We start from the raw sequence: 57,671 nt of genomic DNA, 5'->3' as shown, positions 1-57,671 counted from the left end.
TGCTGCGCTGCACCCGTGGCTACGTGATGGCGCCCCGCTGGGGCGAAGAGGAGAATCTTCGATCGTGCGATCGCGCGATGGTTCGGCGAAGGCTGGTGATAGGCGAAAGTGTCAGGTTGCACCTGACCTACATTCGGTTACTTCTCGACCGGCTGCTCGGCGGCGTACTTGAGTTCGTCGATGTCCTGGTCGAAGGCCTTGACGCATTTCTTAAGCATGATCGCGCTCAGTGGCGAGGCGAGTTTGGCAAAGAGAGTGAGCGGTTTCCAGGCGAGGTCCATCACGAGGTTGGTGCCGGTGCCATCGGGTTCGAAGCGGAAGCGCGTTTCCATCCAGCAGCCGCACGAGTTGCAGCCGACCTGGTAGGAGTGGGGCGGGTCGTAGGCGGTGACTTCGAGTTCTTCGGTGGCCTCGCGGCCGAACATGATGCGCGTCTCGCGGAAGCGCGTGCCCTTTTTCACTTCGCCGCCCGTGAGCATTTCGACGCTCTTGATCGCGGAGATGCGCCGGGGTGCGTTCTCGAAGTCGGCGGCGATGTCGAAGACGCGCTTGGGCGGCGCTGCGATGAACCTCGAGATTGAAACCTTGCCCATCGATTGATCCTCCGCGGCCGGGCCCGCTCCGGCGCCGGCCAGCTCGTTTGCAATGACGTCTCTTCGCTTGAAATCGGCTCCGCCGGATGGTGGACTTCAATCGCGGATGGCGGCGGCATGAGCGGCGAGCGTTTCGCCATTCGACGGCAGGCACGGTCAGTTTCGGGGCGGCTGCGGACGTGTGATCAAGATGCGTCCGGTGAGGTAGGCGCCTTCTTCTCCTGCCGGGCCGCTTGAATGCTGATCGAGTTCTTCGGCTGCCGGTTCGTCGGGTGCATCGCTGGGCTGGCCGGACTCGCTTTCTTCTTCATCGATGCAGATCACTCCACCGGTCATGCCGTACCCATTGCAGCCGGGTATGGTGAGCGAGACGCCGAGCAGGGCGAACATCGCTGCCACAGCGCGGCCGGCAGCGCGGCGCGCCCTGGCGCGGATGGCGGCGAGACCGACGGGGCAATCCTGAGTGAGAATCGTGCCGTCGGTGCGGCGGAAGAAGGTGGCGCAGACGCGATCGTCGTGGCGATGCTGCTGAAGGAACGCCTCGGCCTGGCCGCGGCTCATGGCCGAGAGGTTGTGCACGTGCAGGCTGCACTCGCCGCAGAAGCGCGTCGTGTCATCGCCTGTCATCGACTCCCACGGCACCGGGCACGGCGATGCAACTTTGATCTGATCGAGCAGAGCAAGGTGGATGTCGTCAGCCATGATCCGCTCCTGCAGGGGGCGTCGGGCGGGAAGACCTGGTCGGAGAAATGTAGCGGTGTCAGGACGGCGGACAAAAATAAGAACCCGGCCGGGGTTGGGCCGGCCGGGTTCGTGGGGTTGGAGCGGACGGGGTCGAGGGAGCGGATCAGTTGCGGAAGAGCAGGTCAAAGGCGAGGTCGCTGGTGCGCTGGTTGCACGGGTCGGTCAGCGGGCGGTAGGTGACGTAGTCGGGCGTCTGCAGGGCGCGGCAGCCGACGACGGGCTGATGGCCGGACCAGAGGAAGTCGTTGACGCCGGGCTGGGCGCTGAGGGCGTCGGCCTCGGAGATCTGGAGCCAGTAGCGCTTGCCGGCTTGGACGCCGAAGGCGGGCATGGGCGTGCGGAACTCGAAGACGCGCTGGTTGAGGCAGTCGATGCCCACGGGGCGGGTCTGGGGTACGAGACAGGTTTCGTAGAGCAGATCGCCGGGCTGGCAGTCCACGTCGCTGTAGATGGCGATGTAATAAGGATGGCCGATCTGGGCGCCGTTGAGCAGCACGCCCCACCATCGCATGCCCAGCAGGTCGCCGTCGCGGCGGGGGCGGAAGTCATCCATCGCAGCGAGGTCGCTCGGCCGCGGGGCGCCGCAGTCGAAGACGCGCGATTCAAACGCGGCGGAGGGTCGGGTCCAAGGCTGGCGGTAGGTGAAGGTGGCCTGCGGCTCGAGGGTCTGATCGTCGAGAGCGGAGCCGACGGCCGGGGGAGCCGTGTTGATGGCGGTGGTGAGGATCGACGCGGTAACGAGGGCCATGCTGAACATTGGTCTTCTCCTTGCTGCGCTTCGGCAACGGCCGGAGCGGTTGGTTTGGCCGGGCTTTGTCGGGACGCCCCGATGCACACGAGCGCCCGGCACCCAGAACTCGCCGGGCGCGGCCGAGGTGGACAATTCAAATTGGAGAATTGGCAGGCCGGGGGGCAAACGCGGTGGGAAGCGAGCGGCAGGACCCGGAGGCGGCGGAGGACGAAATCGGCGAAAGCCTGCTTTCAGCGGCCGGGCGGCTGCGCGAGTTCGTGTATAATCGTCGCGTCTGGCGCGGGCCCCCGATGGATATCGATGGGGATCAGTCCGAAGAGACCCCTCTGCGGATGCGTGCTGTGTGCGCTGCGCGCCACCCTTGCGGAGTTCTGTCAGCAGAGGAGAGAGTATGTCCCGACTTTTCACTGGTGCGGCTGCGGTTAGCGTGGGATGTGCGGCGTGCGTATTTGCGGTGGCGACGGTCAAGCCGCCCGTGGGGGTGGGTCGTTCGCCGACGCACCGGCCGCAGCAGTCGCCGGCGCCGGTGAGCCGGCCGCCTGATCTGCAGGTGGGCCCGGCGCAGTATCCCAGCGAGTTTCGTCGCATCGACGGCTGGTGGAACAACCCCGAGCACGGCGAGTGGGGCGCGGCCCGCACCACGCTGCTGCGCCTCATGGAGCCGGAGTACGGCGACGGCGCGGGCAACGTGCCCGGCGGGCAGGATCGACCCGGCCCGCGCGTGGTGAGCAACATTGTCAATTCCCAGCCCGGCGACATGCCCAACGACCTGGGTCTGACGGACTTCATCTGGCAGTGGGGCCAGTGGATCGACCACGACGTGGTTGAGACACCCATTGCCCAGCCCGCTGAGCGCTTCGACATTCCGGTGCCGCAGGGCGATCCGTGGTTTGATCCCCACGGGACGGGGCGGGAAGTGATTCCGCTGGACCGCTCGGGGTATCGCATGGTCGATGGCGTGCGGCAGCAGATCAATCACATCACGTCGTTCATCGACGGCTCACAGGTGTACGGTTCGGACAAGGCGCGGGCGCAGGAGCTGCGTACGCTCGACGGCACGGGCCGACTCAAGACCAGCGAAGGCAACTTCCTGCCCTACAACGTCAACGGGTTCCCCAACATTCCGGATCCGAACGATCCGACCATGTTCGTCGGCGGCGACATTCGCGTGAACGAGCAGAGCGCGCTGACGGCGATGCACACGCTGTTCGTGCGCGAGCACAACTACTGGGCCGATCGCATTCGTGCCGAGCGGCCGAACCTGAGCGGCGAGAAGATCTATCTGTATGCGCGGGCGATCGTGGGCGCGGAGATTCAGGCGATCACGTACAACGAGTTCCTGCCGGCGATCCTCGGGCCCAACGCGTTGCCGCCGTACGAGGGCTACCGGCCGGATGTGAATCCTTCGATTGCGAACGAATTTGCGACGGCGGGGTGGCGAATGGGTCACACGCTGCTCTCGCCGGTGCTGCTGCGGCTCGACGAGAACGGGCACGTGATTCCGGAGGGGAATCTGCCGCTTGAGGAAGCGTTCTTTCGGCCTGAACTGATCGTGGAACTGGGCATTGAGCCGCTGCTGCGCGGCCTGGTCGTGCGGCCGGCGCAGACGCTCGATCCGTACATCATCGATCCCGTGCGCAACATGCTCTTCGGGCCTCCGGGCGCCGGCGGGTTTGACCTGGTCTCGCTGAACATGCAGCGAGGCCGCGACCACGGCGTGGCGAGCTACAACCACGTGCGCCGCAGCTTGGGTCTGGCGGAAGTGCAGTTGTTCGAGGAGATCACCGACGACCCTGAGATCGTGCGGCGGCTGGAAGAGGCGTACGGCCACGTGGACCGGATCGACCCGTGGGTCGGCCTGCTCTCCGAGCCGCACGTCGAGGGCTCGATCTACGGCCAGTGCCTGTTCATGCTGATCACCGACCAGTTCACGCGGCTGCGCGATGGGGATCGTTTCTGGTACGAGTCGTACCTCGGCCCGCAGGCGGCGCGGTTCATCGAGACGCAGACGCTCGCGACGATCATTCGCCGCAACACGACCATCGACCGGGAGATCCAGGATGATGTGTTTCACCTGAGGCGGTAGGGGCGGGGCACGAATGATGCAGGACCCTCACCGGCGCGCAGTGCGCGCCGGTTTTTTCGTGCTGCAGGCAGCGGTCGATGCGCGTATTGGACCCGCAAGATTGTCGGGCGTGGCGTTGGCGGTGTGCGCGGCCGGTGATTATTGAACCTGCCGTCGTGGGCGGCGTTTGTCCGCGCGCGGGGCGCATTGGCTGTCAAGTTCATGTGGCATGTCTCCGAAGCAATGCGATACCGCTCGATGCGGCGTCGGTGCGGGCCCTGGCGTCAGGGCCGCGCGGGACGGTCGCGGCGGATGGAGGGTGAAGCGATGGAGATCGATTTCGAATCGGAATTCGGCGATGATCATTACCACGGCGGTTCGGGCATGGGCAAGTTCGTCATCGGCGGATGCGTGCTGCTGGCCGTGCTCGCGCTGGGCGGGTTTATCGGCAAGATGACTTCGTCGAGCAACGCAGCCGAGAGCAAGGCCCAGCCGTCGGGCGGTCTGCCGGCCATCTCGCTCCAGCAGCAGATGCAGCAGGCGGCGATCGAAGCGCTGCACACGCAGCAGCAGATGATGCTCGACGTCCGCCGGCAGATGGCCGAGGCCGAGCAGGGCTACTACGAGTACGAGGACCAGCGCCGCATGGTCGAGTTCGACGAGTACGGCGACGGCAACTATTGAGCGGCAAACCTACCGCGGCGCGGGGCGCTCGACTCCTTGCGCGAATGGACGAACCTGATGGCAACCCCGCCGCGATCGCGGCGGGGTTGCTGCGTTCGCGAAGCGGCCGGCTTCCCGACCACGGCTCGCGGTGGGCCCTGATGTCAAGGGCAAGGCGTCGGTCGTGCTCTACATCGCCGGCATTGGCCTGGCGTCTTTGAATCCATGGCTGGCGGTGGCGCTGTACGCGGCGTTGACGTGCACTATGCGATTGAATGTCAAGGTGTTGCGAGCAAATGGCGAATGCCCTGGCCGGCTGTGTAATACAGATTGAGTTGACGGGTGTTGTTCGGGGACTCCCGTCGGCTATGGTAGGAGCACCAGCAAAGGAAGGGTGCCATGACTGACCAGCGAGGTTGTCGCGCGGCGTGTGCTGAACTGCAAATCGCGTGGTTCGTCTGCACAATGGGCGTCTTACTCGCGGCGGCGCGTCCGGCCGAGGCTCAACGCGACTGGTACATCTCCGCTTCAAACGGCGGGGGGAAAGTCGGCACGGTTGAAAATCCCGCAAGCGATCTGGGGAACATCGTATCGCGCCTCTCTGCGGGTGATCGCGTGTTCATCGCCGGTGGCGAGTACCCGGGTCGCAGTTCGAGCGGCGTCGATGAAATCGGGGTTCCGGTGGAAATCTACGGCGGCTGGGACGAAGCGTTCACGACGCGTGACCCGTGGGGCGAACGCCCGACCATCTTCACAGGCGACAACAAGTCGTCGAATGCGAAGGCGCAATACCGCCTCATCATCGACGCCAGTCGATTCGAGTCAACCGAGCCGATGTCGCTCGTCGTTGACGGGATCATCTTCGACAATGCAGGGCGGAATCGGTACACAAACGACGGCGCGAAGATCGCACGGCGCGCCAATCCGGCGGATGGCGAGAACCAGTCGCCCGAGGCGGGTGGCCTGCGGATTCATTCCGGACGACACGCCAAGGTGACGATTCGGAATTGCCTCGTGATCAACACCGCGCCGACACAGGGCGCGTTCTCACTCTGGGGGCACGAGGGAGCGGTGTTCACCATTGAGAACAATGCCGCCATCAACAACACCGGCTTTGGCTTTGCACTGCACAGTATCTGGCATCCGCGCGATGGCAGGGGCATCCCCGTCTTCACGATGTCGCGCAATTCATCGCTCTTCACCGAAAAGCACGACGCCTACGGCACCATCGGCGGATCGGGTCTCCGCCTCGAGAGCGACACGGAAGTCGTGCTGAATTCGAACCTGTTTGCATTCAACGATGTGTACGCGATCGACAATGCGAGCCAGTCAAGAAAGGTGAGCATGTCAGGCAATCGATTTGGTCCAAGCCTCAAAGGCGACTACATGGAATTCGATACGACCATCGACGTCGATGCGATTGCGGATGAGTCTGAGCACGTCTACGACGCTCAAGACAATGAACGCGCCGACCCCGAGGTCAAAGAACTCGGCGACTGGGCCGATCGCTACCTTTCGAGAGTCGTCATCGACAGAAACGCTGAGGAGGGCCAAGAGGAGGCGCCCGACACGCCGAGCAATCGAATGCGCAGACTGCTTGGCCAGAACGCACTGGGTCACGACGTGAAGCTGGATTCGGACTGCTGGCTGCCGCGGCTCGGAGTGGAGGCCGCGCTGCGCGTGGCGCGGTCGAGGCTGGGACTGGAGAACTGCGGTTGCGCGGCGCCGGCGTCACCTGTCGACCCGAGGTAACCCGGCACTTTGCGAGCTAGATGTGGTCGATGGCGGCGCCCTTGAGCACGATGCGCACCACGCCGGAGAATCCCAGGTCGAGCGACTTGAGCACGGGGACGAACAGTTCGATGGCGCCGTCGCCCGTCACCTTAAAGTCAGGATTGATGGCCGAATCCCCCACGGGCGATTCACTCTTGAATGCACGGAGCAGTTCGCGCGTGGGGAGGCTCGAACTGTAATCCATGGAAGAAGCGGCCGCACTCTCGATCGAGACACGGAAGTTGAGTATGCCGACGCTATCGGGAATCGGTACGGGTTTCGACGGCCCGGCCAGGTCACTTTCCGAAGTAACGTCTGCAATGCTGATGTGTAGATCCGATCCCCGGAGATCGACGATCAGTTCACCCGGGCGGACGGGCTGACCCTGTGGATCATGCAGGGCTGGCTCCAGCGACACAGTGAAGGCATGTGGCTCGGACATGACGTCAATCACGTTGCCGTCATGGTTGGGAAGCACTGATGCCAAGACGGCGATCAGACCGCAGACGATGACGAGGGCGACGAAAGCGGCCAGCCAGTGTCGCTGTACTTGCTGCAGGATGGCGCGCGGACGCGAGGCGTGTTGGCGGGATGTTGGAACGGCAGCGTTGTCTCGCTCGTGGAGCGAAACCGGCTGCGGACCAGGTTCGATGCGCGGCAAAAGGACGCTCATGTCGCGGCCAACGTATGTTTCGGCGAGCGCGGACAGGTCGTGGGCGAGTTCATCGGCAGTGGGATAGCGACGGGTGACGTCACCATCGATGCAGCGCGCGATAACCGCAGCCAGCGGCGCGTCGACCTCGCGTTCCCAGCCGTACGCCAGCGGTCGATCAAGGTCTCCGATCGCCAGTTGATAGAGCAGCACCCCGAGCGAATAGACATCGCCCTGCGGCGTGAACCGGCGTTGTTTCGGATCGGCCGAAAGTGACTCGGGCGGCGCGTAGAGGCGCGTCCCGGTGCGACTCGATTCGTTTTCGGTCAGTTGCGTCTCGGTGAAGCCGGAGTTGGCGATGTGGTGCTGCCCGATCACGGCCGGATCGGTCAAGACCCCGATGCCGAAGTCAATGATCTTGGGATGAGGCGTGCCTTGATCGTCGACGGTGATGAGGATGTTCGTCGGCTTGAGGTCCTTGTGGAGCACGCCGGCGGAATGAGCCGCGGCCACGGCTTGCGCGGTGCGGGCCAGCAGATCCAGGCGCGTGGACAGAGGCACTGTCGCGATGCCGCCGCGTGCATCGGCCCACGCGCGCAGATCGCCTTCGGGCGAGTATTCGTATTCGATACTGAACGGCGGCTGATCGAGACTGACTTCGTAGAGTTGTGCGATGTCGGCGCGCTGGCCCAGGGTTTCGCGCAGCACGCGGAAGAGCGTGAGTTCGCGCCGAAGGCCGCGCAGCCGATCGGCGTTGAAGCAGAACTTGAAGACGCGAGGCAGGCCAGTCTGCTCGTGCTGTGCGAGCCAGACTTCGCCGAACCCGCCTTCGCCGATCTGTCGCTCGAGGCGCCACCGGTCTCGGCCGGGGATGGACAGACCTGCAGCGGGCCGCCAGTCGTACATGGCCTCCGTGCCCGGGGGGATAACGCGGCGCACCTTCTCACTGTCAGGTGGAGCCGCCAGCGGCGCTTCGCCGACGACGCCGACTTCGTACACTTCGAGCGGCTCTTCCGCGCCCTTGAAGAGATATGGGCCGTGCGCCATCCAGCGCAGTTGCGATGAATCACCTGCGCCGGCCGAGGGATCGCTGCGTATGAACTGGCGTGCATCATCGAATGCGCCGCGCGTGAGCAGGATCTGTCCCGGCTTCGCGAGCGACTCGATGCGTGCGGAGAGGTCGGCGGCGAGTCCGACTACTTTCTGCTTGCCGTAGATATCGGGGCCGAGGTCGGCGACCTCACCCATGTGAATGCCGATGCGCACAAGGAAACGGGAACGAGGGTCTTCTTCCGTTGACGATGCGTCAGGGTGGTCGAGATGCCCAATCGCGTGCTGGAAGCGCAGGGCGACGGAAACGGCCGCGCTCGAGGTCGGGAAGAGGATCATGAACCCGTCGCCGGTGTCCTTGAGGATCTCGGCGCCGGCGACGGCGCCGACCATCTCGCGCATCAACGAGTCGTGGGCGGAGGCGAGCGAAGAGTAGACGTTGAGACCAAGGCGGGACTTGAGAGTGGTCGAGTCGGCGATGTCGGTGAACATCAGGACGACGAGTCGCGATGCGCGCGCGTTGGAGCCGGATGAGCCGGTTCGAGCGCGATCTGAAGAGGATGCCTCACTCACCTGCAGTCACTCCGGATGCATCGGCGCGTACCACTCTAGACGGGGGATTTCGCGGCGGCGGGAGCCGAGTGGCCCCGAACATCGCCGCGGTTCGGTCGGATTGTTGGATCAGCCTCGGGCTCGGGTGGTGCTGTTTTGCAGTCTTGCGGATGGGGCCTATACTCCGGGCCGATCGCAAAGCGATCGCAGCCCGCCCAGGTGGCGAAATTGGCAGACGCGCCAGCTTGAGGTGCTGGTGGGAGTAAAATCCCTTGGAGGTTCGAGTCCTCTCCTGGGCATTGGATGGGCGGCCAAGGCCGCGATGATCGACTGCTGACCCCCGCGCAATGCGGGGGTTTTTGTTTGGCCGGGCCATCTTCGGTCGGGGCGTGCCTGCTATTGGCGACTGGTGGCGATTGCATCACGTGCGGAGGCGGCTCGCGCTGCGGCGGTGAAGTAGGCGCGAAGTTTGAACAGGAGCACGATGGTCCAGATCATGGCGATGATGTTGAGCAGTCCGCCGATGCATCCCCCGATGGCGCCCGCGCCCAGGCCGATCAGCATCGGGCCGGATGGGGTCTGGCCGGGCGCCGGCATGGGCTGTCCGGTGGCCAGGGACGTGGAGGCCATGACGCCCAGGCCGAGCATGGCCGCGAGGGTTCCGATCACCGTGAGCCAGAGAATGGTGCGCGCCCAGTTGGCGAGCGTTTCATCGACGACGCGTCGCGCCAGTTCGCGCAGGTGCAGGAGCAGCCCGACGCCGACGAGCGCCCCGAGTACCATGACGGGCAACTGAAGCAGCATGGCCAGCGCCTGGCCCTGCTGGGGATTGGTGAACGCCGTAAAAGCGCCCAGCCCGGCCGTGGCGAGTACCTGAGGAATGACCAGAAGCCGAGCCAGGTTGGCGCCGAAGCGCTGCTGGGCGGGGATGGGTGTGTCGGGATCGGGCGCGGTGATCCACCAGAGCGCCAGAGCCGTGAACACTCCCGAGACCACCGTCGTCGTCACAGTGACCAGCGCGATGACGGCCGCGTCTTTTATGGCGAAGCGAAGCGCTGCGGCGCCGACTCCCAGCGAAATCGCCAGAGCCAGCGCGATGACGTAGAGCACCAGTCCGTCTGCGACTTTCTTCGTCCAGCGCGGATCGCCGTAGCGGAGCAGATTCCCCTCCAGGCTCTGGCCGACGGGCACGTGGCACTCGGGGCAGGCGCCGGCCGGGTCGATGCCGCGCAGGTCGTAGCCACACGTCGAGCATCGCAGCGATTCGTCGAGCAGGCCGCGCTCATCGACGCGGCAGACGGCCCGCCCGAGGGTGGACAGGGCGATCGTCTCGCCGCAACCCGGGCACGCCGCGCCGGCGGACTGGCCGCGCAGCGAGTGGCCGCAGGCCGAGCAGGGCAATTCATCAATGATGCGACCCTCGCGATCGACGTGAAGTGTCTCGTAGGCCATGGTGGGGGGGGTGCTCCTTCGTTCGGCCTGCCGCGCGTTGGCAGGCGCTCATCGTAGTCGCAGCGCGTGTCGGCACGGAGAATTCACGCTGTCTCAGATCAGGAAAACGAACCCGTTTCTCCCGCCCGACCGTGCTCGCTAAAGTGAAGTCCAGACGACAATTGCCGATGCGAAGCATCGCCGGCGGCGCGAGGTGGCGGACCGGCACGGAGAAGTGACATGTCTGACACCGCGGCGCAGGCGACATGCCAATGGACGACGAATCGGGCGGGCGCGGCGCCGCCGGCGGCTGAGGCGCCGTCTCCGGTGGACGCCGTGGAAGCGCTTATCGGCGATACACCGCTGCTCGAGATCGAGTATCGCCTGGACGGCCGGCCCGGGCGGCTGTATGCGAAGTACGAAATCGAGAACATGACCGGCAGCATCAAGGACCGCATGGCGGCTCACATCATGCGCTGCGCCTACGCGACCGGCGAACTCAAGCCCGGGGACACCATCGTCGAAGCGTCGAGCGGCAACACGGGCATCTCCTTTGCAGCGCTGGGCACGGCGCTGGGCCATTGCGTGCGCATCTTCATGCCCAACTGGATGAGCCGCGAGCGCGTGCAACTGATCAGCAACTACGGAGCCGAGGTCGTGCCGGTGTCGCGCGAGCAGAACGGCTTCGCGGGCGCTGTGGAACTGGCCGAGCAGTACGCGAACGAGCATGCGGACTCGTTCCTGCCCCGGCAATTCGCCAACCCGGCGAACATCGAAGCGCACGAAGCGACCACGGGCCCGGAAATCGAGCGGCAACTGGCGATCTTCAACCGCCAGGCGGATGCGTTTGTCGCCGGCGTGGGCACGGGCGGCACCGTCATGGGCCTGGGGCGCTACCTCCGGCGTAAGGGGCGAAGCGTGCGCGTGCATCCGCTCGAACCGGCCAACTCGCCGACGCTGCGCACCGGCCGGCACCAGGGGCATCATCGCATCCAGGGAATCTCGGATGAGTTTGTGCCGGCCGTACTCGATCTGCCGTCGCTCGATGCGATCGTCGATGTGTGGGACGGCGACGCCATCATCATGGCGCAGATGCTCTGCCGCTGCCTCGGCCTGGCGGTCGGGATCTCCTCGGGCGCGAATGTGCTGGGCGCGATGAAACTCGCCGAGCAGTACGGCCCGGACGCGACGGTGGTAACGGTCATTCCCGACTCGAACAAGAAGTACCTTTCGACGGATCTGTGCCACGAGGAGCCGGCGGCGGAGCATTACCTGTCGCCGCGCGTCGAGTTGTGCCGCTTCCGCGCCGTGCGGTGAGGCGCCGCGCCGAGCCGGGCCCTTGCTGTGCCGGGCTCTACCATCGAAATGAACAGCAACACTTCAGCGAGGAGGCGCCATGAAGCGCGCGTTGATGACTGGATCGATTATGGCGATGGTCGCAGCTTTGTTTGCGGGCGAAGCGCTCGCACAACAGCCGGCAGAGACAGACGCCGCGGCGATTGAGCGCATCCGCGTCAGCGACGACGGCACGCACTTCGTCGGCGCCGAATCCGGCCAGCGCTTCATCGTCTGGGGCGTCAATTACGACCACGACAACGACTCGAACCTGCTCGAAGACTACTGGCACGACAGGTGGCCGGCGATCGAGCAGGATTTTGCCGAGATGAAGGATCTCGGCGTGAATGTCGCGCGCGTGCATCTGCAGTTCGAGAAGTTCATGGAAGCGCCCGATCGGCCCAACGAGGCGAATCTCAAGCGGCTGACCGATCTCGTGCGCCTGGCCGAGCGCACGGGGATCTATCTCGACGTGACCGGGCTGGCGTGCTATCTCGAAAAGCGCGTGCCGGAGTGGTACGCGAACATGGAGCCGCCGGCGCGGTGGAACGCGCAGGCCGTTTTCTGGGAAGCGGTGGCCAAAGCATGCGGCGGGAGCAGCGCGATCTTCTGCTACGACCTGATGAACGAACCCGTGCTGCCGGGCGAGGGCGAGGTGAAGGATGACTGGCTGCCGGGCGAGTTCGCGGGGATGAACTTCGTGCAGTATCTCACGCTCGATCTGAAGGGAAAGACGCGCCAGGAGGCTGCTGCGGCGTGGGTGAAGCAGATGTGCGATGCGATCCGCAAGGTGGATGACGATGCGATGATCACCGTGGGCGTGATTCCGTGGGCGCTGACGTTTAAAGGAGCAAAGCCGATCTTCTACGACGAGCAGGTCATGGGGCCGCTCGACTTTGCGGCTGTGCACTTCTATCCCGAGAAGGACAAGATCGACGAGGCGATCGCGGCGCTGAAGGTGTACGAGGTCGGCAAGCCGCTGATCGTCGAAGAGATGTTTCCGCTCTCATGCGGCATCGAGCAGATGGAAGAGTTCATCCGGCGCAGCGGTGACTTCTGCGACGGGTGGGTGAGCTTCTACTGGGGGCAGACGATTGAGCAGGCCAAGGCGCAGGGCGACATGAAAGGCGCGATCATGGCCGCGTGGCTGGAGCAGTTCAGGCGGCTGGGAGTGGAGATGAAAACCAAGAATTACCACGGAGCCACGGAGGACAAGGAGAAGCAGCACAAGGGAGACAATTGATTGTCAAGCCGTGACTCGAAGCCTCGGTGCAGGGACGGAATGCGCCTTAGGCCGAAGTGTGTTTTCGCTTGCCCACCGGCGGCATGTCGGCGAAGAGCGCGCCGCATTCGGGGCATCGGTCTGCCCGATGATCGCCGTCGAGCCCCCTGAGGTCGTACTGACACTTGATGCAGATCGGAAAGCCCATGCGGCGGAGTGCGGCGTTGGCATCGCGCTCCACCCGGCCGGCGAAAAGAACCGAAGCGATGAGCACCGGTGACATGACCACGAGCATGTAAAGCACGCCCAGGATCAGCGCCTGGTCCGGTCCATCCATCTTTGCCAGGCCCCAGTCGGTTGTGAGGTAGTCGCCTGCGATGAGAATGCCGGTCGAAAGCAATGCCGTGCCGACGATCCCCGCGCCCGATCGTGTGCGAATAAAACACATGCAGACCAAGAGTTCTTCGCGCAGCGTCAACTGGTAGTTTCCCACGCGCCGACCGTTGAGCCAGGCCCGCCAGTTCATTTGGTTGCCTCGACATCACGTTCGTGAGCGGAGTCGGCCGAGTTTGCTCTGCGGCGCATTCTCCCTGCAACCCGCATCGGCGCCGCGAAGAGCAGCCAGAGACCGGTGGTAAAGATGGCGGTGTTGATCGCAAAGCCGGGCCAGACGGGTCGGCTCGGCAGCGTTGGAGGGAGGTGGAGCCACTGCCACTGTGGCCCGACGCTCAGCCGGCCGGTGTCTTCGATCGGCTTCGGACCCAGCCGCGGAGACATGCCAAGGCGACTGGTGAGCGCGAGGCACGGCCAGCCGAAGAAGTCCTCGTAATAAGTCGAATGCTCGGCCCAGTTGACTTGTTCCAGCGGTTCGGCGCCTCGAAACACGGATGATCGCGGCAGCCGGCGGTCGAACGCTTCGGCCGATTCGGGTCTGGACACCACTGGCGCGGTGGAGAGCGAGTCGCCGGGGCCGAGTTGCATAATGCGCACGCGGCCGAACATGATCTGGAAAATCGCATCATGCCCGTTGTCGCGCCGGTACGCTTCGTGGCCCGGAAGATCGGTCGTGGGCATGATCGGGAACGGCCGGCACGCACACCACCACGCGACCGCGACGTTGATGATCGCGCCGAGCAGCAGAAGCGCCAAGATGGTGAAGGCGCGGCGGAGCATGAACAGGCAAGTCTAGCAATCATGCCGCGTGTGTCTGCACGTTGGCACACAGCACCCAAGGCGGGATGCTGTGCGGCGCCCCCGATTCGCCCCCCTCAGCGCACCGCGCGCCAGTCGCACAGTTCGGCTTCGACGCTCACGCGGCCGTTCCACTCGTTGAGTTTCGGCCGCACGATGGCGTCGATGATCATTCCCGAGGCCAGTTGCGGCGCCATCCAGCCCATGCTCCATCCGACCAGGCGCATCTGCGCGGAGCGGTCGCCGGCCATGAGCGACAGATGCCGCCCCTTGTCGCCCATCACGCGCGGGTGGCCCGTGAGGCGCAACTGCCGCACGAGCACCTGCGGCCGCGGGTTCGAGCGGCCGAAGGGCCCCAAATCCATCAGGGCCCGCGCGGCGGCGCGATCGATCTCGCGCAGCAGCGCTTCGCAGTCGAACGACTCCTGCCCGATCATGTCGGGCGCGGCGATGTTCAGGTTGGCGTGCTGCGTCAGCGCCTCGACGAATGCGTCATACGCTGCAGGCGACAGGGACAGCCCGGCGGCCAGGTCGTGTCCGCCGTGCGTGAGCAGGTGCTCGCCCACTGCCGCCAGCCCGGCGTGTATGGAATACCCCTCGATCGACCGCGCCGAGCCTTTGATCACATCATCGCACTTCTGCATAAGCACCACGGGCCGGTGGAAAAGTTCGACAAGTCGCGAGCAGACAATGCCCACCACGCCCGCGTGCCAATCCTCGTGGCAGAGGACGATGATGCGCCGCTCATCGCCGGTCATTCCCGCCGCCTCGGCCATCTCGCGCGCCTGCGCCAGGATGGCGCGCTCCGTCGCCTGCCGCTGTCGGTTCTGCTGTTCAAGCTGGCTGGCCAGGCGCATGGCCTCGGCCGGATCGTCGGTGGTAAACAGCCGCACCGCTTCGCGCGCGTGTCCCATGCGGCCGGCGGCGTTGAGGCGCGGCGCCAGACGAAAGCCCACCGCTTCGCAGTCGATGCGATCCGCATCATCCAGTCCTGCGGCGGTGATGAGCGCGTTGAGGCCGATGTTGCTCGTGTCGCGCATCATCCGCAGGCCGTATTTCGCGATGATGCGATTCTCATCGACGAGCGGCACGACGTCGGCGATGGTTCCCAGCGCCGCCAGCGCCAGGTGCTCGGTAAGCAATTGGCGCAGCGGCTCGCTCACGCGCTGCGAGCCGCACCACATGGTTGCGAGGCGCCACGCCAGTTTGAACGCGACTCCCGCGCCGCACAGATCGCCGAAGGGATACGCGCTGCCCGGCAGGCGCGGGTGCACGAGCGCCGCTGCGTCGGGCAGTTCGACCACGCCCGCGCTGGGCTGGTGGTGATCGGTGATGATGAGGTCGATGCCGAGTTCTCTTGCTCGGGCCGCTTCGCGCGTCGCGGTGATGCCGCAATCGACCGTGACGATCAGATCCGCGCCCTGGGCGGCGATCTGCTCGATCGCTTCGCAGTTGAGGCCGTAGCCCTCGTCGAGCCGGTGGGGCACGTAGGTGCGCACCTCGGCGGAGGGCGCGATGGCGCGAAAGGTGTGGTAGAGGATGGCGCTGGCGGTGATGCCATCGACGTCGTAGTCGCCGTAGATGACCACCGGCCCGCCGCGCGCCAGCGACTCGAGCACCCGAGCCGCCGCGGTCTCAACGCCCGGCAGCAGCGCTGCGTCGTGGAGCAGGCGCAGCGTCGGGTTGAGGAACGGCTCGAGCTGGTCGCCGCCGATGCCGCGCGCCGCCAGCACGCGCTCGACCAGCGGCCGGCGAAGGTCCGCTTCGGTCAGCACCGCCCGGGCCCTCCAGCGGCATCGCACGCCTTGCTCGATCGCCTGCATCGGGCAAGCCTAGGCAATCGCCTCGCGCCGACCAGCGCGATCGCAGCGCCGGCATCCGGTAAACTCCTTAGAGGCCGGTCTCTTCGCCTCCCCGCGCCGGCCGGCGCGGTTGTCCATTGCCGCACGCGCCACTACCATGACCTCCTGTCATACAGAGGGTTGGCCCGCGTGGAAATACTTCTCTCGATCGCCATCTTCCTGGCCTTCGGCTTTGGGTTCGTGCTCGTCAACATGCTGGTGGGCGCCGTGGTCCGCCCGAGCGCGCCCAATCCCGAGAAGGCGTCGATCTACGAGTGCGGCGAACCGACCGTCGGCTCCAGCTGGGTGCAGTTCGATCTGCGCTTTTACGTCGTCGCGCTGTTCTATCTCATCTTCGACGTCGAAGTGGCGCTCATCTGGCCGATCGCCGTCGTGTTTCGGCAGCATGCCGGCCCGGCGCTGGTCATCGCTGGCGTGTTCATGGCTCTCATTCTTATCGGTTATGTCTACGAGTGGTACTCGGGAAGCCTCGACTGGATCCGCTCCAGCGCCAATACCGCCAGGCCTGACCGCATCGGCGGCCTGACGGGCGCACGGCTGGGGACGGTCGCGGCGTCACCGGCCGAGGCCCGCCGCATGGCCCGGCGCGATCCGGAACTGCTCGAAGAGGAGCGAGCCGCCGCCGGGGCCGCCACCTGATCATTCACCGCGTCCATCCATCTGGCCCGGGGCCGAGGCGCGATCTCCACTACAGCACGCATCGCAAGCGAGGGTGTCCTGAATGTCGGCTCGGTATCGCTCGCTTCTGATCTTCGGAGCGCCAGGGGTCGGCAAGGGCACACAGGGCAAGCTGCTCGGCTGTATCCCCGGCTTCCTGCACCTCTCCACCGGCGAAGTCTTCCGCAGCCTCGACATGAACAGCGAGACCGGCCGCGTCTTTCGCGAGTTCTCCAGCCGCGGCGAACTCGTCCCCGACGAATTTACCATCCGCCTCTGGCGGGAACACATGCGCAAGATGATCGACGCGGGCCAGTATAATCCGCAGCGACAACTGCTCGTTCTCGACGGCATTCCGCGCAACGCTTCGCAGGCCGCCAGCATGGATGGCGACATCGAAGTCCTGCAGATTCTCCACCTCGTGGCCGGCGACGAGGATGTGCTGCTCAAGCGCATGCAGCGCCGCGCCGAGCAGCAGAACCGCCACGACGACGCCGACGAGGGCGTGATCCGCCACCGCTGGGCGGTCTACAACCGCGAGACCGTGCCCGTGCTCGAACACTACGGCCGCCATTGCTGCGTGCAGATCAACGCGATCGGCACGCCCGGCCGCGTGCTCATGCACATCTTGGAAGCCGCCGTCCCCGTGCACGAAGAGCACTTCAGCAACGCGCTGGAGGACTGACGGGGTCTGGAAGGTTGACGCTTCGTGGGTCGGATTCGTCGTGACTTCGGTGAAGTCAGGACTCTGCCTCGCCAAGTGCGCCTGGCGTTCACCAGAACTAACACCAGGCGAGGCGCCCAGGTTGGGCTCGACTCGCGCGTTACCCGCCGATCTGGCTCATGGCTCGGTTGCCGCGGGTGGAGTGCACCTCGGGGCGCAGGACGACGCAATCGGCGAAGAGCTGGATCATGCGGTCGAGGTCGGGTTTTGGCCGCAGCGCCGGCATGAGGCTTACCTCGCCGCCGTCGAACAGGCAGCTGCGCAGTTCGCCCACCGCGGTGACGCGCAGGCGGTTGCACGATTCGCAGAAGGGCTGGCTCATGGCGCTGATGAAGCCGACACGGCCGATGGCGCCGGCGAAGTTGTAGACCATCGCCGGGCCGACGCCGACTTCGCGGTGGCGCTCGACGGATTCGAGCGGGCCGACGCGCTCGGCAATGCGGGCTTTGATCTCCTCGTTGCCGATCGTTGCATGAGTCGGATCGACGCCGGTGAGGACCGAATCGCCCAGCGGCATGTACTCGATGAAGCGAATCGACCACGGGTACTGCGTGGCAAGCATGGCAAAGTCGGCCACTTCGTCGTCATTGATGCCGCGCATGACGACGACGTTGACTTTGAGCCGCGTGAAGCCGGCGTCGTGGGCCGCGCGCACGCCGCGCCAGAACTGGTCGAGGTCGCCGCCGTGCGTGATGGACTTGTACCGATCGGCGCGGAGCGAATCGCAACTGACGGTGAGGCGATCGACGCCGGCCAGGCGCAGCGGCTGGGCGAGGCGGTCGAGCATCAGGCCGTTGGTGGTCAGGGAGAGGTCGCCGATGCCCAGCCGCGCGAGGCGCTGGGCGATCTCGATGATGTCGGGCCGGATCGTCGGCTCGCCGCCCGTGAGTTTGACGTGGCGGATGCCCAGGCGCACGGCCGCGGCGACCACGGCCTCAATGTCGTCGGCGGTCAGCAGGTCCTTCTGCGGGGCCATCCACGACACGCCCTCGTCGGGCATGCAGTAGACGCAGCGCAGGTTGCACCGATCGGTCACGCTGACGCGCAGCAGGCGCACGGAAGAGAGGCTGCGCGGCCCCTGCGCAAAGTTGGGGCGTTGCGGCGAAGTGTCTAGAACAGGCAGCGAAATCACGGCCAATGGTAGGGAGGTGAGGCGGGAGACAGCGAGGGATCAGGCATCAAGGCAACAAGGCAGCGATGCATCAAGGGATCGCGGCATGTTTCGCCGTCCTTCGGGTCGTGAGCCTCAGGCGCAAACGACGATCCGGAGACTCTGCGCAGGGGAGCGCCGCGTGCCTGGCGCCGGCCTCCGTCAGTTGCGCAGGATCTCGGCGCGCTGGCACTCGTACTCCTCGTCGGTGAGGGCGCCGGCGTCATAGGCGGCTTTGAGGTCGATCAGCTCTTCGCCGCGCGTGGGCTTCTGAACGGTCTGCCGGCCGCCCACGAGCACGCACCCTGCAAGCAGCGCCAGTGTGATCGTGATGGCCGCGATTCGAATGATGGCCGACATGCTCTGGTCTCCTTCAGCTTCAGTCCGGATTCTCATGAAAGGCCCGGGATGAATCGAGGACGCGAAAGACGAAGTCGTATTCCCGCTCGACGGCCGGGCATCGATTCGGGTATCCTATTCCCGAGATGCCTGACACGACCCAAACCCGCCCGCCGCTGAGGTTGGATATGCCGGTGCAGTATCTGCCCGGCGTCGGGCCGCGCGTGGCGACGGTGTACAAGCGGCTGGGCGTGGTGACGGTGAGCGACCTGCTGCACCACTTCCCGCATCGTTACGAGTTTGAGCATTCCGAGCGGCCCATTGCCGAGATCGGCGCCGAGCAGGTGGTCACGGCGCGCGGCGAGGTCGGCGCCACGCGCGTGGCGGGCATGGGCCGCAAGGCTCGCTTCGAGGCGAACCTCGTCGACCCCACCGGCCGGTTGCATCTCACGTGGTTCAACAGTTCGTTCCTGCGCACGCGCATCCACCCGGGCATGACGCTGCGCATCCAGGGAAAGACCAAGAAGTACGGCAGTTACATGCAGGTCGTCAATCCCAAGTGGGAAGTCATCGACCCCGAAGCACCCGCGGGCGAGCGCAGCGAGCGCTACCGGCCCGTCTATCCCGCGAGCGAAGACCTGAGCAGCGAGCAGATCGATAAGACGATTCAGTCGATTCTCGACGAGGCGACGGCGCTCATTGACGATCATCTGCCCGAAGAGTACCGAAAGCAACGCAACATTCCCGACCTGGCCACGGCACTGCGGCTCGTGCATCGGCCGGATGGCGAGGATGACGTAAAGCGCGCGCGGCGGCGCCTGGCGCTGGATGAACTGCTGCTGCTGCAACTGGGCATCGCGCTCAAGCGCCGGCAGTTGCGCCAGCACAGCGATGCCGTGGCGATCAACACTGCCGACGCGGTCGATGAGCACATCATCGCGCGATTTCCATTCAGACTCACGAGCCATCAGCGCGGCGTGATCGAGGAGATCCGCAGGGATCTCGCGAGCACGACGCCAATGAACCGCCTGCTGCAGGGCGACGTCGGCTCGGGCAAGACGGTCGTGGCGCTCTACGCCATGCTCGCGGCGGTGGCATCGGGCGCGCAGGCGGCGCTCATGGCGCCGACGGAGATCCTCGCCGAGCAGCATTACTTCACGGTGACCGAGATGCTCGAAGGCAGCCGCGTGCGGATCGAGCTGCTCACCGGCACGCTCAGCGCTGCGGATCGCAAGTCCATTCTCGATCGATTGGCCCGCGGCGACATCGACCTGGTCATCGGCACGCACGCGCTGCTGAGCAAGCCGGTCGCGTTTCACCGCCTCGGCGTGCTGGTGATCGACGAGCAGCACCGCTTCGGCGTGCACCAGCGGGCGGAATTGCGCATTCGCACCGAGATGAACAGCGGCGTCGTGCCGCACACGCTGGTCATGACGGCGACGCCGATTCCTCGCACGCTGTCGCTGACGCTCTTTGGCGATCTGGATGTTTCGACGATCAAGGGCCTGCCGCCGGGCCGCAGCCCGATCGCGACGCGCGTGGTCGGGCCGGGCAAGTCGCGCGAGGTGTATGAGTACGTCGCCGGGCGCATTCGCGACAAGAGGGAGCAGGCGTACATCGTGCTGCCGGCGATAGACGAAGCGAGCGGCGGGGGGCTCAAGGACGTGCGCTCGCATCTCAAGCACCTCGAGGAAGGCTGGTTCGAGGGGCTGCGCCTCGCGCCGATCCACGGCCGGCTCAAGCGCGAGACGCGCGAGCGGATCATGCACCGCTTCCGGGCCGGGCAGATCGATGCGCTCGTGGCGACGACGGTGATCGAAGTCGGCGTCGATGTGCCGAATGCGTCGATCATGATCGTCGAGCATGCCGAGCGGTTTGGGTTGTCGCAACTGCACCAGTTGCGCGGCCGGGTGGGGCGCGGCTCGACCAAGTCACTGTGCGTCTTCATCGGAGAAGCGACCACGGAAGACGGCAAGGCGCGGCTCGACGCGATTGCTTCGACGGGCGACGGCTTCGAGATCGCCGAGAAAGACTTCGAGATTCGCGGCATGGGTGAGATTTTCGGGCCGCGCCAGTCGGGTTCGACATCGCTGCGCGTGGCGGACCTGCGCACCGATATGGCGCTGCTCAACATGGCCCGGCGCGATGCGCGGCAGTGGATCGAGGATGATCCGGGGCTGACAAAACCAGAGAACGCACTGCTGCGCCGGCGGCTGATGGAGCAGCACGGCGAGGGGCTGGGGATTGCGGATGTGGGGTAGGACGGGTACGCGCGGTCGCGGATCCAATGTTCAGTACGAAGACACGAAGACACGAAGGCACGAAGGCACGAAGGCATCAAGGCACCGAGGAACCAAGGTGTCGAGTCATGAACGACAGGCGCCTGCTGCTTCTGCTTCTTTTCGTTGTGACGTTGTGTCTTTGAGTCTTTGTGTTCAGATGTTCGCCGTCCGGCTCGCGCGAAAGAGGGTCGAGCGCCCTTGACCGATTGTGGATTCCGTCTTCACGGGAATGACGAGTTCGGACTGCGACTTCGCATCGACGCTGTCGTTGGCCGCCGTGCGTTTCACTCACTCGCCAGGTCTTCGATGACGCGCTGGACTCCTTCGGTCACGCGGGCGAGGCGGTCGTAATCCACTTTGTCGGGTGTGTCGGACGCTTCGTGGTAGTCGCCGTAGCGGAAGGGGGCGGTATCGGTGACCATGATGGCGTCGTAGCCGGCCTGCCAGAACGACCAGTGATCCGACCAGCCGACGCCGGGGATTCCGCCGGGCAGGGCGGCGCCTTCGGACGGAAACTGCGCGTGCTGGCGAAATGCCGCGATGCACTTGCGAACGAGGTGGCGCGAGCCGACGCCGCCGACGAAGCCGATGAAGTTGCCGGTGGTCGGGTAGAGCAGGCCCAGGCCCAGCGGGTAGTGCTGCGTGCCGGGCTCGTCGCTGAAGCAGCCCATGGTTTCGAGCGCGAGCATGGCGATGATGTTGTCGCCGTTGTCGCGACACTGCCGGGCGTAGACGAGCGAACCCATCTGCCCTTCCTGCTGGAAGAAGGGCGGCTCTTCGTTGACGAAGAAGACGAAGCGCAGTGTGCGGCGCGGCGCCGAGTTCGCCATGCGGCGCGCGAGGGCCAGCGTGGCGACGACGCCGGTGCCGTTGTCGTTGGCGCCCGGCGAGCCGAAGATCGAGTCGTAGTGCGCGCCGACGATGATGATCTCCTCAGGTTTGGTCGCGCCGGGAATCTCGACGGAGAGATTCGAGCAGACCGTGTCGCTCTCGGGATTGGGGCCGAGTTCGAGGTGAACGGGGAAGGGGTGGCGCTGGACCTGATAGCCGGCCTGCGCGAGCTGCGTTTCGATGAACGTCGCGGCGGCTTCGAGTTTGCCGGGCAGGAAGGCGTTGCGCTCGCCGATGTCGCCGGCGAGGATCTGCAGGTCGCGACGGAGTTCATCCGCCAGCGCCTGCTGCTGAGCCGTTGCGGGCGGCAACGGACCGCGGAACGATTTGCCCGGCATGCGGATCATGACGAAATAGCATACCGCCAGCACGCCGGCGATGAGCAGGAACAGATTGCGAAGGCGTCGGACGGCAGCGCGGGTGATGATCTTCATCGCCATGGCTGAGCGCACATACGCAACGCGCCGTCAGACGGTTGCAGCGCGGGTGCCGTGCGTGCCCCACGCATGAATGTCGCGCATGAAGGTGGGGCCTACCTCTCGTCATCGCGGCGGCGCAGGCGGCGCAGGCCGACTGACGCCAGGCACAGCAGCAGCCCCAGGGCGCCCACGCCGGCGGCGATCGGGTGTTGAATGCCCATGGCGGGCGCGGTGGCGAGCCAGCCGTTGCCGAGCATAAGGAAAGCGGCCAGGACGCACAGCAAGCCGAAGAACAGCAGCGATGAGACGAGCACCGAGCCGTGGGGGGTGGGGGGCGGCATGGCGGAGGATAACGCATACGGACCATGGGTTCCCGCGGCGGGGGCACCCCAAGCCGGGTCACCGGCGCGCCGATGAAGAATGAGGGGCGCCTTCAGGGAATGCCGCACCGGTGCGCCGCCCCCAAAAAGCCGCTGGCTCATCCGCTGAAAAGGCCGTAACATCCTAATGATGGGAATTCGCAGGCTCTTTACGGAACACGGCTTGCGCTGCACGCGGCAGCGGGTGGCCATTTACGACCGCCTGCGGGGCAGTAAATCCCACCCCACCGCGGAAGAGCTTTTCGAAGACGTGCGGCACCGGTGCGACGGCCTGAGCCTGGCAACCGTCTACAACACGCTTGAAGCCTTGTGCGAGGCCGGACTGGCCCGCAAACTCTCCCTGAACTGCGGCTGCGCCCGTTTTGACGCCGACCTTGAGCCTCACCTGCACCTGCTCAACGACGACACCGGCGAAATCCACGACGTCCCGACTGACCTGAGTGAACGCCTGCTCATGCAACTGCCCGACGAGGTGCTCCGCGACATCGAGCAGCGCCTGGGTGTGCGGGTCGATCGCGTCTCGCTCCACCTGCACGCGCGGCAGGCGCCTCAGCACGCCAACGGTTCGGCCAACGGCCGCGTCAACGGCCAGAGCAACGGCCGAGTCAATGGACACGACGATGGCGCCGTGCGCCTCGACCGTGTGCAGCATTCAGTCACTCTCTGATCCGAGTCTTGAGTTCGCCACCACAGTGATCGCACAGGCCGCCGAGGGCGGCAGGCGAAGGCGGCTGCGCTTCGTCACTTCTCCTGCACCCGCTCAAACTTCTGCCGCTGTCCTTCGGCGACGAGGGTGATGGACTGCGCCTTGCCGGCGTCGTTGCGCACGATCTCGACTGGGTACTTTGACGGCGAACGCGAGAACTCGACAAACTCGAATTCGCCAGCCTCGGTGCGCTCCAGCCTGGCGTAGGTGATTGGCCCCTGCGGCGACCAGTGAATCTGTGCCGTGACCATGCGGCCCGATGTTGCGACGACGAGTTCGATTCCCTTTTCATCCTGGTAGCGGCCCAGGAGCAGAGCGGCCCAGTCGGGAACTTCGCCGCCTGTCTTTGGAGCAGCCTGCTTTTCAGCGACGGGTCGAGCGCCCTCAGCACCTGGCTTGATGCGCTGGTACGGATGTCCATCAATCGTCAGCGCGTCTACCGCGCCGGCCTCATCGCGCACGACCTCCACGCCGATCGCGCTCATCCAGTCATAGAACACGAGCCCGCCTTGCGGCCCCAGCCCAAGGATGGCGCGCGTCGTCGGACCCGACGTCCATTTCACCGTCGCTCGCGTGGCGGCGTCCTGGCGCTCCACAGTCAGTGCGTTGCCGCGCTGATCTTCATACCGGCCAGCAATCTCGCCCGCCATTTGCGACTCGAGCGGCGCCGGGGGCGCCTGCACCTGACCATCGCCAAACAGCGTGGTCTCCACCGCCTCGGCGATGCGCCATACCGGCACATCATCGCGCGCGCTCAGCACCACCACCAGCGCCTCGTGCTCCGGGAAACGGCGGAAATCGCAGGCAAAGCCGCGCACTCCTCCGCTGTGGCTTTGCATCAGGCGCCCGGCCTTGTTGGTGAGCACGAACCAGCCCAGGCCGTAGCTCCGATCGCCGGGTGTGAACATCTCTGTCTTGCTCGCCTCGCTCAGCAGCGCTTCGCCGGCAAGGGCACGATCCCAGCGCCACAGGTCCCAGACGTTGGTCACGAGCCCGCCCATGCCGCGATACTGGTAGCCGTAACTGCCGTAGGGATGCTCCAGCGCCGAGCGCGGCTCGCCATAGCCCGATGTGCCCACCGCGACGTTGACGCCCTCCGGCGCCGCGTCACCGGTGAAGCACGAGTGCGCCATGCCCGCCGGCTCGAAGATGGCGTGGCGGCAATAGTCCACGCACGATTCCTCGCTGGCCCGCGCGATGATCTCACTCAGCAGCGAATAGCCCTGGTTCCAGTACTCCCAGTGCGTGCCCGGCTCGTGCTGCGGGCCGCCCTTGAGAAACACGGGCAGCACAGCCGCGAGATCATCGCCGCTGCCCTGCGAATTCGTCCCCGGAATGCCCGAGGTGTGCTGAAGCAGATGCCGCACGGTGATCGGCTTGCACTCATCGGGTACGCCGGGCAGGTACTCGCTGATCGATGCATCGAGATCGAGCTTGCCAGCCGCCGCGAGGCGCATCGCTTCGACCGCCGTGAAAGGTTTGGTGATCGAGGCAATCTCAAAGAGTGTCGAAGGGACGATGGGCTGCTCGCCCTTCAGATCCGCATGCCCGACACCCACGGCCGCGATGACCTTCCCGTCGCGCGCGGCCAGCACCGCGCCGCGAAACCCGGCCGACTCGTACGCCTGCGCAAGTTCGACGATCTTCCGGCCGGTTTCATCGGCGGCGAAGTTGGCATCCTCCGGCGGGCTTTGTGCCAGACTTGTGGCGCCCACCCCGGCGCCCACCCCGGCGCACGCGAGGAGGCAGATCAGGCGGGCGAGTGCGAGGCTTGGGGTGCGAAGCGGTCGTTTCATGCCGGGCTCCTCTGCTGGCGGGCGGCGGAATTCGCGAGGTACTGTATCTCGCTCACGCCGCCGGTTTCGGGGGTGGGTGCAACCCGCGGCGGCTGCGGCGCTACAGTCCAGCGGCTGATCCGGTCCCTTTTTCATGCGGAGGATTCAATCTATGAGAGTCAGATTCAGCATGAGTTGCCTCGTGCTGGCTGCGGCGCTGGTTACGCCGGCGGCGATGGGAGCGGCCGAGTTGGCTCGGCCGAACGCTTCGCTGCTGGAAGCCGACGTCCCGGCCATGACCGATGTGCAACTCCAGGAACGCCTCGACAAAATCAAGGCGGCAGCCGAGAGCGATGACGCCGCGGCCCTGCGCAACGCGCTGGGCACGGTGGCCATCAGCGGCATGGCCGTCTCCGATGAGCAGGTGAAGACGGCTTCGGACTTCCTCCAGGCGCTCGCGGCCAAGTACCCCAAGCACGCCGATCTCATCAAGACCAATCTCTATCGCGTTGAGAACCTCACCATCGGCCGCATCGCGCCCAACATCAAGGGCGAAGGCATCGACGGCAAGTCGATGGAACTGGCGCAGTATCGCGGCAAAGTCGTCGTCATCGACTTCTTTGGCGATTGGTGACCGCCTTGCAGGGCCATGTACCCGCACGAGCGGTCGCTCGTTGAACGATTGAAAGATGAACCCTTCGTCCTGCTTGGCATCAACAGCGATCCCAAGGATCGCATTCAGAAAGCCATCAAGGAGCAGAACCTTTCGTGGCCCATGTTCTGGGACGGCGGCAACACGCGCGGCCCGATCGCCATGAAATGGGGCGTCTACTCCTGGCCGACCATCTTCGTCCTCGACGGCGAGGGACGGGTGCGCTACACGAACGTGCGCAACGAGAAGATGGATGAAGCAGTGGATGCGCTGCTGGCCGAGATGAAAGAGAAGAACCAAGCCGGGGATCGCAACTGACCCGCGGCGGCGCGCCACGCCGTGTGTCGCGCGACATTCCGAATCAGCCAACTGGAGCGGCGCCGAGATCATCTCGGCGCCGCTTTGTGTTTGTGGGCTGCGTGCGCGAGGCGGGTTGAAGGTTTACCACAAAGGGCACGAAGGCACGAAGGGGGCACGAAGGAATTGAGGTAGGCGGGCATCAAGGCATCAGGGCATCGAGGCATCAAGGCACCGAGGCATCGAGCAACGTTGGCCAGGTCGAGATCTGACGGTTCGGCGCGGGCCCCTGACCGATCAACGCCTTGGCCGGCACTGCGACGTCCGGCGGGGGTGGGGATGCGACTCGAACCCGCCCAGAGCCCCGAAAGGGGCGAGACCCGATGCAGGCCCCCCCATGCCACCGCTCCAACACACGCCCAAGTGTCAGGTTTCACCTGACCTACTGGCTACACAAACAATAGCCGTAATCCGTGCTCAGCCGATTTGCAGCAAGCACTGTTCGACTTCCAGGGCAACCTGATCGTAGACTTGTTCTTGGATTCCCTCAGGCATCAAGATCAGCGGTTCCTTGGGGTCGTTAACGGACTGGAACTGCTTTAGCTTATTGTCCCGCGCAAACCTGCAGGGTTTCACGACAATTGGTACGATCCGCACGCCGCGCTGCTCTTCGTTCTGAAGCAGCAGCGGTAGCTCATTGTTTATGATGAACTCCGACGCCAGAAAGTCAGGACTGATAATGAGTACGGCGACTGCTGATCTACGAAGCGCCTTCTCAACCTCTTGCTTCCAGAGGTCGCCGGCTCGGAGCCTGGTATCGGCCCAAATCTCGATCAGTCCGTCTCGTTCCAGTGGTCGGAGATGTATTAGCAAGCGGTTTAGATACTGCAAGTCGACGTGCGAGTAGCTGACGAAGACGTGCTTTCGCAGGCCATCGTTGACTGCAGACCTGACTAGGCTGCGTCCTTCAGGCTTTGATAAGCGGTCAATGATAAGAGTCTTCAGTTTATTTTTAGAAACCTCCGCATCGCTCTCAAGCGGCCCATAGATGAACACCTCGACTCCGGCGAGGCCAAACGGGATTGCGCGGCTCCCCGATGCCAAGAGGATTAAGGGCTTTTCTAGTGCAGTTGCCAAACCTACGTCAAACATAACGCTTGAGTTGGCGTCCGATATGTCAGCGATCACCAAGTCCGATGCGGAGATTGTAGAGCGGGCAGTTTCAGCCAGGGGTCCAGTATGCCGAGGCTCGATTGCTCCAATGCGTATGACTCGCGCGCCAGTTGCAGTTGCCGATTGCGCGATCATCTCCAGAACGACTCGCTCGTTGAACGATTCGGGAAGGGAAACATAGATGATGGGCGACTTGCTCACGCGGTTCACTCGCTATTCAGTACAGATCAAGGCGAGAGGTCGAGTCCATCGGATGCAGCACGCAGCCGACTCGGGAGTTCGGCCAGCGCCGGACGATCTATTCTACCAAGACCCGAAAGACCCGATCTACAGAACCGCCCCCACCCTGACCCTCCCCCGCATCCTTCGGCCCGACTCAGGACAAGGAGCCGGAGGAGGGGAATCGACACCGACTTCACCCCTTCACCCCATCACCCGCTCACTCCCCTTACGGCTGACAATAACAAGACGAAGTCGGCTCCACATCCGCTCTGGCCCACACTGTTTCGCGCTGCGCTGCCGCCTGGGTGGCTTCGTCGCTGCGGCCCTGCGCGGCCAGCGCCTTTTCCAGGCCCAGCAGTGACCAGCCGTTGCGTCGGTGGTGCTGCAGATCCGCTCGGTAGACTTCTTCCGCCTCGGCGAAGCGGCCGTCGGCCATGAGCAGCGCGCCCAGCGCGTGCCGCACCGGCTGCATCCAGCCCGGCGGCTCGTCATACACCAGCGCATCCTCCATCGCCACACCTTCGCGCAGGGCTGCGAACGCCTCCTCGCGCTGGCCTTGCCGGAAGAGCATCTCGCCGAGCATCATCTTCCGCGCCAGGGGCAGGATGACCTTGGAGGGGTTGTTGCCCACGAGCCAGTCGTCGGTGATCTGGATCGCGACGGCGTCGAACGCCGCGAGTTCCGCCTCGGCCTCCTGCGTGCGATCCGTCGCCGAATAGGCCACGCAGCGAGCGTAGTGCCGGATCGCCCGGCTCATGAGGCGGTACGCCGGCGGCTCGGGCTCGTTGAGAATGTCTTCCCACTTGCCAAAGCGGATCATCACGTGCAGCGGGGTGGGCATGAGCCCGTCGGCCAGCGTGACGTACTCGCGCACGAAATCTTCCGGCACGTTTTGCTCGATCTTGCGCGCCGCCTGCATCGCCGTCTCATAGCGGCCTTCCATCATCGCCGCGTACGCGAGGAAGTGGATGTTGTGCACGTAGTAGAGCACGTAGAAGCGCGGCCGGGGCGCGATGGCGAAGTACGCCTCGTCCGCCGCCATGGCTCGCTCGTTGGCGTCGGCCGCCTCGGCGTAGCGACCCGTGCGCACGTAGATGTGCGATGGCATGTGCACGAGATGACCCGAGCCGGGCACGAGGTTGACGAGCCGCTGCGCGCTGACCAGCGCGCGATCGGGATTCGGCGAGGCTTCGACGGTGTGGATGTAGAAGTGATTGGCGCCGGGGTGCCTGGGGTTCATCCGCATCGCCCACTCGAGCACTTCGACGATCTCGGGCGTGCGGCCCTTGGGCTGGCCGTCGTGCATCCACAGGTCCCACGGCTGGAGATTCATGAGCGACTCGGCATAGAGCGCGCCGACATCCGCATCGCGCGGGAAGTTGCGCCACGCCTGCTCCATCGCTGCAGCGTAGGCCTCGTCGAGCGGCCGCCGATTCGCCGGCGCCGGCCAGGCGTAGCGCTGCGCCAGCGCATCGATGAGCGTGCGCTCGACCGGCGAGCCGTTGGCGCGGCGTGCGACCGCCTGCTGCGTGGCTTCGTAGGCCAGGCGCGACTGTTCGTCCGTCATGACGGGGTTGTTGATGTGCAGGCCGTAGGCATAGCCCACGCCCCACCACGCCATGGCGCACTTCGGATCGACCTCGGCGGCCTTGCGGAACGAGCGAATCGCCTCGTCGTGGTTGAAGCCGTAGAGCAATTGCAAGCCCTGGTCGAACCAGTGCTGGGCTTCGGGCGAGGTGGTGGTGATGTCGCGGTGATAGCCGGAGAAGCCCTCGTAGAACTTCGCGCGAGCGGCGGTCATCTCGGTATCGGGGCCGCTGGTGGATTGTCGGGCGCATCCGGAGACGACCGAGACGAGAGCGAGGACGGCGCCGATCGTTGCAAGTCGGCGATGGTTCAGGTTCATCAGCATTGCCTCCACGAAGATCGAGGTTCTTTCGCCAGCGGGATTGACCTGCCACGCGCCACTCAGCGCGGCAGGTCCGCTGTGCTAATCATTAGCGTCACCGGGCCGTCGTTCACGAGTTCCACGGCCATCATCGCGCGGAACACGCCGGTGGCGGTCGCCACGCCTTCCGCCTCGGCCAGCCGCTTCACGAAGTACTCGTACAGCGACTCGGCGAGTTCGGGTCCGGCGGCGCGGTCGAAACTTGGCCGGTTGCCCTTGCGACAGTCGCCGGCCAGCGTGAACTGGCTCACGACCAGGGCCTGCCCGCCGACGTCGCGCACGCTGCGATTCATGAGTCCGGCGTCGTCGGCAAAGATGCGCAGCCGCGCGATCCTGCCGGCGAGCCAGTCCGCGTGGGACCGCTCATCGCCCTGCTCGACGCCGAGCAGCACCACGAGCCCGCGGCCGATCTCAGCGCGATAGCCCGTCTCTTCGACAGAGACCGACGCCCGACTCACGCGCTGCACGACCGCAATCATGCGGTGAGCGTATGACCCCTGCCCGTGGCAGTCTCACTCGATCCGCGCGACGTTGCTCGTGGTGCAGGTGGTGAGGTCGAGGAGTTGGAGGTAGCCGCCGCAGAGGTTGGGGCCGATGGTGGCGTTGAGTGTGCGCGAGCCGTTGGCGTCGGAGTTGCCGGTGAAAGCGACCTGGAGTTGCTCGGCGCCGAGGCCGAGCATCGTGCCCGGGCACGGGCGGTTGTTGGGGATGGAGAATGAACCGGAGTTGCGGGCAAAGAGCAGCGCGGCGGGGGCGCTGGGAGTGGCGTTGAACCAGGTGAGTTGTATCGGGCCGGCATCGGGACAGGACGAATCTACCGACAGATCGGGAACGGTGAGCGGACCATACTTGAGCAGGAAGCCATCGTCATTGCCGCCGTACGCATTAAGCCGCCCTTCCAGGTCGCTCACGCGCACTCCGCCGACGACGTAGGCGGCATCAGGTCCGGCGGCCACGGCGGTTCCCCAGCCCTGACTTCCGCCGCAGTAGATCATCCAGTTGACTGCGTCGAGTCGGTTGATGCTGGCGAGAATGGCGAAGCCGGATTGCAGTCCGTTTCTTCGCCCGATGAAGTCATCGGAGTTTGTTTCGCCGGTGATGAGCGCGTTACCCTGCGCATCGAGGGCCAGGAAATAGCCGTAGTCGCCCTGGGAGCCGCCGATGTAGGTGCTGCGGATGACCGTGCCGTTTGGCTTGAGGCGTGCGATGTAGATGTCCTGGTAGCCGAGTCTCGAATTGGTGGCCCCTTCGAGATCATCCGACTCCGTCGTTCCGCACACGACGATCGTGCCATCCGACTCGACAGCGATGCCGTTGCCGTCTTCGTCTCCATATCCGCTGCCGCCGAGATAAGTCATCCAGAGGAGTTGACCTTCGGGGTCGACTTTGACGACGAAGGGGTCGCCGTCTCCGTGATAGGAATTGATGCGACCGTCAAAATCGACGGAACCGGTGACGCCAGTTGCCAATGCGCTGCCTTCGCCATCGAGGGTCATCTCAAAGATGGAGTCGCCTCCCGTGCCGCCGAGGTAGAGCGCCCATTGAGTTTCGAGAGAGGGACTGAGTTGGCAGATGAACGAATCCCACGAGCCGGGGTGCAGATCGTTGAGCCGACCTTCGATGTCCGGTGACTCGGTGACGCCGGCGATGACGATGTAGCCATGACGGTCGATACCCGGCTGCGAATAGGTGGACTCGGCATTCGAGCCGCCGACGTAGGTCATCCGCAGCAGGCTCCCCGCATCATCGAGGCGGGCAAGAAACGCATCGCTGATGCCGTGCAGTTCGTTGTTGCGTTGCGCAAAGTCGGCCGACTGTGTTTCACCACTGAGCAGGATGGCGCCGCCGGGCTCCAGCGACGCGCCGAATCCAGCGTCGTGCCCGCTGCCGCCGATGAACGTCATCCACAGTAATCGACCATCGCCATCGGCGCTTACCACAAACGCATCCCAATCGCCATGATTCGAGTTGTTCTGCCCTTCGAAGATTTCGGAACCAGTGCTGCCGACGGCGACGACCGAGCCGTCTGATCGCGCAGCAACTCCACGCCCCTCATCAACCGACTCGCCGCCGAGATACCGCGACCACTCCACATCCGGGTCGATGATGAGTTCTTGCGTGGGGTCGACGGTGGCGTCGAGGGTGATTGTGTATGTCGTGTTGTTGACGAGTTCGAAGCGGGCGGGGATGGTGGAGTCGTCGTTGGATGGGGAAATCCGGGACGGCGCGGAGCCTTTGTCCCGGCCTGGGCTGCGGGGTTGCCACACCAGTGGCGCGGCGTCGGTGAGTGTGCCGAAGGTGGTCGCGATGTGGAGGTTGCCGGGCTCGTCGATGCAGAGCGACTCGATGCCGTCGTACTGGATGCGGATCTGTGACCAGTCGGCGCCGGGGGCGACGTGGAATTCGTACTTGAGTACGCCGTCGGCGTCTGATTCAGACGCGAAGCCGCGAGCGCCAGCGCCGGTGATGTGCAGGTCAACGCCATCGTAGAGGTTGCGATAAACCACTTCGCCAAACGATGGCACGTTGCTCGCCCACTTCGATTCATCATCGCCGACGAAGTAGTTGAACTTCGCGCCCTGCGGCTGCGCGGCGACGGGCTGCACCTCGTTGCTGCCGGGAAACGTCACGGCGAGGGTGAGGTGCTCCCAAGCCGGGGCAGAGTCCTCGTCGCCCCGGATTTCGTCATCGGCAAGCAGGAGACGTTCGCCGCTGATGTTGTCGATCCGGGGCGGCGCGGAGCCTTTGCCCCGGCTTGTTGTGGGCGCTGCATCGCTGATCTGCCGCGCCAGATGCATTGTGAACGACGACTCGCGGAAGGCGATGTCCAGGCCGCGCGCGCGGTAGCCGTAGATCACCCCGGCATCACTCCACTGCCCCTCGTTGGGCACGAAGTACACCCCGCGCAGGCCGAGGTTGAGCCGCTGAGCAGCAGGCGACTGAAACCCGAGCGCACCCGCCGCCAGCGCAAGCGAAGACACCAGTGCGAGACCCAGACCCCGAGTGCAAGCGTGGCGCATGACAATCCTCCTCCACCCGAGGATACCGGAAATCGATCTGAGACGCAAGGCTGAAAACGCAAGCACGCAAGCGGGGGCGAGCTCGCGGCCCCGCCCCGGGACTGGCATTTACGGGATTTCGCCCCTATCTTCCGCGTTATGGAATCGATGCGCGTCATTCGTCTTTTCGCGGCCCTGCTGATGGGTCTTCTGCTCGCCCCGGCGAGTTTCGCACAGGACAACCAACTCACCGCCGAGCAGCGCGAGCAGGGCTGGAAACTGCTCTTCGACGGCCAGTCGCTCAGGGGCTGGACGCCCACGGGCAATCCCGTCGCATGGGTCGCGGAAGAGGGCATGATCCAGTGCCGGCCCGGCGGCGGCGGCTGGCTGCGCACCGTGGACCAATACCGCGACTTCGAACTCTTTGCTGATTTCAAAATCAGCAAGGGCGGCAACAGCGGCCTGGCAATCCGCGCCTCGTCCACAAGCGATCCCGCATTCAGCGGCATGGAGCTGCAGATCTACGACTCATGCGGCAAGCCGACCGCGCTCAACTGCTGCGGGGCCGTGTACAACGCGATCGCGCCAACTGAGCAGGCGGTGAAGCCGGCGGGCGAGTGGAACACCTACCGCGTGCTCATCAAGGGCGACACGCTCAACGTCTGGCTCAACGGCAGGCAGATTCACAAGGACGAAAGACTTGACAGTCGCGGCATCGTGCACCAGGCGCAGGACAAGCGCCCGCTGCAATCGCGCATCAAGAGCGGCTACATCGCCTTCCAGGATCACGGCAACGGCGCGTACTTCAAGAACATCCGCATCCGGCCCATCGACGTGCATCCGCTCGACGCCGCGCCCGGCAAGGGCGAGCCGATGTGGGTCGATCTCTTCAACGGTCGGGATCTGACGGGCTGGTTCGCCAGAGGCGACGCGACGTGGAGTGTCGAAGACGGTGTGCTCGTGGGTCGCGATGGCGTGGGCCATCTCTACAGCGACGGCGTGTACACCGACTTTGAACTCCGCGCCAAGGTCTGGATCAAGACGAAGGGCAACAGTGGTTTTTACTTCCGGGCCAATCCGCCAGAGGACAATCCGGATTCGTGGCCTGAGGGCTACGAAGCGCAGGTGGACAACAACGATCCGAAGAACTTCACGGGATCGCTCTACGCCCGCGCGTGGCCCGATCGGCTCATTACCAAAGAAGAAGAGTGGTTCGACTACAACGTCCGCTGCGTCGGCGAGCACATCACGATCGCGATCAACGGGCAGACGATGCTCGAAACCGATCAGCACGACTACGCCAGCGGGCGCATTGCGCTACAGGGGCACAACCCGGGTTCCGAGGTGCGCTGGCGCGACATCCAGATCCGCCCACTCAACGAGTCCATCGCCATGAGCAAACCAATCCCGCCCGCCGACGGCATCATCGACGTGTTCTACTGCACGCATTCCGCCGGCTTCCGCCACGACGTGCTGCCCGAGTCGCGCCAGATCATGGAGCAGCTCGGCCAGCAGCACGACTGGCTCCGCGTCGTGACCAGCGATGACATCGCCGACCTCACACCGGAGCGTCTCGCGCAGACGGATGTCGTCATGTTCTACACTACGGGCGAGCTTCCGATGAGCGATGAGCAGAAGCAGGCGCTGGTCGAGTTCTGCGAAAGCGGGCACGGCTTCGTCGGCGTGCACAGCGCGACCGACACCTTTTACGAGTGGCCGTGGTACGTGAAGCACGTCGGCGGCTCGTTCGACGGGCATCCGTGGCACGAAAAGGTCACCATCGACGTGCTCGACACGAATCACCCGGCGACGCGCCACCTCGGCGGTGAGTTCATCATCACCGACGAAATCTACAAGTTCAAGAACAACGCGGAAGACCGGCACGTGCTCACGCAGCTTGACGGCTCGAGCGTCGAGGACAGGGCGAACGGCTACTTTCCCGATTCGAGCTGGACGCGCACGACCGGCAACGGCCGCATGTTCTACACGGCGCTGGGGCATCGCAGCGAAGTGTGGCGCGATCAGCGGTTCATCGACCACCTGCTCGGCGGCATCCGCTGGGCGGCGGGCGTAGAGGAGTAAGCCGGTTCGGTGGCGCAGGGCTTCGCATGAATGCATGGAGCAGAGAGATCTCAGATCAATCAGAGGGGCTCGCATGAAACGGAACAGACTGAGGATCTGGGTGAAAACCGCAGGGTGCCGTGGTCAAGCGACGCCTGGGGAGCGCGGGCCACGCGGGTGCGCTGCGGGTGCACGAGCGACCATGATCATCCGCCCGCGCCGTCGCGTGGCCCTCCGGTCGCAGAGCCTCCCTCCAGACCACGGCACCCGCGCTTTCAGCCACGCGCTGTGGCGGGCCACCACCACCGGCGCCGCAGCGCTGGGCGTCGCGGCAGTCGCGGGCGTCATTGGCGCAGCGGCGGTGAGCACCGAGCGCGATGCGGCCTTCGTTGCCGACGAACTCACGCACCTGGCGCCGTTCGACGTGATCGCGCCCGCATCACTCGATCCCGGCGAACGCCTCATCGCCGAACTCAACTGCATCGCCTGTCACGCGGCGCCGCAGGCCATTGCCGACCGGCTCGACTCCAAGAAGGCGCCGCTGCTGGGACAGGTCGGGCAGCGCTTCAGCCCCGACTACCTCCGCGCGTGGCTCGCGGACCCGCAGAAGGTCAAGCACGGCGCGACCATGCCGAATCTGATGACGGGCATCGAGCCGGCGATGCTCAATCGCATGGCCGAGCCGCTCGTGCACTTCCTCGTGTCGCTGGGCGGCATCGCGCGGCCGGCCGAGACTCCGTTCAACGAGACAGACGTCAATCGCGGCCGGGTGCTCTACCACCAGGTGGGGTGCGTGGCCTGCCATGCGCCGCGCGAGGCGCCGGCGGTGCTCAATCCGACGCTCAAACCTGCAAGCGACGATCCATACGGCGCCGAGCAGGGACTGCCGACAGAGATTCCCGAAGGAGCGACGAAGCAGGCGGCGCCGCTCGGCTCGTTCGCGCAGACCAATGTCCGGTCGCTCACTGATCTGCTCCTCGATCCCGCGAAGACTCGACCCTCGGGCCGCATGCCCGCGATGAACCTGTCCGAGGATGAAGCGCGCGCCATCGCGACCTATCTCATCGCCACCGACGTGGAGAAGAACCCACAGGCGGCGGTGCAGGCGCCCTTCACGCTCGATCCGGCCAAGGCGGCGACGGGTGAGCGTATGTTTGCGCAGCTGGGCTGCGCGCACTGCCACGAAATGGGGCCCAACCGCACGCAAGTCAAGCCGCAGCGGCCAATGCCCTTTACTTCATTCCTCGAACTCAAGCATCTCGACAAGGGCTGCCTCGCTGCCGAGCCCGAACCGATGGTCGCCAATTACGACCTGACCGCCGAGCAGCGCCAACTCATCCGCGAGACGCTCGGCCGCGCCAGGACGCTCTCGCAGCCGCTGAGCGAGGCTCAGACGATTGACCGCACGCTGGCGGCGATGAACTGCTACGCGTGCCACGCGCGCGACGGCCAGGGCGGGCCGGTCGAAGCCCGCCGGTCTTACTTCATGACAATGGGCGAAGCGGAACTCGGCGACGAAGGCCGCTTCCCGCCGCCGCTCACCGGCGTCGGCGGCAAACTGCGCACCGCGTGGATGGCGCAGGTGATTGCGCAAGGCACAAAGGTTCGGCCGTACATGGCCACGCGCATGCCGGTCTTCCAGACCGTCAATGCAGAGGCGCTCGCAGCGAAGTTTGAAAAGGTCGATGCGCCGTGCCCGGCTGAAGACCTGCCGCCGATGGCGTTCAGTTCTCAACTCGCCGCGGATGGCCGGCGCTTGGTCGGCACAAACCAGGGCATGTCGTGCATCAACTGCCACTCGATCAAGGGCAGCGAGCCCATCGGCGAGCCGGCCATGGATCTCGTCAGCACGCACGAGCGCTTGCGCTCCGACTGGTTCCACACCTACATGCTCGACCCCGCGAAGTTGCGCCCGGGTACGCGCATGCCCAACCACTGGCCGCCAGATCAGGCCAACCCGTTCCCGGATGTGCAGGAAGGCGACCCGAACCGGCAGATCGACGCCATCTGGGCCTATCTCTCGCAGGGCGAGTTCCTCGCGCTGCCCGAAGGCGTACCCGAGGAAGGCGGCTACGACATCCTCGTGCGCGATGAGCCGGTCGTGTTCCGCACCTTCATCAAGGGCGCCGGCGCGCGGGCCATCGGCATCGGCTTCAAGGAGCAGGTGCATCTCGCGTTCGATTCGGAGAAGTGCCAGGTGACGGAGATCTGGCGCGGGCCGTTCCTCAACGCGTCGGGCGCCTGGGCCGGTCGGGGCGGCAACGCGACCGATCCCGGCGGCGCGGATGTCGTCAAACCCGCCGATGAGTTTCCATTCAAGACGCTGCAGGGCAACGGCGACATGATGATGAATCAGCCTGCGCCGAAGTTTCGCGGCTACCGCTTCGATCCGTACCGCCAGCCGATCCTGCAGTACTCTTTCGACGACTGGAGCATCGAGGAGCAGCCGCTGCCGATCGTGCGCCCCGCCGCCCCGGGCCTGCGCCGCATCTTCGACGTGCAACTGGCGCCAGGCCGCGCCGGCAGCCCGGGCTTGGCGTTTGAAGTGGCCAAGGGCGAACATATCGAGATGACCGGCCGCGACCAGTACAACGTCGATGGCCGCGTCACCTACGACGTGCTCTATCCAGACACGGCGGTGCTCAGGGTCATTCACTTCCAGGACGCCGACCACCTCGTGCTGCTGTTTGGAAACGCCAACGTCAGCGCGGCACACTTTGAATTGGGGATGACGTGGTGAAGACTCGCAAACCAATCGCACTCACGTGTATCGCACTCACGTGTATCGCGCTCACGCTCGGCTTCGCTTCGGCGGCGAGCGCCATGCAGCAGCCGCTGGGCCCCGAACTGAACTACATCAAGAAGGTGACGCGTCAGGAAACCCGCAAGGCGACGATCGCGCAGTACCTGCCTGCCGGGCTCGACTACGGCCCGTGGTGGATCATCGGCCCATTCGAGAACGCCGGCAGCGGGCAACTCGACCGGCCCTATCCGCCCGAGCAGGATGGCTTCAAGCCTGGCGTCGTCTACAAAGGCAAGAACGGCGTCGAGGCGAAGTGGCGCGAGACCGACTTCGTGGACAACAGCGCCATGGACCTGCACGTCTTTGGCGCCAACGCCTCCGACGACGAATACAACGAAGACGTCGCCTGCTATCTCTACCGCGAGATCAGGATCGACGAGCCCGCCACGCTCAAGGTGCGCATGGGCAGCGACGATGGCATGAAGGTGTGGTTCAACGGCCGCGTTATCGTCCACGCCGACGAACTGCGGAGCTGGGACGCCGACCAGCACGTGGTTGACCTGCACCTCCAGCCCGGCGTCAACACAATCCTTGCCAAGGTCATCAACCACCAGGTGGGATACAACTACTCGTTCGGCTACGACAACCCGCTCGATCCGTTGCTCGACGCCAAACTCGAATACCAACTCGATCTCGACTTCCCGCGCTCGCCCGAAGATGAATACTACCGCATGCTTACCATCCCCGTGCCGCCCGAAGTGGTGCTTGAAGTGGGCGGCATGGATCTGCTGCCCGACGGCCGGCCGGCGATCAGCACGCGGCGCGGCGAAGTGTGGCTCGTCAACGACGCCTACGCCGACCCGCCCTTCAGCGCGACGTTCACGAAGTTCGCCTCCGGCCTGCACGAGCCGCTCGGCCTGGCCGTACGCGACGGGGCAATGTACCTCGTGCAGCGCAGCGAACTCACCCGGCTCGTCGATGAAGACGGCGACGATCGCGCCGACCGCTACCAGGATGTCTACTCCGGCTGGGGCGTGAGCGGCAATTACCACGAGTTCGCCTTCGGCCCCAAGTTCGACCGCAACGGAGACATGTGGGTCTCACTCAACCTCGGCTTCTGCGGCGGCCTGGGGAAGAGCATCGTGCCCTGGCGCGGCTGGGCGCTCAAGATCACCACCGACGGACAGATGACGCCGATCTGCGGCGGCATGCGATCGCCAAACGGCATCGGCATGAACGCGGCGGGCGACATGTTCTACGTTGACAACCAGGGCGACTGGGTGGGCACCTGCCCGCTCGTGCACATGGAAGTCGGCGACTTCTGCGGCCATCCCGGCGGCAACCAGTGGTACGACTCGCCCGAGGCGCCCGGCGACCATCCCGGCAAACCCTACGCCGGACCCAGCGGCCCGGTGCCGATGCACGTCGCCGCCCAGCACATGCCCTCGCTCAAACTCCCCGCGGTGTGGTTCCCCTACGGCCGCATGGGACAGTCTTCGGCGGATGTGCAGTGCGACATGACGGGCGGCAGGTTCGGCCCGTTCAGCGAACAACTCTTCGTCGGCGATCAGACGACTGCGTCCATTGCGCGCGTTTATCTCGAAAAGGTGGATGGCGCCTACCAAGGCGCGTGCTTCCCGTTCCGCAGCGGCTTCGATTGCGGCGTCAACCGCATGTGCTGGGGAACTGACGGCTCGATGTTCGTCGGCATGACCAATCGCGGCTGGGGCTCGCTTGGCCGCAAGCCCTATGGCCTGCAGCGCCTCATCTGGACCGGCAAGACGCCGTTCGAGATCCTCGAGATGAAGGCCCAGCCGGATGGGTTTGATCTGGTCTTCACGGAGCCGGTCGATCCGCAGACCGCGGGCAACACGGCTTCATACACCATGAAGTCGTTCACGTATCTCTACCACGAACCGTACGGCAGCCCGGAGGTCATGAACGCGCAACCGGCGATCCTCGGCGCAACGGTCTCGCCCGACGGCAGGCGCGTGCACCTGCTTGTCCAGGGCCTGCGCGAAGGGTTTGTTCACGAACTCAGCGCGCCCGGCGTCACCAGCGCTCTAGGCAAGCCCCTGCTGCACCGCGAGGCCTACTACACGCTCAATCGCATCCCCGACGCCCCCATCGCGAGCCGCGATCGCTGAAAACCAGGCTTCAGAGGCCCACTTTCGCTGTGTGTGCCGCACGCCGCTTGCGGCTTCGCGTTTTGACCCTTGCGTTGCGCTGCGATTTCCGGTATCCTCGGGTGGAGGAGGATTGTCATGCGCCACGCTTGCACTCGGAGTCTGGGTCTCGCACTGGTGTCTTCGCTTGCGCTCGCGGCGGGTGCGTCTGCGTTCCAGTCGCCGAGCGCCCAGCCGCTCAACCTCGGCCTGCGCGGGGTGTACTTCGTGCCCAACGAGGGGCAGTGGAGTGATGCCGGGGTGATCTTCGGCTACCGCGCGCGCGGCCTGGACATCGCCTTTCGCGAGTCTTCGTTCACGATGCATCTCGCGCGGCAGGTCGGCGATGAAGCGCCCACAACAAGCCGGGGCAAAGGCTCCGCGCCGACCCGGATCGACAACGTCAGCGGCGCACGTTCCCTCCTTTACGACGAAATCCCGGGCGACGAGGACTCTGCCCCGGCTTGGGAGCACCTCACCCTCGCCGTGACGTTTCCCGGCAGCAACGAGGTGCAGCCGGTTGCCGCGCAGCCGCGCAGCGCGAAGTTCAACTACTTCGTCGGCGATGATGACTCGAAGTGGGCGAGCAACGTGCCATCGTTCGGCGAAGTGGTTTATCGCAACCTCTACGATGGCGTTGACCTGCACATCACCGGCGATGGCGCCCGCGGCTTCGCGTCTGAATCAGACGCCGACGGCGTACTCAAGTACGAATTCCACGTCGCCCCCGGCGCCGACTGGTCACAGATCCGCATCCAATACGACGGCATCGAGTCACTGTGCATCGACCAAGCCGGCAGCCTGCACATCGCGACGTCATTGGGCACACTGACAGACGCGGCCCCGCTGGTCTGGCAGGAGAACGGTGCAACGGTTGTCCCAGCCGTCGAGCGTGAGGCCATCGGAAACACCTCATCGAACGGGCGAGACGCCCGTTCCACCGACCTCACCATCCCCGCGCGCTTCGAACTCGTCAACAACACGACATACACGATCACCCTCGACGGCCCGGTCGATTCCAATCGCGGGCTCGTCGTTGATCCGAATCTACACTGGATGGCTTATCTGGGCGGAAGCAGCGACGAGCATGTGTATGGCTGCGCCGTTGACTCAAGTGGAAACGCGCTGGTCACCGGTGAGTCGTTTTCGGTCGACTTTGGTGGACGGATCAATGATCTGCATGGAGCGAATGATGCGATCCTCGCAAAGATCTCATCGGCGGGCCAACTTGTCTGGATGACTTATCTCGGTGGCACTGCGACCGAGTTCGGATACGCCGTCGAGGTTGATGCCTCGGATAATGCTTTTGTAGGAGGTTCCACAGGTTCCCCAGATTTCTCGGGACGAACCAACCACTACCACGGCACGGGAGACTGCTTCATCGCCAAAATCGATTCGGCGGGGTCAGTCCGCTGGGCGACCTTCGTCGGGGGCAGCAGACACGAGGGTGATTCGGACATCGGCGGCATTGCTGTTGACCTTGCACTTGACGTCGAGGGCCATGTACTCATGACCGGGACCACCGACTCGGATGACTTTGAGGGCCGGAACAACGCTCTGCATGGACGTAGGGACGCCTTTGTCGTAAAGGTCGGTCACCTCGGAGAGTTGTACTGGATGACCTACCTGGGCGGAGGTGACTGGGATCCGGGTCGAGGTATTGCCGCCGGAAGCGATGGCAGCGCATTTGTCACCGGCAATACCGGGTCTGGGGATTTCGAAGGACGCACGAACCGAAGGCACGGTGATTATGACACTTTTGCTGCGAAAGTCAGCCCGCTCGGATCGGTCGAGTGGATGGTCTATTTGGGTGGAAGCAATGACGAGTTCGGTCGAGACGTTGCGGTGAGCAGTAACGGCGACGTATTCATCACCGGCGAGACGCGATCTCAAGATTTTGAAGGTGCAGTTGGCGAGTGGCCGGGAGGCCACTCAGTGGCGTTTGTTTCGAAGGTGAAGCCATCCGGTGCCCATGTGTGGACCATGTTCCTGGGTTCCGGTTATGGTCGCAACGTTGCCCTTGGCCCGGATTCGACCATCATCGTTGCGGGAAGCACAACATCTGACTCCTTTCCGGGACGCATTAACGAGCGTCACGGCGGGAGTGACGCGTTCGTGTTGCAGCTTGATCAACCGAGCAGCATTCGGTGGATGATGTATCTCGGTGGTTCTGACACGGACATGGCCTACGGGGTGGCGGTCGACCGCGATGAGAACGTACTGGTCTCCGGAGACACGGTCTCGGTTGACTTTGAGGGTCGAAACAACTCCTACTACGGTTCAGGGGGGTACGCTGGAGATGGATTCATCGCAAGAGTTCGGCTCTTGGATGCTGTGGTCGATCTTCTCGTCAACGCCACCTGCCCAACCGGCGGCCCCATCCACATCGAATGGACCGGTGCAACACCAAACGAATCCGCCGCGCTGATCTACGCGCGCGACACCGGCTCCTTTGTCGTGCCCAACGGCAATCCCTGTGCCGGCACCACGCTCGGCCTGGGCACCAACCAGATTCAACTCGTCACCGTCGTCAACTCCGACGCCAACGGCTCGCGCACACTCAACGCCACCATCGGCCCCAACCTCTGCGGCAGCTACCTCCAACTGCTCGACCTCACCACCTGCACCACGAGCAACGTCGCGCGGATCGAGTGAGGCGCGGGGTGGCGCGGTGCGCGGGCGCGATTTGGGCGCTTTTCGCAGCGCTCCCCTGCGCCGAGCCTTCTGCTCGCGGCTAAACGTGCGGTTATGCCGCCTTGATGCCCTGGCTTGATGCCTCATGCGTCCGCTTCCTCGCTGCGGCGGCGTTGCGGGCCTATCTTCACATTGTGCCAGAGCCGATTCTCTCCATCAACGGCGTCACCAAAGACTACCCGGCCGTCCGGGCCGTCAATGACCTCTCGCTCACCATCAACCGCGGCGAAGCGCACGGCGTGATCGGCGAGAACGGGGCCGGCAAGAGCACGCTCATGAAAATGCTCAGCGGCCTGGAGCGGCCCACGGCTGGGTCGATCACTTTCGAGGGTCGCCCGCTCGAACTTCGGAGCGCCGCCGACGCGATGAAGCGCGGCATCGCGATGATCCACCAGGAACTCAATCTCATCGGCGAACTCTCGGTGGCCGACAATATCTTCCTCGGCCGCGAACGCACCACGCTGGGGCTTGTCGATCGCGGTTCGGCTGAGACGGCAGCGCTCAAGCTGCTCAATCAACTCGGCTCCAACGTCAGCCCGCGCACGCGCGTCAACCGCCTCTCGATCGCCGATCAGCAGCTCGTCGAAATCGCCAAGGCGCTGTCGTGCGAAGCGCGGCTGCTCATCATGGATGAGCCCACCGCCGTACTCAGCGAGCGCGAGACCAACGCGCTGTTCCGCGTGGTCAACCAGTTGCGGCTGCACCGCGGCGTGACGATCATCTACATTTCGCACATCCTGCCCGAGGTGCGGCGGCTGTGCGATCGGATCACCGTGCTGCGCGACGGGCAGTATGTCAAGACCGTCGAGCCGCGCGAGGTGGACGACGCGGCTCTGGCCCGCCTGATGGTCGGGCGCGATCTCGGTGAACTCTTCCCCCAGCGCGCGGCTCACCTGCCCGACACCGTGCTCGAGGTGCGCAACTTTTTCGTGGATGGCTGGGTGCGTGGCGCCGGGTTTGAACTGCATCGCGGCGAGATCCTCGGCCTGGCGGGGCTCGTCGGCTCAGGCCGCACCGAGTTCGCCGAGGCGATCGCCGGCGTGCGGCGGCGGCGAAGCGGCAGCGTGAGCATCATCGGCGAGCCGGCGAACATCCGCAGGCCAGTCGACGCCATCGCGCACCGCCTGGCGTATGTGTCGGAAGACCGCAAGTTGCGCGGCCTGCATCTCGACTTGAGCATCACGGAGAACACGACGCTGGCGAATCTGCGCGCGTACGGCACTCCGCTGCTCAAGGCTTCCGCCCGCCGGGCCAGCGCCGTGGAGCATGCGCGGCGCCTCGGCACGCGCTGCGCCACCGTGCGCCAGCGGGTGTCTTCGCTCAGCGGCGGCAACCAGCAGAAGGTGGCGCTGGCGAAATGGCTCGACACGAAGCCCAACGTGCTCATCCTCGATGAGCCGACGCGCGGCGTGGACATCGGGGCCAAGCAGGAGATTTACGGCCATATCCATCAACTGGCCGCCGAAGGCCGCTCGATCGTGATGATCTCCTCGGAGATGCCCGAACTGATCGGCCTGTGCCATCGCATTCTCGTGATGCGCAACGGGCGTATTGTTGGAGCGCTGCCCGGCGACAAGGCCACCGAGGCCGACATCATGCACCTCGCCGCCGGGCTGCGGGAGAACCGCGTCGCGTGATCCAGGACAAGCCCAACACCCCGAGCGCCCCGCGGTTCCGCTGGTCCGATGTATTCGAGACGTGGGGCGGGCTGATGGCGCTGGTCATCATGGCCGCGGTATGTTCGCTGCTGCCCGCGACGCGCGATTCCTTTCTCAACCCGGAAAACATTCTCAATATCGTCAATCAGAAGGCCTTTCTGGGCATCGTCGCGATCGGCATGACGTTCGTGATCATCTCGGGCGGCATTGACCTTTCAGTGGGTTCCATGATCGCGTTCGTCGGCGGCCTGGCGGTGGTCCTGATGAAGAAGATCATCGAATCGAGCGGGACGGAGTGGCTGGGCGTGCTCGCGGCGTGCGCCATCGCGCCGCTCGCCGGCATGGTGCTCGGCTGGATCACGGGCCTGATCGTGAGCAAGGGGCGCGTGGCGCCGTTCATCGCTACGCTGTGCGGCCTGGCCGCCTATCGCTCCGCCGTGCTCGTTCTCATGGATGGCGGCGGGGAGAGCGTCTTTGGAGTGAGTTCATTCGAGGCCATCAGCAGCACCAACAACGGCATTCCACTGCTCAGCTGGACCGACGCCACTGGCCGCGACATTGCCCTCCATCTCACCTGGCCGATCATCGTGTTCATCTCGATTGCCATTCTCGGCCAGGTGCTACTCAGCCACACGCGGTTTGGAAGATACGTGGTCGCGGTCGGCTCGAACGAGACCGCGGCTCGCTACAGCGCGATCAATGTCGATCGCGTGCGGCTCATCACCTATACGATCGTCGGGCTGTGCACGGGGATTGCGGCGGTGCTGCTGGCTTCGCGCCTCAGCGGCATCGATTCGTCGAACACCGGCATCCTGCTCGAACTCGACGCCATCGCCGCGGTCGTGATCGGCGGCACGCGACTGAGCGGCGGGCGCGGGCGCATCTGGGGCACGGTCATCGGCGTGCTGATCCTGGGCATGATTGACAACGTGCTCATCCTCGCCAACGTGAGCAGCCACTGGCAGGGCCTCGTCACAGCCGGCGTCATCCTCCTCGCGGTGCTGCTGCAGCGCAGCCGGTCGGAGGGGTAGACGACGAGACGCCGCACCGGAGGTTCGCATGCCCAACACTCCGCTGAACCAGCGCCTGAAGACATTGCTTGGCGCACTGCTCACCGCGACCATCGCAACGGGAGTGATCGGCCCGTTCGACTATTTCTTTCTCGGCTCGATCGTCGGGCAGTTGCGAACCCAAAGCTATCCGACCACCACGGGGACGATTCTGCACAGCAGCGTGGAGACAACTGCCGACTCCGAGGGCGGAAACTCGCACCGCCCGGAGATTACGTTCGCCTACGAGATCGACGGCAAGAATTTCGAGAGCAGTGCGTGGCGACACGGCAACCTCGGCCTCTCCGATCCCTCATATGCCGAAGAGATCGTGGCCCGGTATTCGCCCGGAAGCGAAGTGATCGTCCACTACAACCCCAACCAACCCGACGACGCGGTGCTGAGCACGGAACTCGACTCAAGCGACGCCTTCCTGATGCTGTTCATGACCGTTCCGAACCTGCTCATTGCCGGCGCGTGGGGACTTTTCTGTTACTGGCTGCGCGTATTCATCACCGATCCGCCGGCGGGAGGCGTGAAGATCATCGAACGGCGTGACGAGATCCGCGCTCGCCTGCCGCGCCTGCTTCCGATCGTCGCCTTCGCCGGCGGCGTGATTGGTGTTCCCTTTGTCAGCGTCTTCATCGCCGGCTTCGCGCTGCACATGGCTCCGTCATTCGAATTTGTCTACGGCGTGTGGATCGTCGCGCCCGTTGCGGGCGCAGCCGCATTCGCATGGCAGGCATTCGCACTCTCGCGCGGCGAGGCCGATCTCATCATCAATCGACGCCATCGAACGCTTAGCCTGCCGCCAGTTGGCGACCGGTCCCACCGCCTCGACCTGCCGCTGGATCACGTGAGGGCGGTAAGAGTGCGCGGCGAACTCTCAGCCTCGGGTGAGTCGACGCAGCGTTACTTCGCCGCGCACCTGACAGTCGCATCAGCGGATGGCGCCGGCAGTCGGGATGAATTGGCGGCACGATTCACCACCCGGACCCGGGCAGACGGCTTTTCCGAGTGGCTGCGCGGCCAGGTCGGCCTCCTGCGAGCCGAGTGACGCTCACGGTGCGCCACGGGCGCCACGCCGATCCACCAGAGGCGCTGGATGCCTCCCGGCGTGAATCTACCGGTCATCCTTCTTCGGAGGCCACTCCACAAGCGTGGGCGACTCCTCGGGGAATGCTGATCTCAACTTGCGAAATTCATCATTGGATTGAAGGACGATCCGATCGCCCGTCGCATTCACCTGCAACGACATGCCGACTTGCTTCGATGCATCAAAGTGGATCACCACGCAGGGGCCGCCCGTGCCGGCGCCCGACGGTATGTCGACCATGGGAGAGTTGAACTCCTGCCACCATTCCTCCGGCATGAGCACCTTGTACCACACGAGCGTCTCCGTGATGTTCGGATCCGTGCGCCAGTCGTCGGGCCAGTCGCGTTCGTTGGCCCAGCCAAAACGCCCACCGAGGCGGGGCCGCAGCGCCATGACGACCTTCGGCCACGGCGGCGGATACCCGAAACCGTTTCGCAGAATGTCGGGAATGCCGTGCCGATCACCGGCTGCGATCAGGAGCCCTTCCCGTGCCCACCACCGGACCTGCGCCAGGTGCCCGAAGTGCCACGCTTCAAAGAGCACGTTTCCCCCAAAGTCATACACGCGAATGGCATTGGGAGAGTCGGACACCTGCTCATGGACCACGATGATCTCGTTCCCGGGCACCTCCGGGAACACATCGGCGACAGCAAAGTCGTAGGTGAGGTAACCCTGATCGCTCGACTCGGCCATCTCTTTGACCCGAATGGCGGGTCGCGTTCGAAGCGGGTCATTCCCGGTCGACCAGACCGGCGTGTCGAGATCGTCCGGATCGCACACCCACAGTTGCTGCCCCGTCGAATGCTGACCCGACTTGACGCAGTACAGCGTAACGCGCCCGCCCCCGAAGCGACTCGGCCGGGGCACGATCATCGCTTTCACGCAGTCCGGAGGCTCTTCAGCCCCTCCGAGCGTTTCCAGCTGCGCCCCCAGGCCGCTCTTGAGCCAGGCGGTGTTGTGATTGGCTGAGTACTCATAATGGCTCGGTCGCCGAACGCCGTAATACACAGCCAGGATCGCGGTAGACAGGATGATCACCGCCACCAGCGTCGCGCCCATCGCCGAGGTGAAGATCGGGTGCTTCCCCATCCAGCGCGTCGCCCCGACCCACGCCGATCGCCGCCTCGCCTCGATCGGCTCGCCGTTCAGGTATCGATCGATGTCTTTCTTAAGCGCCTCGGCTGACTGGTAGCGCCGCTCGCGATCCTTCTCCATCGCCTTGGCGACGATGGTCTCGATGTCGCCGCGCAAGCGCCGGTCGATCATGGACAGGGGCTTGGGCGCCGTCCCCTGGATCATCCTCGCCGCCTGCAGAAGGCTCGAACTGCTCGTGTCGTAGGCGACCTGTCCGCTGAGCAGTTCATAGGCGAGGATGCCCAGCGAGTAGACGTCGCTTCGGCTGTCGATGTCGTGCGGATCGCTCTCGCACTGCTCGGGGCTCATGTACTGCACCGTGCCGAGGATCTGACCCATCTGCGTCTGCCGGGACGTGACGGCGACATCCGATTCCGTCACGCGCGCCACTCCGAAGTCGATCACCTTTGGCTCGCCATCGGAATCGACCAGGATGTTCGCTGGCTTGATGTCGCGGTGGATGATGCCCTTCTGGTGCCCGTGATGCACGGCGTCACAGACCTTGACCAAGAGCGCCAGGCGATCGCGTATCGAAAGCCCACGCGCGCTCGCATGGTCGGTAATCGATCGCGCGCCGGGTATGTACTCCAGAGCAAAGTATGGAATCGGCTCACCGCCACTGCGCACCGAGACGTCATTGTGAGTTCCGGCTTCGAAGATCTGAGCGATGTTCGGGTGCCGCAGCCTCGCGAGAATCTGCGCTTCGTCCTGGAAGCGCCGCAGCGCGGATTGCGAGCCCAGCCCCTGCCGCATGACCTTGATCGCCACGATCCGCCGGGGTTGATCCTGCACCGCCTCGTAGACGATGCCCATCCCGCCTCGCGCGATGATGCTCAGCAGCTGATATCGGCCGATGCGAGTTCCCGTCAGTTCCGGCTGGGCCGTATCGAAGTCGCCCGGGTCGGCGAGAATGACTGCGGGAGTATCCAGGAATTCACCGGGACGCCGATGGCTGCTCAGCAGCAGTTGCACCTCGCGGCACAGTTCGTCGTCCCCCTTGCAGGCATTGGCCAGAAACTGACGGCAGTCCTCGTCCTCGAGGTCGATCGCCACCTCAAAGAGTTCGCGCATACGCTGATGGCGCTCCGGAGTCACGGCGTGCCCCTCCACCATTCCAGCATCCTGCTTCTACCTCTTGAGCTCCTGGCGGAGCCACGCTCGCGCAAACGCCCAGTCGCTTTCAACCGTGCGCTTCGAGACCCCCAGCGCTTGCGCCACTTCAGCCATCGTCAGGCCACCAAAGAACCGCATCTCGACGACCTTCGCCTGGCGGGTGCTGAGCTCGGCCAGACGGTCCATGGCTTCGTCAAGGTCTGCCAGGTCGAGATCGGGTTGTCCGAAGTGAACAGCGGAATCGAGTGTGATCTTCCGCAGTTTGCCGCCGCGCTTATCCGCCAGTTTGAGGCGTGCGTGATCGACCAGCACCCGCCGCATGGCCTGCGCGGCGATCTGGAGGAACTCGATGCGGGAGACCTGGTGCACATCGGATCGCCGCGTGATCCGAAGGTAGGCCTCGTTCATCAGGGCGGTGGCCTGGAGGGTGTGGCCGGGCCGCTCGCGGCGCATCAGCGCTTCGGCGAGCAGTCGCACATCCTCGCAGACGGTCTCCCAAAGGGTGTCGACTCCCGAGGTGGATGAACGATTGAGGTTCATCTCGGCTCCTCCGCACAGGGGCGCCGCCCTGTCATGTCTCTCTATCGACGACAACTATACCGACCGTCCAGCCAGATGCCGAGTGCATCAAATAGGCACAACCGGGTATGACTTCGTAAGAAACTCTGCAAAAGGACTGCGGACTCGGGTCCCTTTCTGCGCTGAATCGGGTAAGTGGCGCCTCCGGCCGGGTACTCGACGCGGACCGTTGTTTTGCACTGCACGCGAGTCCCGACCGGAAACTCGTGGCGCACGAGTGGTATGTGGACTTCTCAACCATACTCCATCTGGCGTTGAGAGCGATGCCGGCTTGAGCACGTGTGGCCGGCCCGGCATGGCGCCGTCGAAGTCGATACGAACGCTTTCGGATTCAGAGGCGAGAGTCCCCCCCTTTGCCTCGACAGGCCCGCAGCCGAGCGCTGCGGGTCTGTTTCGTGCGCCAGGATCGGGCCTCCCCGATACTCGGAGCCGATATACTCCCCTCACCAACTGGAGGAGTACCCATGTCCGGCATCACGTTCCGTCATCTGTCGCTCTCTATCGCCGCTTTCGCGCTCGCCGCCGTCGCGCTGCCCGCATGGCGAGCCGCTGAGAATCCCACGGCACTCTCGCCGAGTTCCTCCGCTCCAGAAAACACCATCGAGCAGCCCAGCTCTGCGAAACTCCGCATCGGCATCTCCATCCCCGCCGCGGACCACGGCTGGACGGCCGGGGTCGTGTGGTGGGCCAAGAAGGCCCAGGAACTCTACCCCGAGGTCGATTTCACCCTCGCCACCGCGACCACGCCCCAGAAGCAGATCAGCGACATCGAGAACATGATGGTCAAGGGCATCGACGGCCTCGTCGTGCTCGCCACCGAGAGCGCGCCCATCACGCCCATCGCCAAGCGGGCCCATGAGCGGGGCATCTACATCGTCAACGTCGATCGCGGCTTCCTCGAGCCGGTCGCCGATCTCTTCCTCGAAGGCGACAACAAGGCCTTTGGCCGCAAGAGCGCGCAGTACATGGTCGATCGCCTCGGCGGCAAGGGCAGGATCGTCATCCTCGAAGGCATCCCCTGCACCGTCAACAGCGACCGCGTGAATGCAGCGCTGGAAGTTTTCAAGCAGTATCCCGACATCGAGATCCTCGGCCAGCAGCCGGCGATGTGGAACCGGCAGAAGGGTCTCGAAGTGATGCAGACGTTCCTCGTCAAGCACAAGCAGATCGACGCCGTTTGGGCTCAGGACGACGACATCGCCATGGGCGCCTACAAGGCGATCCGCGAAGCCGGCCGCGAGAAGGAAATGTGGATGCTCGGCGGCGCCGGAATGAAGGAAGTCGTCAAGATGGTCATGGACGGGAACGCCATGTTCCCGGCCGACATCACCTACCCGCCGTCGATGATCGCCACCGGCATTCACATGGCCGTGTCGAACCTGCGCGACGGCCACCGCGAGGCGGTGAGCCAGTTCATGCCGCGCCACCTGATGATCGACGTCGAACTCATTACGCCGGAGAACGCCAAGGGCTACTACTTCCCGGATTCGGTCTATTGAGTCGCAACATCGGTCGCGACGAAACAGTCCCCTGCAAGCGAGATTTCACTGAATCGTCGCCGGCGCGGCCCCGGCATCGGGCGTTCCGCCGAAGCGGGTGTTGATCCAGTTGGCGATCAGTTCGAGCGCTTCGGGCGCGAAGGTCTCCTCGATCTTGCCGTACTCGTCGGGCGAGCCGGTGGTGGCGTGCTGGAAGAGGTGGTTGAGTCCTTCGAGTTCTTTGATGGTGAAGTCCTTGTTGCCCGCTTCAGTGAGGGCTTTGCGGATCTCTTCGAGATTTTCCTTCGGCGGCACCTGGAGATCGAGCGAGCCGTTGATCGCGAGCACCGGGCAAGTAACCTTGCGCAATGCCGGTCGCGGGTCGTAGGTATAGAAGAACTTGAACCACGCCGAATTCATCTGCGCGAGTTGCTGCTCGGCGAGCGCGTTGAGCGTGGCGTCGTCCGCCGCCATGCCCTGCTCTCGCATCAGCGCGACGACCATGTCGATTTTCTCCTGTCTGGGAGCGTCGCTCATGATGCAGGCGAGCGCCTCCTTCTGGGTCTCTTCCATCTCATCGAGTTGTTTATCCGTCAACATGCCGCTGGCCGCCGCGATCAGCCGCGTCTGGAGGCGGAGGATGTCGCTGCCGGGCAGGCCGGTTCCCGCGAGCGTGACGACGAACGCGACGTCGTCGGACTGCGAAGCGGCGAGGGGGCCGACGATGCCGCCCTCGCTGTGGCCCATCACGCCGATGTGCTCGTGATTGATGCGATCGACGGTCTTGAGGTATGCAACGCCGGCGAGCGCATCGCGCGCGAAGCCTTCGCTGGTGGAGTCAGAGACTGAGCCGCTCGTGCCGCCCACGCCGCGATCGTCGCTGCGCAGCACCGCGATGCCGTGTCGCGAGAGATAATCGGCGATGATCCAGAACGGCTGGTGCTGCTTGAGCGATTCATCGCGATCCTGCGGCCCCGAGCCGGTGATCATGACCACCGCCGGGAACGGACCTTCGCCGTCGGGGATGGTGAGCGTGCCGGCGATGGTGATGTCGTCGACCTGGTTGCGATAGGTGACCTCGCGCACTTCGTAGGGGAAGGGCGGCTGCGGCGTCTGCGGCCGGTTGGGCTTTTCCGCCTCGAGTTGCCGGGCGATCTCTTCAGCGCTCTGGCGCTGCAGGTGCATGGGAAAGGTCATGCCGTGCTGCGCGAGTTGACCTTCGGCGCTCTGGCCGGTCTCGTCGATTTTGGCGGTGAAGACAGCGCCGGCCATCTTGAGCGTGAACGCCAGCTCGGTGTCGGTGTAGGTGACATCCGCCATCGGCGCATCCTTGAGTCCCTGCTGGGGGATATCGAGGGTGGCGGTCCACTGCCCGGGCTGGTCGGCGCTGGGGTGGAAGTGCACGATAAGGGCGAGTTGCACACCGCCGGGCAGCGTGATCTCGCCCTTCCAGTGCTCGTCGGGCGCGAGCGCGGCCCGGGACAGCGGGGCGAGAACAAGGACAAGCGTCAGTGCGAGCAGGTGGGAGATGACGCGGCGGGTCATGTGCTGTCTCCTGGAAGAGCGGCGGCGCCGTTGCGGCGCAGCGGTGATGCTTCATGGTACCGGTCGGCCGGCGATGCGACGCGTCCCGGAGGGTGAGCGCTTCGGACACGTCAGGCCGGCGCCGCCTGCGGCTACACTTGGCCATGGCGGCAACGCGCGAAGTGCAGGATCACTACTTTCGGGAAGCCAAACGCCTGGGCTACGTCGCGCGCTCGGCGTTCAAACTCAAGGAAATCCTCGAAAAAAAACGGCTCATCAAGCCCGGCGAGTACGTGCTCGACCTCGGCTGCGCGCCCGGGGCGTGGCTGCAGGTGGCGTGCCAGCACATCGGCCCGGCGGCCAAGGGGGGCCTCGTGCTGGGATTCGATCTCAAACCCGTCCGCCGGCCGCTCAAGTTCTGCGATGAAGCGCTGGTGACGCGCGAGGGCGACGTGTTCAAGATCACGGCGGCGGAGATCCTCAATCTGACGAACCAGCGGCACTTCGATCTCGTCATGTCCGACATGATGGCCTCCACGACCGGACACCACCACAGCGATCACTACCAGTCGATCCATCTGGCCCGGCGGGCGCTGGAGCTGGCGGCCGACGTGCTTCGCTCGGGCGGGTCGTTTGTCGTGAAGGTGTTCGAGGGCGCGGAGTACCCGGCGCTTCTGGACGAGTGCAAAGCGCGCTTCGACAAGGTCAAGGGCTTCAAGCCCAAGGCCTCGCGCAATGAGTCCACCGAGATGTACATCATCGGCGAAGGATTCGTGCCAAGTAGATGAGTGCCGAGGCGCGGGTGCCGGGGTCAAGCGAGGCTCTGGGAGCGCAGGCCACGCGAGCGCGTAAGCGACGGACAGATGAGTTCCGGGCCCGCATCGCGCTTCGGCGTGGCCCGCCGGTTGCAGCCTTCGATCAGACTCAGGCCAGGGAGCCGACCTCCGGACCACGACGCCCGGCCTGAACCGTCAGTGCGCCGGGCTGAGATACCAGTCCGAGCTCTTCTGCTGCCCGTCCACGACTCCTTCGATGCGAGCCCTGATGTCCCCGCTGGGCTGAAGTTCATAGATGATCCGCTGCGGATAGTCGTGTTCGAGATTCTCGAACACCGCGCGCGTCGGGCCGCGCTCGATGGCGCGGAACGGCGTGGCGGGCAGGCGGCCGCCCGGTGCGGCGTAGTAGATCACCTGCGACCCTTCAGCGCTGATGCGCAGGTACTCGACGAAGACCTCTTTGCCGTCCTGAAGCGTTCGACCGATGCCGAAGATGTGCCATCTCGAGGGCGGCATCCAGTGCTCTTCCGTGCGAGAGCCGTCGGGCCGTGCATGCGTTGTCCAGTCGCCGCAAAGCCAATCCAACTCCACGAGCCAGGGGTGAGGCTCGATCTCGCGGATGGCCGAGCGGTGGCATCCTGCGGCGAGGCACGCGAGCAGAGTCAGACTTGCAGAGATGATTCCTGGGCTGGGCATGGCAACTCCGGCTGTTCGAGTCATACGCCGCGCGCCGCGATCGGCATGCGCCAACCACTGCCGAATGCGCGCCCGGTCACTTTCAATCCCACCGGCATCTGCCGCCGCTTGTATTCGTTGCGATCGATCATGCGGCAGACGTTTCGAACGAGATCGGCATCGATCTTCGTCTCTTCGATGATCCGGTCGACATCATCGCAGCGCTCGACGTAGCGCAGGATGATCTCGTCGAGAACGTCGTATGGCGGCAGCGTGTCCTGGTCGGTCTGGTCGGGACGCAGTTCGGCGCTGGGCGCCTTGGTGATGGTGCTCTCGGGGATGGGCGGCTCCGTGAGGCCGCAGCGCTGCGGATGTTCGTTCATCCACCGCGCGAGTTTGTAGACGGTGGTCTTCGGCACATCGGAGATGACGGCCAGGCCGCCGGCCATGTCGCCATAGAGCGTGCAGTAGCCCACCGCCAGTTCGCTCTTGTTGCCGGTGGTGAGCAGCAGGGCGCCGGTCTTGTTGGACAAACTCATGACGACGTTGCCGCGGATGCGGGCCTGGATGTTTTCCTCGGCGACGCCGGGCGGCTGGCCGGTTTCGTCAAAGAGGGGCTTGACGAGTTGCAGCATCGACTCGTGAACCGGCTCGATGGGCAGCAGGTCAAAGCGGATGCCCAGGCGATCCGCCAGGTCGCGTGCATCGTCGATCGACCCAGGCGAGGAGAATCGGCTGGGCATGCCCACGCCGCGCACGGCGTCGGGGCCGAGCGCCGCGCGCGCGATGGCCGCCACGATGGCCGAATCGATCCCGCCGCTGAGCGCCACGATGCTGCCGGCAAAGCCGCACTTGCGCATGTAGTCGCGCACGCCCAGCACGAGCGCATCAAAGAGGTCGGCGAGGTCGTCGGACTCAAAATCGCGGCGCTGATCGGTGGGGAGATCGACGAGCAGCAGATCTTCGGCAAAGCCGCGCGCGGCGGCGATGAGTCCGCCGTCGGAACCGAGCACCATCGAGTAGCCGTCAAAGACGAGATCGTCGTTGCCGCCCACCTGGTTCACCAGCGCGACCGGGCCGTGGAGGCGCGAGGCGATGCGGCCGAAGAGTTGCCTGCGAAACTCGGGCTTGCCGACGACGAACGGCGAAGCCGAGATGTTGATGACCAGTTCGACGCCGCAGCCCAGCAGGTCGGAGACGGTGTCCTCGGCGTAGAGGCGGCGCTGGAAGATGGTTTCGTCGTTCCAGAAATCCTCGCACACGGCCAGGCCGATGAGCCGGCCGCGATGCTCGAACACGCCCGCCTGCCGGCCGGGGTCGAAGTAGCGCGACTCGTCGAAGACGTCGTAGGTCGGCAGCAGTCGCTTGTCGTACCAGAGTTCGATGCGCCCGCTGCGACACAGCGCAGCGCTGTTGTGCAGGCCCCGGCCCGTCGGGCTCGTATGAGACCGCGGCGAGCCGATGATGGCGGCGATGTCGGTGCAGTCGGCGGCGATGTCGCGCACGGCTTGTTCGCATCGGGCGACCAGGCCGCGCTTGAGCAGCAGGTCCTTGGGCGGATAGCCGAGGATGGCCAGTTCGGGCACGGCGACGATCTCGGCGCCGGCGCGGCGGGCGGAGTCGATGGCGGCGGTGATGAGCCGCGCATTGCCCTCGATGTCGCCGACGGTCGGGTTGATCTGCGCCAGGCCGATCTTCATGGCCGGATCATATCAGCCAGCCTGCGGGCACAAAGCACGGGAGTTCAACCCAGTGGTGCCATGGCGCGTCGACTACACGCTGGCCCAGGCTGCGAGCTGGTATCGCACGCAGAGCCAGATCCCGACCAGTACCTCGACACACCCAATCGCCGCCAGCCACCAGTCGAGCGATCGCCAACGCGGGGTGCTCCACCACTCGTAAAAGAAGCAATACATCGCGAAATACCCGATGAAACACACTGGGTACGCGGCGCAAGGCAGCAGGGACAGCGCCCACATGCCGCGCATTGGATTCTCCCGCCAATTCAACAACAGGATGGCAAAGGCCAGGAACACCGTGGACACCGTCTGCATGCCAACGTGGGCGGCAGTCATCATCAGAAGCGACTTACTGCCGAACCTCGGCTTGGGCATCGGTGAACCCCCGCTAGGCTGTTGGCTCAGCGTACCGCGGAAACAGCGCATCACCCTTGGTCAGCGTGGTCCCAGGCTTGAGTCCGCCCCAGGCGCACAAGTCGCGCAGGGTGCCGCTGGACGGATCGATCGTCTGGCCGAGCATCCGCCACGCCTGCTCGATCTTGTTGGGCAGGGCGCACCAGAGCAGCATGGATGCGATGCGCAGCGCTTCGGCGCACTGGTAGAGCACGGCGGCGAGTTCAGCGCGCTTGCTCTCATCCTTGGCCATCGTGAACGGCCGGGTTGCGTCGATGAACGCATCGACCTGGCGCACGAGCCCTAGCGCCGCATCCATCGCTTCGCTCAGTTCGAGGCGGCCCATCGCGGTGGTCATGCGATCGACGGCCGTGCGCGTGATACCCGGCCAGTCGAATCCATCGACGGTGTGCGCACCCGGCTCGGGCACGCGGCCGTCGAAATACTTGCTGATCATGTTCACGACGCGGCTGATCGAGTTGCCCAGCGTGTTGGCGAGATCGCTGTTGTAGACGTCGATGAATTTGGCGCGGGCGAAGTCGGTGTCGGTCGAGCCAAGCGGCCCCTGGGTGATGAGAAACCAGCGGAAGGCGTCGAGGCTGAACGAGTCGATGTAGCCTTGAATCGTGGGCAGGTCGATGAAGTTGCCCAGGCTCTTGCTCATCTTGCGCCCTTCGCTGATCCAGAAACTGTGGGCGTAAATGCAGCGCGGCAACGGGAAGTCGAGAGCCATGAGCATCGCCGGCCAGAAGATGGCATGGAAGAAGAGAATCTCCTTGCCGATCACGTGGTAGTCGGCAGGCCAGAATCGAGCGCGGTCGCGGGGCACGAGATCGGTCTCGCCCGGCTCCAGGCCGAGCCCGAGCGCGGTGACGTAGTTCGAGAGCGCATCGAGCCAGACCCAGAGGACGTGCTTGTCCTGGCCGGGAATGGGAATGCCCCATGTGAAACTCGTGCGCGTCACGGGCACATCCTGCAGCCCGTCGCGCAGGCGGCCGAGCATTTCGTTGCGCCGCGCTTCGGGGCGCACGAATTCAGGCTGGTCGCGGTACAGCTGCTCGAGGCGCTGCTGGTAGGCGCTCAGGCGAAAGAAGTAATTGTCTTCGCGCATGCGCACGAGGGGTTTACCTGAGACGGCGGACTTGTAGTCCTGATCCTTGGCGCGGGTGTCGGGGACGAATTCTTCCTGCCCCTCGTCGTACCAGCCTTCGTACTGCCCGAGGTAGATATCACCGCTGGCGATGAGGCGCTGGACGAAGCGCTCGACCTGCAGAGTGTGGCGGGTCTGGGTGGTGCGGATGAAGTCGTCGTTGGTGAAATCGAGCATCTGCAGGACGCGCTGGAACTGAGCGGCGTTCCTGTCAGCCAGCTCCAGCGGCGTGACGCCCTGATCGGCGGCGGATTTCTCGACCTTCACGCCGTGCTCGTCGGTGCCGGTAAGGAAAAAGACGTCAAGGCCGAGGAAACGGTGGAAGCGGGCGGCGACGTCGCAGACGGTCGTGGTGTAGGAATGGCCGATGTGGGGCCGGTCGTTGACGTAGTAAATCGGGGTCGTGATGTAGAAAGTGCGTCGCGAGGCGCTCATGATCGTTCCGTGGGGCGAGTGAGGGCCATTGTAGCGATAGGATGTCATCGGACCGGGGTGCGCGGGCGGTCGCCGCGCACGGGGCTGACGAAAGGGCAGAGCGATTGGATCGGCGCGAATTCGAAGCGCAGGCGCTGGAACATCTCGATGCGGTCTATCGCATGGCGATGCAGCTTTCCCGGCGGCCGGAGGACGCTGCCGACCTGGTTCAGGAAACTTTTCTCAAGGCTCTGCGGGCGTCGGAGCGTTTCGAGCCCAAGGGCGGGGGCATCCGGCCGTGGCTGTTCAAAATTCTCCGTAACGTGTTTTACAGCCGGGTGGTTAGGGAGCAGCGGGGGCCGGCGGCGTCCGAGAATATCCACCAGCACGCCAGCGCCAGCCCGGGTCCGGACGAGTCGAAGCCGGCCTGGGATCTGGCCTCGATGGACTGGGAACACGTGGATGACCGCCTCAAATCGGCCATCAATTCCCTTAACCCGGAGTACCGGGAAGTTCTCCTATTGTGGGGGGTCGAGGGAATGAAGTACAGGGAGATCGCGTTAATCGTGGATGTTCCAATCGGCACCGTGATGAGCCGTCTGTTCCGGGCTCGTGCCGCACTGGTCCAGCAACTCGGTCCGCTGGCAGCCGAAGTTGGCATTCGCGTAGAAGATGACGGGGCCGAAGCCCAGTAATGCCAGCACCGCGTGAGGCGAACATCCGGCAGAGAGC

General features: G+C 64.8%; 45 protein-coding genes and 1 tRNA gene. 22 read left to right on the top strand and 24 right to left on the bottom strand.

All coding sequences use genetic code 11. The features are described from left to right. Nucleotides 1–137: 137 nt before the first annotated feature. The 3 genes from IT430_03560 to IT430_03550 all read right to left on the bottom strand — a co-directional run bounded on the left by IT430_03560 (nucleotide 138) and on the right by IT430_03550 (nucleotide 2,094). Entirely contained in the window at nucleotides 138–593 is a 456-nt protein-coding gene (locus IT430_03560) for an SRPBCC family protein (protein MCC6906996.1), read from the bottom strand. A gap of 156 nt (nucleotides 594–749) precedes the next feature. After that, a complete protein-coding gene (locus IT430_03555) occupies nucleotides 750–1,295 on the bottom strand; it encodes a hypothetical protein (protein MCC6906995.1) in 546 nt (181 codons plus the stop codon). Nucleotides 1,296–1,440: 145 nt separating this feature from the next. Further along, the gene (locus IT430_03550; GenBank protein ID MCC6906994.1) at nucleotides 1,441–2,094 is read right to left on the bottom strand and encodes a hypothetical protein; all 654 of its coding nucleotides are present in this window, start codon (nucleotides 2,092–2,094) and stop codon (nucleotides 1,441–1,443) included. A 385-nt stretch (nucleotides 2,095–2,479) separates the two neighbouring features. On the opposite strand from IT430_03550, the gene IT430_03545 reads away from it, so the two are divergent. The 3 genes from IT430_03545 to IT430_03535 all read left to right on the top strand — a co-directional run bounded on the left by IT430_03545 (nucleotide 2,480) and on the right by IT430_03535 (nucleotide 6,568). Further along, nucleotides 2,480–4,174, top strand: a complete 1,695-nt coding sequence (locus tag IT430_03545; GenBank protein ID MCC6906993.1) for a hypothetical protein — start codon at nucleotides 2,480–2,482, stop codon at nucleotides 4,172–4,174. Nucleotides 4,175–4,480: 306 nt separating this feature from the next. After that, nucleotides 4,481–4,837, top strand: coding sequence for a hypothetical protein (locus IT430_03540; protein ID MCC6906992.1), 357 nt, complete (start codon nucleotides 4,481–4,483; stop codon nucleotides 4,835–4,837). Nucleotides 4,838–5,215: 378 nt separating this feature from the next. Continuing rightward, entirely contained in the window at nucleotides 5,216–6,568 is a 1,353-nt protein-coding gene (locus IT430_03535) for a hypothetical protein (protein MCC6906991.1), read from the top strand. A gap of 16 nt (nucleotides 6,569–6,584) precedes the next feature. Here IT430_03535 and IT430_03530 read toward each other — a convergent pair whose 3' ends face one another. Continuing rightward, a complete protein-coding gene (locus IT430_03530; protein ID MCC6906990.1) occupies nucleotides 6,585–8,864 on the bottom strand; it encodes a protein kinase in 2,280 nt (759 codons plus the stop codon). Between the two features lie 192 nt (nucleotides 8,865–9,056). Here IT430_03530 and IT430_03525 point away from each other — a divergent pair. Continuing rightward, nucleotides 9,057–9,142: transfer RNA gene (locus tag IT430_03525), tRNA-Leu, on the top strand. 97 nt (nucleotides 9,143–9,239) lie between these two features. Here IT430_03525 and IT430_03520 read toward each other — a convergent pair. Next, nucleotides 9,240–10,295, bottom strand: a complete 1,056-nt coding sequence (locus IT430_03520; protein MCC6906989.1) for a hypothetical protein — start codon at nucleotides 10,293–10,295, stop codon at nucleotides 9,240–9,242. Nucleotides 10,296–10,514: 219 nt separating this feature from the next. On the opposite strand from IT430_03520, the gene IT430_03515 reads away from it, so the two are divergent. Both IT430_03515 and IT430_03510 read left to right on the top strand, forming a co-directional pair. Then, nucleotides 10,515–11,591, top strand: a complete 1,077-nt coding sequence (locus IT430_03515; GenBank protein MCC6906988.1) for a cysteine synthase family protein — start codon at nucleotides 10,515–10,517, stop codon at nucleotides 11,589–11,591. 79 nt (nucleotides 11,592–11,670) lie between these two features. Continuing rightward, nucleotides 11,671–12,852 carry a cellulase family glycosylhydrolase gene (locus IT430_03510; GenBank protein MCC6906987.1) on the top strand — a complete coding sequence of 394 codons (1,182 nt, stop codon included), beginning with the start codon at nucleotides 11,671–11,673 and terminating at the stop codon, nucleotides 12,850–12,852. Nucleotides 12,853–12,898: 46 nt separating this feature from the next. Here IT430_03510 and IT430_03505 read toward each other — a convergent pair whose 3' ends face one another. The 3 genes from IT430_03505 to recJ form a co-directional block, all read right to left on the bottom strand. Then, nucleotides 12,899–13,357 carry a hypothetical protein gene (locus tag IT430_03505; GenBank protein ID MCC6906986.1) on the bottom strand — a complete coding sequence of 153 codons (459 nt, stop codon included), beginning with the start codon at nucleotides 13,355–13,357 and terminating at the stop codon, nucleotides 12,899–12,901. After that, nucleotides 13,354–14,004, bottom strand: coding sequence for a hypothetical protein (locus IT430_03500; GenBank protein MCC6906985.1), 651 nt, complete (start codon nucleotides 14,002–14,004; stop codon nucleotides 13,354–13,356). Before IT430_03500 ends, IT430_03505 begins: the two co-directional genes overlap by 4 nt. Nucleotides 14,005–14,099: 95 nt before the next feature. Next, the gene (gene recJ, locus IT430_03495) at nucleotides 14,100–15,845 is read right to left on the bottom strand and encodes a single-stranded-DNA-specific exonuclease RecJ (GenBank protein ID MCC6906984.1); all 1,746 of its coding nucleotides are present in this window, start codon (nucleotides 15,843–15,845) and stop codon (nucleotides 14,100–14,102) included. 168 nt (nucleotides 15,846–16,013) lie between these two features. Here recJ and IT430_03490 point away from each other — a divergent pair, with 168 nt between their 5' ends. Then, nucleotides 16,014–16,523 (top strand): NADH-quinone oxidoreductase subunit A, encoded by a 510-nt coding sequence (locus IT430_03490; protein MCC6906983.1) that lies wholly within the window; start codon nucleotides 16,014–16,016, stop codon nucleotides 16,521–16,523. Nucleotides 16,524–16,605: 82 nt separating this feature from the next. Further along, nucleotides 16,606–17,226 (top strand): nucleoside monophosphate kinase, encoded by a 621-nt coding sequence (locus tag IT430_03485; protein ID MCC6906982.1) that lies wholly within the window; start codon nucleotides 16,606–16,608, stop codon nucleotides 17,224–17,226. Nucleotides 17,227–17,365: 139 nt separating this feature from the next. Here IT430_03485 and moaA read toward each other — a convergent pair whose 3' ends face one another. Both moaA and IT430_03475 read right to left on the bottom strand, forming a co-directional pair. Then, on the bottom strand, nucleotides 17,366–18,397 hold the full coding sequence (gene moaA / locus IT430_03480) for a GTP 3',8-cyclase MoaA (GenBank protein ID MCC6906981.1): 1,032 nt from the start codon (nucleotides 18,395–18,397) through the stop codon (nucleotides 17,366–17,368). 180 nt (nucleotides 18,398–18,577) lie between these two features. Beyond that, nucleotides 18,578–18,775, bottom strand: coding sequence for an SHOCT domain-containing protein (locus IT430_03475; protein ID MCC6906980.1), 198 nt, complete (start codon nucleotides 18,773–18,775; stop codon nucleotides 18,578–18,580). A gap of 173 nt (nucleotides 18,776–18,948) precedes the next feature. Here IT430_03475 and recG point away from each other — a divergent pair, with 173 nt between their 5' ends. After that, nucleotides 18,949–21,015 (top strand): ATP-dependent DNA helicase RecG, encoded by a 2,067-nt coding sequence (gene recG, locus IT430_03470; protein MCC6906979.1) that lies wholly within the window; start codon nucleotides 18,949–18,951, stop codon nucleotides 21,013–21,015. Between the two features lie 305 nt (nucleotides 21,016–21,320). Here the strand turns inward: recG and IT430_03465 are convergent, their stop codons facing one another. Beyond that, nucleotides 21,321–22,367: a M28 family peptidase gene (locus IT430_03465; protein ID MCC6906978.1), complete on the bottom strand. Its 1,047-nt coding sequence runs from the start codon at nucleotides 22,365–22,367 to the stop codon at nucleotides 21,321–21,323. Between the two features lie 92 nt (nucleotides 22,368–22,459). After that, on the bottom strand, nucleotides 22,460–22,687 hold the full coding sequence (locus tag IT430_03460; GenBank protein MCC6906977.1) for a hypothetical protein: 228 nt from the start codon (nucleotides 22,685–22,687) through the stop codon (nucleotides 22,460–22,462). 169 nt (nucleotides 22,688–22,856) lie between these two features. Here IT430_03460 and IT430_03455 point away from each other — a divergent pair, with 169 nt between their 5' ends. Next, nucleotides 22,857–23,393, top strand: a complete 537-nt coding sequence (locus IT430_03455; protein MCC6906976.1) for a transcriptional repressor — start codon at nucleotides 22,857–22,859, stop codon at nucleotides 23,391–23,393. 74 nt (nucleotides 23,394–23,467) lie between these two features. Here the strand turns inward: IT430_03455 and IT430_03450 are convergent, their stop codons facing one another. Next, complete coding sequence (locus IT430_03450) at nucleotides 23,468–25,228, bottom strand: beta-lactamase family protein (protein ID MCC6906975.1); 1,761 nt, start codon at nucleotides 25,226–25,228, stop codon at nucleotides 23,468–23,470. 151 nt (nucleotides 25,229–25,379) lie between these two features. On the opposite strand from IT430_03450, the gene IT430_03445 reads away from it, so the two are divergent. Further along, complete coding sequence (locus IT430_03445) at nucleotides 25,380–25,841, top strand: hypothetical protein (GenBank protein MCC6906974.1); 462 nt, start codon at nucleotides 25,380–25,382, stop codon at nucleotides 25,839–25,841. 15 nt (nucleotides 25,842–25,856) lie between these two features. Beyond that, nucleotides 25,857–26,177 (top strand): TlpA family protein disulfide reductase, encoded by a 321-nt coding sequence (locus IT430_03440; protein ID MCC6906973.1) that lies wholly within the window; start codon nucleotides 25,857–25,859, stop codon nucleotides 26,175–26,177. Nucleotides 26,178–26,633: 456 nt separating this feature from the next. Here IT430_03440 and IT430_03435 read toward each other — a convergent pair whose 3' ends face one another. The 4 genes from IT430_03435 to IT430_03420 all read right to left on the bottom strand — a co-directional run bounded on the left by IT430_03435 (nucleotide 26,634) and on the right by IT430_03420 (nucleotide 32,519). Then, nucleotides 26,634–27,530: a toll/interleukin-1 receptor domain-containing protein gene (locus IT430_03435; protein ID MCC6906972.1), complete on the bottom strand. Its 897-nt coding sequence runs from the start codon at nucleotides 27,528–27,530 to the stop codon at nucleotides 26,634–26,636. Nucleotides 27,531–27,777: 247 nt separating this feature from the next. Beyond that, nucleotides 27,778–29,457, bottom strand: coding sequence for a tetratricopeptide repeat protein (locus tag IT430_03430; protein MCC6906971.1), 1,680 nt, complete (start codon nucleotides 29,455–29,457; stop codon nucleotides 27,778–27,780). Nucleotides 29,458–29,519: 62 nt separating this feature from the next. After that, nucleotides 29,520–29,978 (bottom strand): D-tyrosyl-tRNA(Tyr) deacylase, encoded by a 459-nt coding sequence (locus IT430_03425; GenBank protein ID MCC6906970.1) that lies wholly within the window; start codon nucleotides 29,976–29,978, stop codon nucleotides 29,520–29,522. Nucleotides 29,979–30,011: 33 nt separating this feature from the next. Beyond that, a complete protein-coding gene (locus IT430_03420) occupies nucleotides 30,012–32,519 on the bottom strand; it encodes an SBBP repeat-containing protein (GenBank protein MCC6906969.1) in 2,508 nt (835 codons plus the stop codon). A 147-nt stretch (nucleotides 32,520–32,666) separates the two neighbouring features. Between IT430_03420 and IT430_03415 the strand changes: the two genes are divergently transcribed. From IT430_03415 to IT430_03385, 7 genes are all read left to right on the top strand, one after another. Beyond that, the gene (locus IT430_03415; protein MCC6906968.1) at nucleotides 32,667–34,580 is read left to right on the top strand and encodes a DUF1080 domain-containing protein; all 1,914 of its coding nucleotides are present in this window, start codon (nucleotides 32,667–32,669) and stop codon (nucleotides 34,578–34,580) included. Nucleotides 34,581–34,761: 181 nt separating this feature from the next. Further along, a complete protein-coding gene (locus IT430_03410) occupies nucleotides 34,762–37,299 on the top strand; it encodes a c-type cytochrome (protein MCC6906967.1) in 2,538 nt (845 codons plus the stop codon). Next, entirely contained in the window at nucleotides 37,296–39,449 is a 2,154-nt protein-coding gene (locus tag IT430_03405) for a hypothetical protein (protein MCC6906966.1), read from the top strand. The genes IT430_03410 and IT430_03405 overlap by 4 nt, the downstream gene beginning before the upstream one ends. Nucleotides 39,450–39,788: 339 nt before the next feature. Continuing rightward, entirely contained in the window at nucleotides 39,789–42,122 is a 2,334-nt protein-coding gene (locus IT430_03400) for an SBBP repeat-containing protein (GenBank protein ID MCC6906965.1), read from the top strand. Between the two features lie 104 nt (nucleotides 42,123–42,226). Beyond that, a complete protein-coding gene (locus IT430_03395) occupies nucleotides 42,227–43,798 on the top strand; it encodes a sugar ABC transporter ATP-binding protein (GenBank protein ID MCC6906964.1) in 1,572 nt (523 codons plus the stop codon). After that, complete coding sequence (locus IT430_03390) at nucleotides 43,795–44,850, top strand: ABC transporter permease (protein MCC6906963.1); 1,056 nt, start codon at nucleotides 43,795–43,797, stop codon at nucleotides 44,848–44,850. The genes IT430_03395 and IT430_03390 overlap by 4 nt, the downstream gene beginning before the upstream one ends. A 28-nt stretch (nucleotides 44,851–44,878) precedes the next feature. Continuing rightward, complete coding sequence (locus IT430_03385; GenBank protein ID MCC6906962.1) at nucleotides 44,879–45,925, top strand: DUF3592 domain-containing protein; 1,047 nt, start codon at nucleotides 44,879–44,881, stop codon at nucleotides 45,923–45,925. Between the two features lie 66 nt (nucleotides 45,926–45,991). Here the strand turns inward: IT430_03385 and IT430_03380 are convergent, their stop codons facing one another. Together IT430_03380 and IT430_03375 are read right to left on the bottom strand one after the other, a co-directional pair. Further along, a complete protein-coding gene (locus IT430_03380) occupies nucleotides 45,992–48,211 on the bottom strand; it encodes a protein kinase (protein ID MCC6906961.1) in 2,220 nt (739 codons plus the stop codon). Nucleotides 48,212–48,226: 15 nt separating this feature from the next. Beyond that, nucleotides 48,227–48,751 (bottom strand): sigma-70 family RNA polymerase sigma factor, encoded by a 525-nt coding sequence (locus tag IT430_03375; GenBank protein MCC6906960.1) that lies wholly within the window; start codon nucleotides 48,749–48,751, stop codon nucleotides 48,227–48,229. 503 nt (nucleotides 48,752–49,254) lie between these two features. Between IT430_03375 and IT430_03370 the strand changes: the two genes are divergently transcribed. Next, the gene (locus IT430_03370; GenBank protein MCC6906959.1) at nucleotides 49,255–50,289 is read left to right on the top strand and encodes an ABC transporter substrate-binding protein; all 1,035 of its coding nucleotides are present in this window, start codon (nucleotides 49,255–49,257) and stop codon (nucleotides 50,287–50,289) included. Between the two features lie 45 nt (nucleotides 50,290–50,334). On the opposite strand, the gene IT430_03365 is transcribed toward IT430_03370, so the two are convergent. Further along, nucleotides 50,335–51,813: an alpha/beta fold hydrolase gene (locus IT430_03365; protein ID MCC6906958.1), complete on the bottom strand. Its 1,479-nt coding sequence runs from the start codon at nucleotides 51,811–51,813 to the stop codon at nucleotides 50,335–50,337. Between the two features lie 143 nt (nucleotides 51,814–51,956). On the opposite strand from IT430_03365, the gene IT430_03360 reads away from it, so the two are divergent. After that, nucleotides 51,957–52,580, top strand: coding sequence for an RlmE family RNA methyltransferase (locus IT430_03360; protein MCC6906957.1), 624 nt, complete (start codon nucleotides 51,957–51,959; stop codon nucleotides 52,578–52,580). A 183-nt stretch (nucleotides 52,581–52,763) separates the two neighbouring features. Here the strand turns inward: IT430_03360 and IT430_03355 are convergent, their stop codons facing one another. From IT430_03355 to IT430_03340, 4 genes are all read right to left on the bottom strand, one after another. Then, the gene (locus IT430_03355) at nucleotides 52,764–53,264 is read right to left on the bottom strand and encodes a hypothetical protein (GenBank protein ID MCC6906956.1); all 501 of its coding nucleotides are present in this window, start codon (nucleotides 53,262–53,264) and stop codon (nucleotides 52,764–52,766) included. Between the two features lie 20 nt (nucleotides 53,265–53,284). Then, the gene (locus tag IT430_03350; protein MCC6906955.1) at nucleotides 53,285–54,943 is read right to left on the bottom strand and encodes an NAD+ synthase; all 1,659 of its coding nucleotides are present in this window, start codon (nucleotides 54,941–54,943) and stop codon (nucleotides 53,285–53,287) included. Between the two features lie 72 nt (nucleotides 54,944–55,015). Continuing rightward, nucleotides 55,016–55,357 (bottom strand): hypothetical protein, encoded by a 342-nt coding sequence (locus tag IT430_03345; GenBank protein ID MCC6906954.1) that lies wholly within the window; start codon nucleotides 55,355–55,357, stop codon nucleotides 55,016–55,018. A gap of 13 nt (nucleotides 55,358–55,370) precedes the next feature. After that, entirely contained in the window at nucleotides 55,371–56,960 is a 1,590-nt protein-coding gene (locus IT430_03340; GenBank protein MCC6906953.1) for a methionine--tRNA ligase, read from the bottom strand. Nucleotides 56,961–57,064: 104 nt separating this feature from the next. Between IT430_03340 and IT430_03335 the strand changes: the two genes are divergently transcribed. Continuing rightward, nucleotides 57,065–57,634 (top strand): sigma-70 family RNA polymerase sigma factor, encoded by a 570-nt coding sequence (locus IT430_03335; GenBank protein ID MCC6906952.1) that lies wholly within the window; start codon nucleotides 57,065–57,067, stop codon nucleotides 57,632–57,634. Nucleotides 57,635–57,671 lie beyond the last annotated feature (37 nt).

Source organism: Phycisphaerales bacterium (genome assembly GCA_020852515.1).
Classification (GTDB): domain Bacteria; phylum Planctomycetota; class Phycisphaerae; order Phycisphaerales; family UBA5793; genus UBA5793.
The sequence above is the reverse complement of the archived record's forward strand: the minus strand, read 5'-3'. Positions and strand labels throughout refer to the sequence as shown.

Bases quoted from the DNA above. Each gene is read 5' to 3' on its own strand.
- IT430_03560 (MCC6906996.1), bottom strand. From the start codon at position 593: ATGGGCAAGGTTTCAATCTCGAGGTTCATCGCAGCGCCGCCCAAGCGC.
- IT430_03555 (MCC6906995.1), bottom strand. From the start codon at position 1,295: ATGGCTGACGACATCCACCTTGCTCTGCTCGATCAGATCAAAGTTGCA.
- IT430_03550 (MCC6906994.1), bottom strand. From the start codon at position 2,094: ATGTTCAGCATGGCCCTCGTTACCGCGTCGATCCTCACCACCGCCATC.
- IT430_03545 (MCC6906993.1), top strand. From the start codon at position 2,480: ATGTCCCGACTTTTCACTGGTGCGGCTGCGGTTAGCGTGGGATGTGCG.
- IT430_03540 (MCC6906992.1), top strand. From the start codon at position 4,481: ATGGAGATCGATTTCGAATCGGAATTCGGCGATGATCATTACCACGGC.
- IT430_03535 (MCC6906991.1), top strand. From the start codon at position 5,216: ATGACTGACCAGCGAGGTTGTCGCGCGGCGTGTGCTGAACTGCAAATC.
- IT430_03520 (MCC6906989.1), bottom strand. From the start codon at position 10,295: ATGGCCTACGAGACACTTCACGTCGATCGCGAGGGTCGCATCATTGAT.
- IT430_03515 (MCC6906988.1), top strand. From the start codon at position 10,515: ATGTCTGACACCGCGGCGCAGGCGACATGCCAATGGACGACGAATCGG.
- IT430_03510 (MCC6906987.1), top strand. From the start codon at position 11,671: ATGAAGCGCGCGTTGATGACTGGATCGATTATGGCGATGGTCGCAGCT.
- IT430_03505 (MCC6906986.1), bottom strand. From the start codon at position 13,357: ATGAACTGGCGGGCCTGGCTCAACGGTCGGCGCGTGGGAAACTACCAG.
- IT430_03500 (MCC6906985.1), bottom strand. From the start codon at position 14,004: ATGCTCCGCCGCGCCTTCACCATCTTGGCGCTTCTGCTGCTCGGCGCG.
- recJ (MCC6906984.1), bottom strand. From the start codon at position 15,845: ATGCAGGCGATCGAGCAAGGCGTGCGATGCCGCTGGAGGGCCCGGGCG.
- IT430_03485 (MCC6906982.1), top strand. From the start codon at position 16,606: ATGTCGGCTCGGTATCGCTCGCTTCTGATCTTCGGAGCGCCAGGGGTC.
- IT430_03475 (MCC6906980.1), bottom strand. From the start codon at position 18,775: ATGTCGGCCATCATTCGAATCGCGGCCATCACGATCACACTGGCGCTG.
- IT430_03465 (MCC6906978.1), bottom strand. From the start codon at position 22,367: ATGGCGATGAAGATCATCACCCGCGCTGCCGTCCGACGCCTTCGCAAT.
- IT430_03460 (MCC6906977.1), bottom strand. From the start codon at position 22,687: ATGCCGCCCCCCACCCCCCACGGCTCGGTGCTCGTCTCATCGCTGCTG.
- IT430_03455 (MCC6906976.1), top strand. From the start codon at position 22,857: ATGGGAATTCGCAGGCTCTTTACGGAACACGGCTTGCGCTGCACGCGG.
- IT430_03450 (MCC6906975.1), bottom strand. From the start codon at position 25,228: ATGAAACGACCGCTTCGCACCCCAAGCCTCGCACTCGCCCGCCTGATC.
- IT430_03445 (MCC6906974.1), top strand. From the start codon at position 25,380: ATGAGAGTCAGATTCAGCATGAGTTGCCTCGTGCTGGCTGCGGCGCTG.
- IT430_03440 (MCC6906973.1), top strand. From the start codon at position 25,857: ATGTACCCGCACGAGCGGTCGCTCGTTGAACGATTGAAAGATGAACCC.
- IT430_03430 (MCC6906971.1), bottom strand. From the start codon at position 29,457: ATGAACCTGAACCATCGCCGACTTGCAACGATCGGCGCCGTCCTCGCT.
- IT430_03425 (MCC6906970.1), bottom strand. From the start codon at position 29,978: ATGATTGCGGTCGTGCAGCGCGTGAGTCGGGCGTCGGTCTCTGTCGAA.
- IT430_03420 (MCC6906969.1), bottom strand. From the start codon at position 32,519: ATGCGCCACGCTTGCACTCGGGGTCTGGGTCTCGCACTGGTGTCTTCG.
- IT430_03415 (MCC6906968.1), top strand. From the start codon at position 32,667: ATGCGCGTCATTCGTCTTTTCGCGGCCCTGCTGATGGGTCTTCTGCTC.
- IT430_03410 (MCC6906967.1), top strand. From the start codon at position 34,762: ATGATCATCCGCCCGCGCCGTCGCGTGGCCCTCCGGTCGCAGAGCCTC.
- IT430_03400 (MCC6906965.1), top strand. From the start codon at position 39,789: ATGCATCTCGCGCGGCAGGTCGGCGATGAAGCGCCCACAACAAGCCGG.
- IT430_03395 (MCC6906964.1), top strand. From the start codon at position 42,227: ATGCCCTGGCTTGATGCCTCATGCGTCCGCTTCCTCGCTGCGGCGGCG.
- IT430_03385 (MCC6906962.1), top strand. From the start codon at position 44,879: ATGCCCAACACTCCGCTGAACCAGCGCCTGAAGACATTGCTTGGCGCA.
- IT430_03380 (MCC6906961.1), bottom strand. From the start codon at position 48,211: ATGGTGGAGGGGCACGCCGTGACTCCGGAGCGCCATCAGCGTATGCGC.
- IT430_03375 (MCC6906960.1), bottom strand. From the start codon at position 48,751: ATGAACCTCAATCGTTCATCCACCTCGGGAGTCGACACCCTTTGGGAG.
- IT430_03370 (MCC6906959.1), top strand. From the start codon at position 49,255: ATGTCCGGCATCACGTTCCGTCATCTGTCGCTCTCTATCGCCGCTTTC.
- IT430_03365 (MCC6906958.1), bottom strand. From the start codon at position 51,813: ATGACCCGCCGCGTCATCTCCCACCTGCTCGCACTGACGCTTGTCCTT.
- IT430_03360 (MCC6906957.1), top strand. From the start codon at position 51,957: ATGGCGGCAACGCGCGAAGTGCAGGATCACTACTTTCGGGAAGCCAAA.
- IT430_03355 (MCC6906956.1), bottom strand. From the start codon at position 53,264: ATGCCCAGCCCAGGAATCATCTCTGCAAGTCTGACTCTGCTCGCGTGC.
- IT430_03350 (MCC6906955.1), bottom strand. From the start codon at position 54,943: ATGAAGATCGGCCTGGCGCAGATCAACCCGACCGTCGGCGACATCGAG.
- IT430_03345 (MCC6906954.1), bottom strand. From the start codon at position 55,357: ATGCCCAAGCCGAGGTTCGGCAGTAAGTCGCTTCTGATGATGACTGCC.
- IT430_03340 (MCC6906953.1), bottom strand. From the start codon at position 56,960: ATGAGCGCCTCGCGACGCACTTTCTACATCACGACCCCGATTTACTAC.